Genomic DNA, 52,060 nt, shown 5'->3' on the forward strand with positions numbered 1-52,060 from the left:
AATACATCAAGATGCACCTGGTATTAGTGGTTCATTGGTAGAAGGTAGAATTAATTATGATGCATTTGTCCTTGATAATAAAGTGAAGGCTATTTATTACCAGGAACAAACAAAGACACAAAAATAGAGTATAATATTTAAGGTGTATGAGAGAGCCTATTGTGGCTCTTTTTCTTTTATGCTTGTTAAAGTATCCCGACATTTCCGACACCCTAAATAAGGTAAAAGTATACCTAGAAATCCGAGACCCTAAAAAAGGAATATTCATAAATTTAATGTTGTACTTTTATGTTGTACTAATGTTGTACTCATTAACCAACTGTAAAGATTTTTTATAAAATAAATGGAACGGAGTACTCCGAAAGAATACGGAGTACTCCAAACAAAAAATTAATAAAATTCCTTCGTGAAAAGAGCCTGATTTTAAGAATCAGCTTTATCAAATGGGTATAGATTGATGGAGAATGATGGAGTAAAAATGCTAGTAAATGCTAGTATAATAACAATGATATATATGAATTGAGCTACCACAAAAACAACAGTTTAATGCAACGCACATGCTAAGAAATGCTAAGGTTTTTTCGGAACGTTATTTGGAACGCTTTAAGGAACGTTACTATTCAATTGCAACGTTTAATGCAACGCTTAATGCAACGCTTAATGCAACGTTGCATTAATAATAAACCTAATAAAAACTAAGTATTGATTAGAAATATAATACTGTAAAACCAAACGAATGCACCCTATAGTGCACACAAAAATAAAAAAGGGGGTGCAGAGAAAGGGTGCAAGAATACTAAGAAATACTAAGATTAAATGTTGACAATTGTTGACATAGAAAATAGTAATTAGATCTAATGGTTTCTATTATTTCATATCAGTGGAAGAAGAAGTATCTGCAGATTCTGCAGTCCCTAAAAAAGGGAAAGTATTGCAAGATTTGCGAGTCCCTAAAAAAGAACATTATCAAAAGTATGGTGACATAAGTGACACCCTAAAAAAGGTTCTATCAAAAAGTATTCGGACATATCGGACACCCTAAAAAAGAACTATATTGAAGGATGGTGGTTTTAATCATTTTAATGAATTGGCCAGGTCAATATTATTGACTTTGTTAGCTAAGGGGTATTTTAATAGATTAACTAATCATTTATAATCCTAAATTAGGTTCTCCTATAATATCTGACAAGCTTAACTACAAAACGGTCTAATGTAAAAATTTGTCTTTAAAAAAGTGAAATTAATGTTACAATATAGTTTAGCCATCAGAAATGATTTAACCAGGTAGATATTATCTACTTTGTTAATGGAGTTAATTTTGTTAAAAAAAGAAAACCTAAATTGATGAAGACAATGTTACCCTCTAAAAGAGGGTAAGCTTAAAAAATAGTATCACAATTCCTATATTATGGGATTTGTAGCATATTACAATTAAATATTATTTTACCATACTGATAATATCGGGTTGCATCAATGCAACCAATTTATAAAACTCCCATAATTTTATGATCTGTAATGTCGGGTAAGCCGACATCTGAAAATATATGTTTAACATCCCAATCCCAAATGGACTTGGCTCTAGCAACGCCTCTAAGGATTAAAATTTGGTATCATCTACAGCTTGTACTAGAAAAGTGATATAAAAACTAAGGGGAAGAAATAAAATGGTTTAAAATGGCAAATATGAGGTCGCTCCCATTTGGGGGTAAGTGATTGAATATGTTAGCTATTCATCAATAACTATTCTATTCGGCAGTTTCGGCGCCCCTAAAAAAGGAGTACTATATACTATTTTGTTAATTATGGCATCCGATAGATGTATAATTTAGCCATTGTATAATTCTTATGTAGATAAATAAATTGATAATAATATACAATGTAATATTATCCATTATTTAATAAATTATGTTATAATATAGTAGAATATATTAATTCGTGTTAAATGATGAGATTATAATATAGTAAAATGGGGGTATGAAATGTGTTAGGAAGGACTATTAATGGGTATACAATAATTGAATTTAAAGGTAAAGGCTCTTTTGGTACAGTATATAAGTGTAAGAAAGATGAACAAATATATGCAATTAAAATTTTTTCAATGGAATATATATATGATGAATATTTGAACGGGGAAGATAATAGAATAACTAGAGAAATTGAAGCGCTAAAGATCGTTGATTCTCCTTACGTAGTTAGATATGTAGATGATGGAAAATATGTAGAAAATGGTTGGGAATATATATACGTTGTCATGGATTACGTAGAAGGCGATGACATAGCTAATGTTTTAAAGAATAATGGTAAATTTACTTTTAACAAAGCTATTGCTATTTTTGAACAAATAGTTGAGGGGATTGACGCAATTCATAAATCGAATATTGTTCATAGGGATTTAAAACCAGCTAATATTTATTTGTTAAAAAATAATAGTGTTAAAATACTTGATTTTGGTTTATCTAAATTGATAGACTTTACATCAATCACAAGTACTGGGGCAATAATAGGGAGCCCTTTATATATGTCGCCAGAACAAATAACAGATAGTAAAAATATAGATTACCGTTCAGATTATTATGCATTAGGTGTTATTCTTTTTGAAATGGTATCAGGGAAAAATCCATATGGTGAAATTACTTCAAGAGAAGAACTTTATTATAAAATACAAAAAGAACCGCCTTATTCTATTAGATATTATGAGCCAACAATTGAAAATAGAATAGATAATTTATTATCAACATTACTAGAAAAATTGAATTACAAGAGACCTAATTCAATTGCAGAAATTAAGAAGTATTTATTAACATCAGAAAAAACAGATACTCATGAAACTGTTACATTTAGTCCGTCTTTTTTTGTGAGACTATGGAATGAAAAAACTGTACTTCAAGAGTTTTATCAAGATGATTACAGTATAGAAAATGCAGTGTTTCCAATAAATCATCAAAATCGGCAGAAAAACCTTTTGAAAATATTGAAGAATGAGGATATATTTTACTTCATAGATCCGGCTACAATGCGTTTAGCATATGATAGTTATTCAGAAGTAAAAGGGTTAATAGAATTAGAATATGCTCCTAGAGATTTAAGCAGACTTGAACTAGAAGATTTGAAATCTTATGAATCAAAAAAAATCTATGTTCAAAAGGTAGTTGATGAACAAATAAAACACAATCCAAATGCCATTGTGGCACCTTTTCATGTGAGTAATAATTCAAACCTTGTTAAGATAAAAATGGACACATCAGAGAATTGGTTCAGTATGGATTCTAAGTTGGTTGGAGAAACTAAAGACTATCTTAATAAAATTAATTATCAGGGTAAATTGATTGGTGGATTTTGTATCAAAGCAGAAGTATTAACTACTAAAACTGAGAGAGAATATTTCTTAAATGTTTTATCAAGCCTTGAATGTGACTGTTACTGGGTATATGTTGACTGTATTGATTTCAATTCAAATATTTCACAACTATATAATTATGCTTTAACACTTTTAGAATTACAAAAAGCTACTAACAAACCAGTTATTGCGGGTAGAGTAGGAGAATTTGGACTGGTTTTACTGGCATTTGGACTATATGGTTTTGAAGCAGGAACATCAAGATTTGAATCTTTTTATGAAGATTTATATAAAGAGGTTTCAGACCCATACAATATGTATGTTAGATATTATGTTCCAGAATTATTAAGGAGTATAGCTATTTTAAGGAAAAACCCAGCTAAAATAATAAATATGTTAAAATCTAGTGTGGGGGAACATATAAAGTGTGATTGCCCATATTGTAACGGTGTTAGTCCAAGTTCTTTTACTAATGAAAAGTTAACCAGGAAACATTTTTTATACTGTAGAAATAAAGATATAGATGAACTAAGATCATTTGAGAAGTTAGAAGATAGAGTGAGTTATATAGAAGATAGAATTAAGAAGGCTATAGGTTATTACAAGGAATTAAGACCAATATTTAAAGATGAGGACAGTAAATATTTGAAAAATTGGTTAGAAGTAATAACTAAGCTGAAGGAAAGGTGGCTTTAATAAGCGTGTTAGAATCGGATATGGTCCTAGGAATGAATAATTATCTAGAAAAATATGGGATCAAATATAAAAATGAAGTAAGAATGGGGATAGGCATTCCAGATATAACATTTAACTTAGGAGCAAATTCAAGAATTAAAAGATTAGATGATTATAATATGATGGAAATGTTAAGGTATATCCAGGAAAAACAACCTACCACATATGAACAGATATGTAAATACTTTAATCTTGGTATGGTAAAAGTTAAAAAATACATTTCTTATTTAGCTGAAATGAGTTTAGTAAAAATTAAAGAATGTGTTATTCGAACTTCAAAGAATATTTTTAACACAAAACTTGGGACTGTTATAAGTATTGAAGCGAAATTAAAAGATTGGAAGAATGGTTTTATACAAGCTCAAAGGTATTTATGCTTTTCTGATTATTCATATTTAGCATTGCCTAGTGATAAGATACAAAACGTTGATTTAGATAAGTTAAGAAATAAAGGAATAGGGCTTTTGTCTGTAGAAAATGATAAAATGAGGGAAGTACTTCAACCGAGGAAATCAAATCAATGTAATTATAGTTTTAAATACCTTGTTACATCAGAAATATTATATGATAATAACAATATAGGAAAAAAACGTCGTCGTGATAAGATATTTTTTGAATATAGGAGTTAATAGTCTTTGGCTGACTAGTGATTCTATTTTGATTCTAATAATTGTTAAAAGTTCATTTTACAATTTAAAATATGTGCAATAAAAATAATAAAATCCTATAAAATAAGCAACTATCAAACTATAATATTCTAATATACTAGAGTGGGAGTAGTAAACAGAATCGCTATAACCCTTGTAAACACTGGGTTTTTATGAGGTGGAAATAACCTCGTGACTGCCTTTGACTATGTTTCGTAATTTAGAGGGTTATTGATATTAAGTAAGCGTAAAATACACCACACATTTACTACCATGACCTCCATGATATAATCCGTTCATGGAGGTGTTTTTCAATGTCAGAAATTAAAAGTAATGATGAATGGTAAAAAATAAATGATAAAACGTATATTAATAAATATGATAATTTCAACAAGCTTTATATATTCTGTATTTCAATTATTATTTCATATACAATTACATACATTTATTATCCCTCTAAATTCCACCAATATAGACATATTGTAAGAAAATAGGTTTCTAAGCCACAAAAAACCCGAATATTTATCCTGAAATAGCATAAAACATTCGGTTTTATATTGACATGGAAAATTTTCTCTGATAAAATAATACTTGTAATAGAATATCGGATGGAGGGTTAAAGATGGAAAAATTCTTTAAACTTAAACAAAACAATACCAATGTAAAAACTGAAATATTTGCTGGTATTACTACTTTCATGACAATGGCATACATATTAATTGTTAATCCAAATATACTATCTGGATTACAAACAGCTGATGGATTCATACCTACTGGAATGGATAAAGGTGCAATATTCACTGCAACTGCATTAGCTGCAATTATTGGTACTTTGATAATGGCTTTAGTAGCTAATTATCCATTTGCACTTGCTCCAGGTATGGGACTTAACGGATTTTTTGCTTTTACTGTTGTTCTTAAAATGGGATACAGTTGGCAGGTAGCTCTAACAGCAGTATTTGTTGAAGGTATTATTTTTATAATTTTAACATTTGTTAATGTTCGAGAAGCACTATTTAACGCAATACCAATGAACCTTAAATATGCAGTTAGTGCAGGTATCGGTTTGTTTATCGCTTTTATTGGATTACAAAATGCAGGTATAGTAGTTGCGGACCCAGCAACATTGGTTTCACTTGGTGATATGACTTCAGGAACAGTGTTACTTGCTATCATCGGTGTATTAGTTACTGCAACATTAGTTGTATTAAAGGTCAGAGGATCAATATTACTTGGTATTTTGATTACTTGGGTACTAGGAATGATAACTGAGGGACTAGGGGTATTTCAACCACAGTTTAGTGTAATTCCAACAAGTATTTTCTCAGCACCTCCTAGCATAGCTCCAATAGCATTTAAATTTGATTTTAGTGCAGTAGCTTTGGCGAACTTCTGGATTGTTGTTTTCTCTTTCCTATTTGTCGATTTATTCGATACTTTAGGAACTTTAATAGGTGTTTCTAGTAAAGCAGGATATCTTGATAAAGATGGTAAATTACCTAAAATAAAACATGCATTATTTGCAGACTCAGTTGCTACAGTAGCAGGAGCATGTCTTGGTACTTCAACAACAACAACATATGTTGAAAGTGCTTCAGGAGTAGCTGCTGGCGGAAGAACTGGATTAACATCTTTAACAACTGCAGTATTTTTTGCACTTGCATTATTCTTCTCACCTGTTTTACTTACAGTTCCAGCATTTGCAACAGCACCAGCATTAATAATTGTTGGATTCTATATGATGGAATCTATTGCTAAAGTAGATTTCAGTGATTTAACAGAATCTATTCCAGCTTTCTTAACAATTCTTGTTATGCCTTTGACATATAGTATTTCTGAAGGTATTGTGTTTGGAGTAGTTTCATATGTAGTAATTAACTTTTGTGTGAAGAAGGGTAAAAAAGTTCATCCTATCATGTATATACTATCAATATTATTCATATTGAAATACATATTATTATAAATTAAATATTACTTCTGTATGACTGGCGGAAGTGGGAGTACCCACAGGGAGTACAGAGTTATAATTATGCCGACCGCCTGGGCAATAGACCGTTAAGAAGTCTATGTGCTCAGGCGGTCTTTTATTATCTTATTGGAAATATTCTATGGAAGATGTGGAGTAATTGCTTTCATGTCTTACTAATAAATAGAAAGGATTAGATAAAATGAAACAATGGCATAATTTTAAAGAGGGTATATGGAAGCAAGAAATTAATGTAAGAGATTTTATTCAAAAAAATTATAGTCCTTATGAGGGCAATAATAGTTTTTTAGTAGGACCTACTAAGAGAACTAATGAACTTAATGAGTATTTTAAGGAATTGAAAAATAAAGAATTAGACAAAGGCGTTCTTGATATTGATACAAGAACAGTATCATCCTTGTTGACTTTTGAACCTGGTTATATTGATAAAGATAAAGAAATCATAAAAGGTTTACAAACTAACAAACCATTGAAAAGATCAATCAATCCTTTTGGCGGAATTCGTATGACTAGAAATGCTTGTCAGGCATATGGATATGAAGTTGACGAAAAAGTCGAGGAAGAATTCAAATATAGAACAACCCATAATGACGGTGTTTATCGTGTTTACTCAGATGAAATGAAATTAGTAAGAAAGACAGGTGTTATTACAGGGTTACCTGATGCATATGGCAGAGGTAGAATAATAGGAGACTATCGTAGAGTTGCTCTCTATGGTATAGATTACCTAATACAGGAGAAACAGTTAGATAAGAAAAAATATAGTAATGAAATAATGTCAGATGAAAATATCAAGTTGCTTGAAGAACTATATAGACAAATAGATTTTTTGGATAAGCTAAAAGAAATGGCAAAATTATATGGAGATGATATCTCGCTTCCAGCTGAAAATGCAAGAGAAGCAATACAATGGATATATTATGCATACCTTGGAGCTATAAAAGAACAAAATGGTGCAGCTATGTCTTTGGGACGTGTCAGCACATTTATAGATATTTATATAGAACGAGATATAAGGAATGGACTAATTACAGAAGCTAGAGCACAAGAATTAATTGATGATCTAGTATTAAAATTGCGTATGGCAAGACAACTTAGGACTCCTGAATATAATGAACTTTTTGCAGGGGACCCAATGTGGATTACAGAAGCAATCGGTGGTATGGGTGAAGATGGAAGAACATTAGTTACTAAGAGCTCGTATAGATTCATTAACACCTTATACACTTTAGGTTCAGCACCAGAACCTAATATAACAATTTTATGGGCAAAAGAATTACCAGCTGATTTCAAGAAATTCTGTGCAAAAGTATCAATTGATACAGATTCTATACAATATGAAAATGATGATTTGATGCGTTCTCTATATGGAGATGACTATGGTATAGCATGTTGTGTATCAGCTATGAAAATAGGAAAACAAATGCAGTTCTTTGGAGCAAGATGTAATATGCCAAAAGTATTATTGATGGCATTAAATGGAGGTAAAGATGAAATAAAAGGCATTCAGGTAGGACCAAAACTGAAACCATTAGAAGGAGAAATTCTTGATTATGAAGAAGCAATTGAACGCTTCAAGAAATACCAACAATGGTTATGTAAGTTGTATGTTAATACTATGAATGTAATACATTATATGCACGATAAATACGCTTATGAAAAGCTTCAAATGGCTCTTCACGATACTGAGGTCGAACGTACTATGGCTTTTGGTATGGCAGGACTTTCAGTAATGGCAGATTCCTTTAGTGCTATTAAATATGCAAAAGTAATTCCAATACGGAATGAAGATGGATTGATTATAGATTTTAACATCATAGGTGACTATCCAAAATACGGTAATGATGATGGCAGAGTGGATAGAATTGCAAGTGATTTAACAACTGGTTTTATTAATGAATTAAGGAAACATAAGACTTATAGGAACTCGACCCCTTCATTATCTATCCTAACCATAACATCTAATGTTGTCTATGGTAAGAAAACAGGTTCTACACCTGATGGTCGAAAGCAGGGACAGCCTTTTGCACCAGGAGCTAATCCTATGCATAATCGTGACCACAAAGGAGCATTAGCATCACTTAACTCAGTGGCAAAGATTCCTTATGATAGTTGCTTAGACGGGATATCATGTACTTTCTCTATTCAACCTAAGACATTAGGTAAGAGTGAGTATGAACAAGTAAAAAATCTTGTTGGCATTTTAGATGGTTATTTCTATCAAAATGGGCATCATATTAATGTTAACGTATTAGATAGAGAAAAGTTGATAGATGCTATGGAACATCCAGAAAAATATCCTACCTTAACTATTAGGGTATCAGGGTATGCAGTTAATTTTAATAGATTAAGTAGAGAACAACAGAAAGAAGTTATTAATAGAACTTTTCATGGTAAATATTAAAACTTGTTTTCCACAAAATATAATAATAAAAAGGAGATTAGAAATATGAAAAGAGCGTTAATCAGTGTTTCAGATAAAGCAGGTATTGTAGAATTTGCTAAGAAGTTAGTAGAGCTTGGAGTTGAGATTATATCAACTGGTGGAACTGCTAAGAAACTTATTGAGAATGGTGTAAAAGTAATTGGTATTTCAGATATTACAGGATTTCCAGAGTGCCTAGATGGAAGAGTTAAGACACTTCATCCGAGTATTCATGCTGGATTGCTTGCAATGAGAAGTAACAAAGAACATATGAAACAATTAGAAGAATTAAATGTTACTCCTATAGATTTAGTGGTAGTTAATCTTTATCCTTTTAAACAAACTATCTTAAAAGATGGAGTAACTAGAGAAGAAGCTATTGAAAATATTGATATAGGTGGTCCAACAATGCTTCGTTCAGCAGCTAAGAATTTTCAAGATGTTGCTGTAGTAGTAGACCCAGATGATTATGATACAGTATTAAAAGAAGTTGAAGAGAAAGGTGAAGTATCATATGAGACAAAATTTTATTTGTGTTCTAAGGTGTTTGAGCATACATCACACTATGACACTTTAATAGCTAATTATATGAGAAAGCAAAGAAATGCTAATGATTTCCCAGAAACAATTAGTATGACATTCGAGAAAGTGCAAGATATGAGATATGGTGAGAATCCACATCAAAAAGCTGCTTTTTATAGAGAAATAGGTAATACAAAAGGATGTCTTACTAACGCTAAGCAAATACATGGCAAAGCGTTATCCTTTAACAATATCAACGATACAAATGGAGCTCTAGAACTATTAAAAGAATATGATGAGCCTACAGTTGTTGCTTGTAAACATGCTAATCCATGTGGAGTAGGTAGTGCAGACAATATCTGTGATGCATATATAAAAGCCTACAAAGCTGACCCTGTTTCAATATTTGGTGGTATTATTGTAGCCAATAGAGAAATTGATAAAAATACAGCCGAGGAAATTAATAAGATATTTGTTGAGATTGTAGTTGCGCCAAGTTACAGTGAAGAAGCGATTGAAGTACTTACTCAGAAAAAGAATATTAGAGTACTTACACTAGAGAATATATTACAAAAACAACCTGATACAGCATACGACCTTAAGAAAGTAAGTGGTGGATTACTTATTCAAACAATAGATAATAAATTATTACCTAATGATCTTGAAGTTGTAACAAAAGCTAAGCCATCAAAAGAACAAATGGAAGACTTGAAATTCGCTTGGAAAGTTGTTAAGTTTGCAAAATCTAATGGTATAGCTATAGGAAAAGATAAGATGTCTCTTGGTGTTGGACCTGGACAGGTTAATCGTATATGGGCATGTAAACAGGCTATAAGACACGCTGCAGAGCATCTTGGAGCAGATTTATTAAAAGGTGCAAGTCTTGCATCAGATGCTTTCTTTCCATTCCCAGACTGTGTTGAAGAAGCGGCAAAAGCGGGAATTACTTGTATTATACAACCAGGTGGTTCAATAAGGGATAAGTTATCTATAGAAGCTTGTGATAAATATGGTATTGCTATGGTGTTTACTGGAATGAGACATTTTAGACATTAATATTAGATAATTAAACTAAAAGCATTTAAGAGGGGGAGTTTTCTTAAATGCTTTTTTAACATTATAAAGTAGTATATGGTTAGTATAAGTCAGAAAAAGTGTTTATATTACTAGCCATATTATTTGTACTGGAATTCCTATGAGTGCATCATTTTGAGGTATATGTCCAGAATATATTCTAAAAGGCATATCACAGGTTAGATGATAGGGGAGGACATATACGATTTTCTGCATCCATGCTAGAAATGTTTATTGTTACAATAATTGATAATGAAAAAAATATAGTATTCTATTGTAAAAAGATAATATGCCAATACAATAGAAAATGATAATTACATTAGATGAAAGATGTTAGCAAAATTAGGAAAAAAGCTTGTAATATAGCGTTAGAAAGTATATATTATTAGTATTAAGGCAAAATAAGGAAAGGATTAGTGGAATGTTTCAGATTGATGATTTTTCATTTAATACAAAAAAGGAATTTTACGATAATATAATTTGTAACGCAAAAGGACTTATGTATGAAGAAAGAGACAAAATTGCAAATTTGGCTAATATATCTGCATTATTATTTTATACAATGGAGAAAATAAATTGGGTAGGATTTTATTTGTATAAAAATGATGAACTAGTTCTTGGGCCTTTTCAAGGAAAAACTGCTTGTATAAGAATAAAAATTGGAAAAGGTGTTTGTGGTACTGCTGGGAAATTGAGAGAGACTCAAATAGTACCTGATGTACACGAATTCGAGGGACATATTCCTTGTGACGGCGACACTAATTCAGAGATAGTAATTCCAATAGTAGTAGATAATAAGCTTATAGGTGTTCTGGATATTGATAGTCCTATTACTAATAGATTTGATGTTACTGATAGTGAATACTTAAATAAGTTGGCTTCACTTATTACTGATAGTTGTGATTGGAATGAATAATAAATAAGTTGCAATAATTTTTTTGATAAGGAGATGTTACTAAGTGGTTTTTGAAGTAGGTAAGTTATACCATGGTTTCAAATTAATTGATGAACAAAATATAAGAGAAATAGGTTCTGTTGGAAGATTGTTTCATCATGAGAAAAGTGGTGCAAGACTTGTATCCATAAATAATGATGACAACAATAAAGTATTTTCTGTGAATTTTAGAACTCCACCTGTTGATGATACAGGATTACCTCATATACTAGAACATTCAGTTCTATGTGGATCAAGGAAATTCCCTTTGAAGGATCCTTTTGTTGAATTGGTTAAAGGTTCTTTGAACACATTTCTTAATGCTATGACATTTTCAGATAAGACTATGTATCCTGTAGCAAGCCTTAATGACAAAGATTTCCTTAATCTTGTGGATGTCTATATGGATGCAGTTTTTTATCCTAATATCTATGATAGAACTGAGATTCTAAGACAAGAGGGCTGGCATTATGATTTAGCTAATGTGGAAGAGGATATCACTATAAAAGGTGTAGTCTACAATGAGATGAAGGGAGCTTTTTCTTCTCCAGAACAAGTGTTGTTCAGAAAGATTCAGCAATCCCTATTACCAGATACTCCATATTCTTATGAATCTGGTGGAGACCCAGATTATATACCAGAGCTTACTAATGAACAATTCTTGGATTTTCACAAGAAATATTATCATCCATCTAATAGTTATCTATATTTATATGGAGATAGTGATGTTGATAAGATGTTAGAATGGTTAGATGACAATTATTTGAAAGAGTTTGATAGTATAGACATAGATTCTAGTATCAATTTGCAAAAACCTTTCAGTGAGTTTATTGAGAAGGTTGAATACTATCCAATTTCTTCTAATGAGAGTGAAGAAGGTAAGACTTATCTTAGTTATAATGTTGTTGTCGGTAATGCAACTAACAAAATAGATTATAGGTCATTCGAGATACTTGAATATGTACTCCTAGAAGCACCAGGAGCACCACTTAAGAAAGCGTTGATTGATGCTTCCATAGGAAAAGATGTATTTGGTTCATATGACAATACTTTGTTACAGCCAACATTAAGTATAGTTGCTAAGAATTCAGATACAAGTAAAAAAGAAGAGTTCATTTCAATTATAAGAAATACCTTACAGGAAATAGTTGAAAAAGGTATTGATAAAAGAACAATAGAAGCAGCAATAAATTATTTTGAATTCAAAGTAAGAGAAGCTGATTATGGAAGATATCCAAAAGGGATTATCTATGCTATGATGTGTATGGACAGCTGGTTATACGATAATGATCCTTTTATGCATTTATCATATGATGAAACTTTTGAAGCATTAAAAGAAGGAGTTAAGACTGATTTCTACGAAAAATTGATTAAAGAAAATCTGTTGAACAATACTCACGGAAGTCTACTTATAGTAGAACCTAAAAAAGGTATATTAGCTAAACGAGAAAAAGAGTTAGAAGATAAACTTAAGGCTTATAAAGATTCGTTATCAAATGATGAACTTAATAAGTTAGTAAAAGATACTATTCATCTTGAAGAATATCAGAGTGAACCAGAAGCCAAGGAAACACTATTAAAGATACCTTTATTAAGCTTGGATGATATTAGTAAAGAACCTGAACATCTTTTGTTAGAAGAAGGGGAAATAGAAAATATCAAGGTATTATTGCATCCTGCATTCACTAATAATATAGCTTATATCAAATTGTTGTTTGATACTAAAAAGATACCAGAGGATCTTATTCCTTATATAGGTCTGATAACAAAAGTATTAGCAAATATGGATACAGAAAATTATAGTTACGGTGAATTATCTAATGTCATTAATATAAATACTGGTGGTATTTCTTTCAATATTAATATATATGGACAGAATAATGAACCAGATGTATTCTTACCAAAATTTGAAGTGTACGGAAAATGCTTTTATGAAAAGATTCCACAGTTATTTGAGTTATTTGGTGAAATCATGTTTAATACTGATCTCTCGGATAAAAACAGATTATTACAAGTAATATCAGAAGCGAAATCACGAATACAAATGATGTTAACAAGTAGTGGACACATAGCTGCTGCTACAAGAGCTGAAAGTTATTTTGCTAATACTGCATTATACAAAGAATTAACAAGTGGAATATCATTCTATCGTTTCTTGGATAAACTAGAAAGTGACTTTGAACAAATGTCAGAGGAAATAATAAGTAACATAAAAAAAACTATCAATTATATGTTTAAACCAGAGAATTTAGTTATAAGCATGACTTCAGAGAAAGATGCTTATGGATTATTTAATGGGGAGGCTAAACATTTTATCGATAAATTGGATGATTCATTATTGGAGTTGAATGATGTGAAATTCGACTTAAATAAGACAAATGAAGGATTATTGACATCAGACAAAATCCAATATGTAGCAAAAGCAGGAAATTTCATTAAAAAAGGATATCGTTATACTGGAACTCTTAAGGTTTTACAAACTATAACTAGTTTAGATTATTTATGGAATAATGTAAGAGTTAAAGGTGGAGCTTATGGATGTATGAATGCATTTTCAAGAAATGGTAATGTATATTTCACATCATACAGAGATCCTAATCTTAAAAAGACTCTAGATACTTATGATAAGATAGATGGATTTATCTCTACGTTTGATACAGATGATAGAGAAATGACTAAGTACATTATTGGTACAATTAGTAACCTTGATAGACCATTGACACCAGCTTTAAAAGGAGATAGAGCTATTGGTTCATATATTAGTAATGTCTCTTATGAAGATATATTAAATGAAAGAAAAGAAGTTCTAAGTACTACCAAAGAAGATATTAGAGAGACAGCTGATTTAGTCAAATCAGTATTGAAACAAGATAATATCTGTGTAGTGGGTAATGAGAATAAGTTAGAGAAAAACAAAGAAATATTTAATGAATTAGTTCATTTATTCAATTAATTAAAAATTATATTATACTAATGCTGACGGTCACTTGTTGACCGTTAAGCATTTTACTAACAGGAGGAAGATTTTGAATAATTTTAAATCAGGATTTGTTACAATTATAGGTAGACCTAATGTAGGAAAATCTACATTGATGAATCAAATAATAGGGCAAAAAATTGCTATTATGTCCGACAAACCTCAGACAACAAGAAATAAGATTCGGACATTTATTACAACTGAGGAAGGTCAAATCATTTTTATAGATACACCAGGTATTCATAAACCAAAGCATAAATTAGGTGAATTCATGAATAAGACAGCCCTTGATACTTTTAGAGAAGTTGACGTTGTCTTATGGCTGGTAGAACCTGATATGAAAGTTGGTAAAGGTGATGAATATATTATTGAGCAGCTGCAAAGAGTCAAAACACCAGTTATCCTAGTAATCAATAAAATAGATAAAATATCAAAAGATGAGATTTTACAAGTAATAGCTGCTTATAAGGATGCTTATGATTTTGCTGAAATCATTCCTATTTCCGCATTGAAAGGTGAAAACACTGAAGATATCACCAAAATATTGTTTCAATATCTAGAAGAAGGTCCTCAATTTTTTGATGGTGATATGATAACTGACCAACCAGAGCGTCAGATTGTTGCTGAGTTAATCAGAGAAAAAGCACTTCATCTATTACAACAGGAAATACCTCACGGAATAGCTGTTGTTATTGATAGGATGAAAGATAGGTCTAATAAAGACATTGTGGATATTGATGCGACAATTATATGTGAAAGAGATTCTCATAAAGGCATTATAATTGGTAAACAAGGTACAATGCTTAAGAAAATAGGAACTAGGGCAAGAATAGACATAGAAAATCTTCTAGGTTCAAAAGTTAACTTGAAAATATGGGTAAAAATTAAGAAAAATTGGAGAGATAGTGATTTCTTACTCAAAAATTATGGATTTAATAAAAAGGATATGGATTAAAACTTTTGGATTATAAAAAAATACATTAAGTAGGACTAAAGCACTAGAAAGATAGGAAGAAAAATCCCAGTTTTTATGGGATGTTGAATGATAGACGAATTTTGTCAAGGGTAAAAAATCAGTTTGTTCATGGGAATATTTGAGCAGTATATAAAATTCTTAACAGGTAAACCTATAGGTATAATAAAATATATTTTTAGGGGGTAATAAAAATGTTTAAGAATATATTATGGAATTTGTTTGAAAATACTGGAAGAATTGATGTTTATTTAATCTATAAACAATATGAACCTAGTGGTAGTACTTATTCATCTAAAGAAATAAACAGAACATATGAAAACAAGAAATGTGCTAATAGTGATATAGTGTAATGATATACTTAATATATTACTAATCATAAAGAGCTGTTATTATGATGTTTTTTCTATAATAACTATAGAAAAATATATCTGATAATAGTTTTTTTTCTTTATTCTTGGTAAATGTACTAAATTATAAGTAAACTAAATTAAATTTTAAAAGAAAAAAGTTGCACACGTGTACATAATGTGATAAAATGTTTTTGAAAGGAAGATTGTAATGAGTATTACTATTAAAGATATAGCTAAGTTAGCAGGTGTTTCTCATGCTACAGTTTCAAGAGCTCTTAATAATAGTCCATTGATAAGTGATAAGACTAAGGCCAGAATCAAGAAAATTGCTAAAGACAATAATTATATTCCTAATTATAGCGCAAAAAGTCTTAAACTTGATAAGTCATATAATATTGGAGTATTTCTATCAGCCCTTGAAGGTACAAGTCCATCTTTCTTCTATAGTTCAATAAAAGGTGTAAATAGATTAATGAAGGAAAGAAATTATAACTTAGTTGTAAAAGCAATAGACGATCTAGGTGAAGATTATAGTATTGTAAATAGTAAGCATTACGATGGAATTTTAGTTGTTAGTCAAAAAAAACAAGATGATGAATTTATAAAATACATAGGTGCATTAAATATACCTGTAGTAGTTCTTAATAGAAAAATAAACATAGAAGGAACAACATGTGTTTATTCTGAAGATAGAGATGGTGCATACCAAGCAGTAAAATACTTAACGAATCTAGGTCATAAAAGGATTGGTTTAATCAAAGGTAAAGAAGGATTCTTGAATAGTAGTGAAAGATTAGAGGGATACAAATTAGCTATGAATGAAGCGTCCCTTATAGTTAATAAGAAATTGATAGCAAGTGGTAAGTTTGACGTAATCAGTGGTTACAAAGGAATGAATAAGATATTGGATAATAACACTAAATTACCTACAGCTATGTTTTGTTCCAATGATGAAATGGCATTTGGTGCTATAAAAGCAATAATAGAAAAAGGACTAAGAGTACCAGAAGATATATCTGTTGTGGGATTTGATGATATTGAGATGTGTAAGTATATTACACCTGAACTTACAACAGTAAGAAGAGAAATATCAAAAATTGCATATAGCGGTACAGAAATTTTATTTAATATGCTTGATAATAATAATAAAGAGTTCTACCATACAAAAGTTGACTGTAAATTAAAAATAAGACAGTCAGTACATCAATTAAATTAATAAAATGAGGCATAGTATTTTTATAATATTGCACACGTGTACATTGTGTAGGAGGTGATGTCTTGAAAAAGTTTTTATGTGATGATTTTATGCTTAATAATGAAGTTGGGAAGAAATTATATCATGAATATGCAGCTGATATGCCTATTTATGATTATCATTGCCACTTAAGTCCAAAGGAAATTGCAGAAGATAAACGATATAAGGATATTACAGAACTATGGCTAGGTGGAGATCATTATAAGTGGAGAGCTATGAGAAGTCATGGTATAGAAGAAAAGTACATAACAGGTCATGCTTCCCCTAAAGAAAAATTTTTTAAATGGGCAGAAACGATTTCATATTGTATTGGTAATCCTCTTTATCATTGGACACATCTAGAGCTTTGTAGATATTTTAATATAACTACACAGTTGAGTCTAGATACAGCTGAAGAGATATGGAATGTATGTAATAAAAAGTTAAGAGAAGATGGTTTTGGAGCAAAATGTTTGATTAAAAAGTCCAATGTAAAAGTTATATGCACTACTGATGATCCAATAGATGACTTGCATTATCATAAAATAATACAAGATGATGAGGATTTTAATGTAAAAGTATTGCCAGCTTTTAGACCTGATAAGTGTGTCAATATTAATAAAGATACCTTCTTACCTTGGATTAGCGAACTGGAAAAAGTAGTTGGTTATCCCATTAATGATATTGATATTTTATTAAAAGCTATGGAAGAAAGAGTTCTATTTTTCCAGAATGCTGGTTGTAGAGTAGCTGATCATGGTCTTGAAGGAGTTAAATATATAAAAGTTAGTAAAGATGAGGTTAATGATATATTACGTAAGAAGTTATCTAATAGTAATATTGATGAAGAAGAAACAATAAAATATCAAGATTACATGCTTGTGTTTTTCGGAAGATTATATAATAAGTATAATTGGGCTATGCAATTGCATATGGGTTGTATAAGAAATAATAATTTGAGAATGATGAAGATATTAGGACCAGATACAGGATTTGATGCAGTTGGTGATTATAGTATTGCTAAAGGGTTAGCAGGAATCCTTAATGCATTGAATGAAACTGATGAATTACCAAAAACTATTTTATATAATCTTAATCCTTCTGATAACTATGTTTTAGGAACTCTTATAGGATGTTTTCAAAACTCAGATGCAAGAGGTAAAATACAATTTGGTGCAGGTTGGTGGTTCAATGACCATAAAGATGGAATGATTAAACAAATGATTGATCTAGCTAATATAGGATTACTAAGTAATTTCGTTGGTATGCTAACGGATTCAAGAAGTTTCTTATCATATACAAGACATGAATATTTTAGAAGGATTCTATGTAATTTGATTGGTAAGTGGGTTGAAGATGGTGAGTTTCCATACGATATGAATTTACTTGGTAAGATAGTTAAGAATATTAGTTTTAACAATGCAAAAGAATATTTTGATATAGAATTATAGAGATTAGTTTAATACGTTATTAAAGACGATATTATATAATACATTATAAGAGAGGAATGAGCATTCACATGAAAAGAATGGAAACAATTAAAAAAATAGTAGATAGCGGTGTAGTTGCAGTTATCCGTGCAGAATCAAAAGAAGATGGTATGAAAATTATTGAAGCAGTAAAAGCTGGTGGAATCAAGGCACTTGAAATTACTATGACAGTACCAGGTGCAGTTGATATTATAAAAGAATTAACTGATTTATACAAAGATGAAGATGTTATCATTGGAGCAGGAACAGTTCTAGATCCAGAAACTGCAAGAGCTTGTATTCTTGCAGGAGCAGAATATATCGTAAGTTCAAGTTTTAATCCAGAAACTGTAAAATTATGTAATCGTTATAGAGTACCTGTTATGCCTGGTATCATGACACCTGCTGAGGCTCTAACTGCTCTTGAATCAGGTGTAGAAATCTTAAAAGTTTTCCCGGGAAATGCATTCGGTCCTTCTATTATAAAAGCGTTCAAAGGTCCTATGCCACAAGGAAATTACATGCCAACAGGTGGTGTAAGTCTTGATAATGTTCATGAATGGATTGAAGCTGGTGCTGTAGCTGTAGGAACAGGAAGCGTTCTTACTAAAGGAGCTAAAACAGGTAATTATGAACTTGTAACTGAAACTGCTAAGAAATTTGTTAATGCTGTAAAAGAAGCTAGAAAAAACTTGAATAAATAGCTCTTTTAATTAAATAATTAGATTATAAGAAAGGATTGGATATAGATGAGTAAAAAAGTAGTTACTATGGGAGAAATTATGCTTAGACTCTCAACTAAAGGGTATGAAAGATTTACACAAGCCGAGTCTTTTGATGTAGTATATGGTGGTGGAGAAGCTAATGTAGCTGTTTCGCTTGCTAATTATGGTTTTGATGCTCATTTTGTAACTAAACTACCAGAGAATCCAATTGGACAAAGTGCTGTTAATCACTTAAGAAGATTTGGAGTTAATACTGACTATATTGCTAGAGGTGGAGATAGAGTAGGTATATACTACTTAGAGACAGGTGCTTCAATGAGACCTTCAAAAGTAGTTTATGACCGTGCTAATTCTGCAATAGCTGAAGCTGATATTGAAGATTTTGATTTTGATGAAATATTTAAGAATGCACATTGGTTTCATTTTTCAGGAATTACACCTGCAATAAGTAAAAAAGCAGCAGTTCTTACTGAAAAAGCATTAGTAGCTGCTAAAAAGCATGGAGTTACAGTTAGTGTAGACCTTAATTATAGAAAGAAATTATGGACACCAGAAGAAGCAAAAGAAGTAATGACTAATCTAATGCAATATGTTGATGTATGTATTGGTAATGAAGAAGATGCAGAGAAGGTATTAGGATTCAAGCCTGGTGATACAGACGTTACTTCAGGAAATCTTGAACTTGATGGATACAAAACAATATTTAAACAAATGAAAGAAGAATTCGGTTTCAAATATGTTGTTACGACATTAAGAGAAAGCTATTCAGCATCAGATAATGGATGGTCAGCTCTTATATATGATGGTAATGAATTCTACCGTTCCAAAAAATATGATATAAGAATAGTTGATAGAGTAGGTGGAGGAGACTCATTCGCTGGTGGACTTATTTATGGTTTGCTATCAAGCAATGATGACTTCAAATATGCTCTTGAATTTGCTGTTGGTGCTTCTGCACTAAAACACACTATAAAGGGAGATTTTAACTTAGTAACTGTGAATGAAGTAGAAACACTTATAAATGGTGATGCTTCAGGTAGAGTACAAAGATAATTTCTTATTAAAATTGCTAAACATATAAACATTAAATATACAAGTAATAGGGACAGTTCTTCAGAAGAACTGTCCCTATTACTTTAGAATGTATTTTTAAGATAAGTTGATTAACCAATAGTTTTTTTGAGTTTTTTGTTTTTAGTGGATTTCTTGGCTACAGAATATCCAAAAGTACCTAATTTTTTACCTAGTCCAAAATAAGTACCATGTGAATAACATATTGGATTAGATTTATCAAGATGGAATTTGTTATTATTGTCTAGATATTTTTCATCTGCATTAACTGCAACCACCTCAGCCATAAACATATCATGAGAACCAAGTTTTATTATTTCTTTGACCTTACACTCAATGTTTACTGGACTTTCTGCTATTAAAGGAGCTTCAACTTCTCTACCTTTTTCAATAGTCAGCTTCATTTCTTTGAATTTATCAATATTTTTACCTGATTTAACTCCACAGTAATCAACAGCTCTAACTAATTTTTCACAACTTAAATTAATGACAAATTCTTTTGATTCTTTAATTATATTATATGAATGTCTACTTGGACGAACAGAGATATATGTCATTGGTGGGTTAGTACAGATTGTTCCTGTCCATGCGATAGTAATTATATTGTAATTATCTTTACAATTCCCACATGTGACTAATACAGCTGGTAACGGATATATCATATTACCAGGCTTCCAATTTATCTTTGACATTATTACCCTCCTTACATTATTTTATCAAAATATAAATTTAATAAATAAACTACTTAGTATTATTATATATATATATTAAAAAAAATCAATTACTAATAATAATTATAAATAGTAATAAGCTTTATCAACTAAATTATATAATTAATATATATTGATTAATGAAATAGAAATCATTGACAATTTTTACAAAAAAGTGTAATATTATTGTATTTACTAGAAAGGGGCTGATTTATTATGAAGAGTATCAAGTCAAAATTGATTTTGATTTTGTGCGTAATCATTGTAATTTCATGTAGTGGACTAGGGTTAATGTCTTATAATTTTAGTAAGGAGGCATTGATAGGTTCTGTAGAACATAATCTAATAATTATTGCTGAGAAATCATCACAATTAATAGAAGAAAGAATTAATAAAGAGTTAGGTAAATTAGAAGTCATTGCTGGTAGAACGAGAATAACAGATAAAGATAATACCACTGAAGATAAGCTAGATGCTTTACGAGAAGAAATTATCAGAAATGGATATCAGCTGATGGATTTAATTGATACTCATGGACAGGCTGTTTCTACAGGTAATAAAAGATATAATCTAAGTCATAGAGAATATTTTCAAAGAGCAATGAATGGACAATCTACCATATCAGATCTGTTGGTTAGTACTGAGGATGGCTCACTGATTGTTGTGTATGCTACACCTATAAAATCTAATGGAGATATAACAGGAGTTCTAGTAGCAATAAAAGAAGCAATTTCTTTCAGTGATGTTATAAAGGATATAACAGTTGGAGAAACTGGTTATGCATATGTGGTAAACGATAAAGGTATGATTGTTGCAGATAAAGACGTTAATAGAGTTAATAATGTTAATTTATTGGAAGATGTAGCAAATGATAAGAAATCTAAAAAAATGAAAGAACTACTAGAGAAAATGATTGCAAAAGAACAGGGTAGTGGTTCATATACATATGATGGGTCGGAGCATATGATTGGATATTCACCAATTAATAATACTAACTGGTCTATTGGAATAACAGCTCCTTTGGACGAAGTTTTATCAGAATTAGACGGGTTAAGAAGTAGTACGTTAATAATATCAGGAATAATATTATTAATAGCACTATTCTTAATATATTTAGTAGGAGTATACATTACTAAGCCTCTTATAGCCCTATCTAAAGATATAAATATCATGGCTCAATTTGACTTAAGAGAAAACAATGATATCAAAACACTCAAGCATAAAAAGAGAAAAGATGAGATTGGATTTATTTTCAATTCAATATCTGTTATGCAGAATAATTTTGTTAGCTTGATTAAGAAAATAACTGAGACGGTAAATAGTATAACAGAATCATCATCTAGTATGAGCTTGACAACTCAGCAATCAGCACAAGCAGCCGAGGAAGTTGCTACTACTATAAGTGAGATTGCCAGAGGAGCTACAGATCAAGCAAAAGATACTGAAAAAGGTTCTGAGACAGTTTATGAATTAGGTGATCTTATAGAAAAAGAACATGAATGTATGGAGGAAGTAAGTACTAATTCAGATAAAGTAATAAAGCTTGCCGATGAAGGACTTATTGAAATTAATGAATTGAAAGAAAACACTGATCTTAGCAAGGAAGCAACAAAAGAAATCTTTGATGTAATCAAAAAAACTAATGAAAGTTCTAAAAAGATATCAAAAGCTAGTACCATGATAGCATCTATTGCAGAACAGACCAATCTATTAGCGCTTAATGCAGCTATAGAAGCTGCAAGAGCAGGTGAAGCAGGCAAAGGATTTGCAGTTGTAGCAGATGAAATTAGAACTTTGGCTGAACAATCAACTAAATCAACTAAAGAAATTGATTTAGTAGTAAATGAATTAATCAATAATGCAGGTCAGGCAGTTAAACGAATGGAAGAAGTATATACTATGGTTAATCACCAAATAAATAGTGTAGATGTGACAGAAGGTAAGTACAAGCAAATTGTTGATGCTATAAGTAGCACAGATGATAGCATAGAAAGATTAAATGGTATAGGTATAGAATTACAGAAGAAAAAAGAGTATATATTGGATGTTATTCAGAATCTATCAGCAATTGCTGAAGAAAATGCAGCCAGTACAGAAGAAGCAGCAGCTTCAACTCAAGAGCAATCTGCATCCTTACAACAAATTGCAAGTACTAGTGAAAGTCTAGCAGAATTAGCAGTAGAATTAAACCAAGAAGCTTCAAAATTCCAACTATAGATTAATTGGTTATCTTAATAATACATAAGAAATTTATTATGTATTATGAGATAACTTATTTTTTTATACTTTTCATTGTTGTATTAATAATGTTTCTTTTATAAATAAAGAAAATACACTAATTGCAAATTATTTGAAGTGTACAATTTGACATTTTTTGGATAAAGAGTTAGAATTATCACATGATAAATGGGGAGGATACAGCAGTGAAAAGTATAAAAACAAAGTTGGTTTTAGCAATATCAGTTATTGTATTAACGTCATGTGTTGGAGTGTCATTAATATTATACACAAATGGAAGCAGAGTATTATTAAATAAGACAGAGGATAATTTGATTATTATATCTGAAAAGTCATCTCAAGTAATTAATGAAAGAATTAATATAGAAAAAGAAGTACTCAAATCTGTTGCATCCAAAGAAAAGATAGTTAAAACTTATGTAACTAAAAGAGAAAAAATGATAGCACTTAATAACGAAATAAGAAAATATGGGTATTCTAAGATGTTAATTGCCAATATTTATGGACAAGCTTATTCCAACGATAACAAAGAATATGATATATCCCAAAGAGAATATTTCAAGAAAGCTTTAGATGGAGAAACTATAATTTCAGATATTATTGTAAGTGAAGATTCCATAGTTGTAACATATGCTACTCCAATTTTGAGAAGTGGAGGAGTATGCGGAGTTCTGGTTGGAGTTAGAGATATTAGTACATTTATTGATATGATCTCTGATATAACTATTGGAGAAAGTGGATATGCCTTCATAGTTAATAAAGACGGTCAATTGGTAGCAGATAAAAGTATTGAAAGAGTTGTTGATAGTGTCAATCTATTAGAAGAATCCAAAAATTCTAGTAAATACAACAAGATTGTCAATAATATGATAGAAGGACAAAGTGGCAGCGGAAAATATAGTTTTAGTAATACTAATAACATTATGGGATATGCTCCAATAATAAATACCAATTGGTCATTAGGGGTTGTGGCACCAGTAAATGAAGTATTAAGTGAACTTAATAAGGTAAAAGACACTAGTTTTAAAACCATACTTATAACTTTATTAATAACTTTTATAATAGGTTATATATTAGGGGCAATGATTACCAAACCTCTGAGAGAATTAGCAAAAGTATTAAATAAATTATCTAAATATGATTTGAGTAAAAATGATGAGAATATCAGCAGATATTATAAAAGAAGAGATGAGATTGGAATCATTTCTAATTCTTTATCAAAGATGCAAGACAATTTTATAGAACTAATCAAAAAAATTACTGATGCATCTAAAGAAGTAAGAGATTCTTCTCTTACTATGACAGATATTACTGGACAATGTGCAAATGCTGCTAACAGTGTAGCAGTAACTGTGGGAGAAATTGCAAAAAGTGCTTCTGATCAAGCACATAATACAGAAGTGGGTTCGGATTCAATATATCAACTGGGTAATTTGATAGAAGATGAGAAAAATGTCATGGAAGAACTTAATGATAACTCTGATAAAGTGGATGAATTAATAAAATCAGGTTTAAGTGAGATAAATGAGTTAATTAATAAAACTGTAGAAAGTGGTAAATCAGCAAAAGATATTTTTGGTGTTATTGCAGAAACAAGCAAAAGCACACAAGAAATCAGCAAAGCAAGTACTATGATTGCTACTATTGCAGAACAAACTAATCTATTAGCTTTAAATGCAGCAATAGAGGCTGCTAGAGCAGGAGACGCAGGAAAAGGATTTGCAGTAGTTGCAGATGAAATCAGAAAACTTGCGGAACAATCTACTCATTCAACCAAAGAGATTGATAACATAGTTAACAAATTAATTGATAATGCACAAGATGCAGTAGTTAGGATAAAAGAGGTTTCTAATATTGTTGAACAGCAAGTTACAAGTGTCAAATTTACAGAAAGCAAATATAGAGATATTTCTCATGCTATTAACGATTCAAGTAGAAGTATTGAGAAACTAAATAAATTAGGTGAAGAACTCCAAATAAAGAAATCAAGTATACTAGATGTTATAGGTAATCTATCTACCATTGCAGAAGAAAATGCGGCTAGCACAGAAGAAGTTGCTGCATCTACTCAAGAACAATCAGCATCATTGCAAATGATAGCAACCACTAGTGAAAAATTATCCAATCTAGCAAATGAGTTGGATGATGCTACATCCCAATTCAAATTATAATATACTCATATTTCATTAAACTCTGTGATATCATCATGTTTTATTTATTAATTATTAAGATGGTATTTTGTAAAATATATAATTGTAGTAATTTACTTGATACAGATGGAGTGTTATAATATCATAGAATAAAATAGATGTATCATAGGAGTTATAAAATGGATGAGATTAAGACAAAAGGTATTGTTGTAAGTGAAATGCCTATAGGAGAAAATGATAAACGCATAGTTATTATTACCAAAGATAAAGGTAAAATAACAGCTTTTGCTAGAGGTGCTAGAAAAACAAATAGTATGTTTCTTGCTGGGTCTCAATTATTTTGTTATGGGGAATACATATTATATAAAGGAAAATCCTCATCCTATAATGTTAAGCAAATACAAATAATAGAATCTTTTCATGGTATACGTAAAGATATAAACTTATTAGCTTATGGGCTATATGTATTAGAGTTTGCAACATTTATCACCCAAGAGAATGTACCTAATAAATCACTTATGAAACTTATGTTAAAAACTTTGCAGATATTAGTTAAGAAAGTCATTGACTATGATTTGATAATGAGAATATATGAATTGAAAGCTATGAGTTATATAGGTTATACACCTAATGTAATAAACTGTGTCAACTGTGGTAAGAAGTATGATACGTATTCTTTCAGCATTAAGTTAGGAGGAATTATTTGCAAAAACTGCTCTAATGAGCAGAAATATGTACTTAGAATAAACAACAGTACTATTTATACCATGAGATATATTCTAGCTACATCTGTTGAAAAACTATTTAGCTTTCATGTTAATGAAACTATCAAATGCGAATTGACACTAATAATGAAAAAATATATTGAATATCATCTTAACCATAAATTTAAATCTTTAGATTTTTTATTGAAATTATAGTATGATAAAAAAATATTTTTAAGGAGAATTATTATGAAAGTATTAAAATATTTTATATGCATATTTAGTATTTTTATCTGTGTTTTTTTGTCTGGATGTACTTCTAAGAAAATAGATTTTATTGCTGGTGAATTCCTTTATGAAATAAGTGATGATAAAGTTGAAGTTACATTTATTAAGAAAAATGATAATGATTATGATAAAGAAAAATATAGAGATTATATAGAAAGCAAGTTAAAGGAATATAAAGAGATAGATGTTAAAATAAAGAACATAAAATTATACGGAGAAAATACTAGAATTACGTTTGATTTTGACGATCTAGATGATCTAGATAGAGTTTTTAAAACAAATGTTTTCCATGATACTCTACAAGATTATCTAGATGATAATAATATTAATTATGACCAATTTGAAGATGAAAATATATTATATAATGTATTAAGTGGTGAAGATATAACTGAAGAACAGCTAGAAAATAATAAAAAATATAGTTTAATCAGACTAGACTGTAATAATTCTAAAATAAAAGTTGATGGAGAAATTATATATGCAAGCAAGCAAGGTGAAATTATAAAGAAAGACACCATTTATTTTAAAGACTATGGCACTTATTATCTATTATATAAACCCTCAACTGGAATAAGTAAGTGGGTTTTATGGGCATTGTTACTATTAATAGTTAGTTACGCTATCTATCTAGGTATTAAATGGCAATCTAACAAAAAAAACTCTGTTAACTGTTATTTCTGTGGTCAGAAGAATGATTATGATGCAATATATTGTAAAATATGTGGGAATAAGATAATTTCAGATATAAAAGACGATAATAAATAAATTATTGATATGTGAAGAAATTATCCTTGACATAGAAAGACTGTTTTGTTATACTTTTTCACAGATATATACAGTTTTGCCAAATGTATTTTGACTTAATATTAATATGTAGAATTATATAAGGATTCTGTAATGATGAAGAGAAGTAATTAATTAAATAAATTCTTATAGCGAGTTCAGGAAGGTGGAAGCTGAATAGAGTGGAATTAATGAATGGCGCTTTTGAACAGATAAGTAAGTGGATGTGATATATCACATCAAGTAGGGTGGAACCGCGGAAGGTATTCTTTCGTCCCTTTTTTGGGATAGAAGAATGTCTTTTTTTGTGAAAAAATATAAATATATACAGAAAGGATGTTTAATATGGAAAAGACTATGGAAAAAGTAGTTGCCCTTGCAAAGGCTAGAGGTTTTATTTATCCAGGATCAGATATATATGGAGGATTAGCTAATACATGGGATTATGGTCCTCTTGGAGTTGAACTAAAAAACAATGTAAAAAAAGCTTGGTGGCAAAAATTTATTAAAGAAAGTCCTTACAATGTAGGTATTGATTGTGCTATATTGATGAATCCACAAGTATGGGTTGCCTCAGGTCATGTAGGCGGGTTCAATGATCCATTGATGGATTGTAAAAGCTGTAAAGAAAGATTTAGGGCTGACCAATTAATTGAAAACTACATGAAAGAAAATAATCTTGAAGTTGAAGATGCTGTTGATTCATGGTCCAATGAAAAGATGAAAGAATATATTGAAGAAAATGGTATTGCCTGTCCTTCTTGTGGAGAGAAAGACTTTACAGATATTAGACAATTCAATTTGATGTTCAAAACTTTCCAAGGTGTAACAGAAGATGCTAAAAATACTGTTTATCTACGTCCTGAAACAGCACAAGGTATTTTTGTTAACTTCAAGAATGTACAACGTACTTCAAGAAAGAAAATACCATTTGGTATTGGTCAAATAGGTAAATCTTTCAGAAATGAAATTACACCAGGTAACTTTACATTCAGAACTAGAGAATTTGAACAAATGGAATTAGAATTTTTCTGTGAGCCAGGAACAGACCTTGAATGGTTTGAGTATTGGAAAAAATACTGTGTCAATTGGATATTATCACTTGGTATAAAAGAAGAGAATATGAGACTTAGAGATCATAGCCAAGAAGAATTATCTCATTACAGTAATGCAACATCTGATATAGAATACCTATTTCCATTTGGCTGGGGAGAACTATGGGGTATTGCTGATAGAACAGATTTTGACTTAAGAAAACATCAAGAAACTTCTGGTGCTGATTTAACATATTTTGATGATATGAAAAAAGAAAAATATATTCCATATTGTATTGAACCTTCTCTAGGTGCAGATAGAGTAACACTTGCATTCTTATGTGAGGCATATGATGAAGAAGAGTTAGAGAATGGTGATATAAGAAAAGTACTACGTTTCCATCCAATAATAGCTCCAGTACAAATTGCTGTTCTTCCATTATCTAAAAAATTATCTGAAGAAGCAGAAAAGATATATGCTATGTTAGGTAAGCATTATAATGTTGAATACGACGACAGAGGCAGTATTGGAAAAAGATATCGTAGACAAGATGAAATAGGAACTCCTTATTGTGTAACATTTGATTTCGATTCTTTGGAAGATGAAGCTGTAACTATAAGAAATAGAGACTCAATGGAACAAGAAAGAGTTAAAATTGATGACCTACTGAATTATTTCGGGCAAAGAATAACATTTTAGTATAAAACTACACAAAAAAATATATTAAACAGTTACTTTATTAGTCAATTGGTTAAAATCTATATATTAGTAGAAAAAAACAAAAAAAAGTCTACTTATTTTAGGTTTTTGTGTTATAATATATTTCGGACTGACATATAAGTTAAATTTTAGCAAATAGCATCAAATAAATAATATACAGTTATATTGATGAAATGGTTGTTAGAATTATACAATTTGGTCATAATTAATTATAAGGTCATTAATTATCTGTTTGTTTTTAACAAATGACTAATGACATAAAAACTGAGAGGTTTAAACCTTAAGTTTTTAATATAAATAATTCAAAGAAAAGATTATCAGGAGGTATATTTAATGAGCAAGAAATATGTTTATATGTTTAGTGAAGCTGATGCATCAATGAAAAACCTTCTTGGTGGAAAAGGTGCTAACTTAGCAGAAATGACTAAGCTTGGTTTACCAATCCCTCAAGGATTTACTGTTTCTACTGAAGCTTGTATTAATTATTATGATAATGGTGAAAGTATTTCTGATGAAATTAAACAACAAATCGAAGAAGCTTTAGTGAAAGTTGAAGAAATTAATAATAAAAAATTTGGTGATAATAGCCAACCATTATTAGTATCTGTTCGTTCAGGTGCTAGAGTATCTATGCCTGGTATGATGGATACAGTTCTTAACTTAGGACTTAATGATGTATCTGTTGAAGGATTCGCAAAAGCTACAGAAAATGCAAGATTCGCATACGATTCTTATAGAAGATTTATTCAAATGTTCTCAGACGTTGTTAAAGGTCTTCCAAAATCAAAATTCGAAAGAGTCTTAGATGATATCAAAGAAGAAAAAGGATACGCAAGTGACTTAGATTTAACAGCTGATGACTTAAAAGACGTAATCGCTGCTTTCAAAAGTTTATATAGAGAACAATTAGGTGATGATTTCCCACAAAATCCAAAAGAGCAATTAATGGCAGCTGTAGAAGCAGTATTCGGTTCATGGAACAACGAACGTGCTATTATCTACAGAAGAATGAATGATATTCCAGGTAACTGGGGAACAGCTGTTAATGTTCAAACAATGGTATTTGGTAACATGGGTGAAAGTTCAGGAACAGGTGTTGCTTTCACAAGAAACCCTGCAACTGGTGAAAAAGGAATTTATGGAGAATACTTATTAAATGCACAAGGTGAAGACGTTGTTGCTGGTATTAGAACTCCAGAACCTATAACAAGACTTGAAGAGGATATGCCAGAAGTATACAAACAATTCATGGAAATCGCTTCTAACTTAGAAAACCACTACAAAGATATGCAAGATATGGAGTTTACTATTGAAAAAGGTAAATTATATTTCTTACAAACACGTAATGGTAAAAGAACAGCAGCAGCAGCATTAAAAATAGCTGTTGATTTAGTAGAAGAAGGATTATTAACTTCAAAAGAAGCTTTAATGAAAGTTGAACCAAAACAACTTGATCAATTACTTCACCCTAACTTTGACGTTGCTGCATTAAAAGCTGGAACTGTAGTAGCTAAAGGTTTACCTGCATCTCCAGGAGCTGCTGCTGGTAAGGTATACTTTACTGCAGAAGATGCTGCTGAAGCTGCTAAGAGAAACGAAAGAGTTATATTAGTTAGATTAGAAACTTCACCAGAAGATATCGAAGGTATGTACGCTTCTGAAGGTATCTTAACAGTACGTGGAGGTATGACATCACACGCAGCCGTTGTAGCTCGTGGAATGGGTACTTGTTGTGTATCTGGTTGTGGAGACATTGCTATTGATGAAGAAAACAAAGTATTTACTGTTGCTGGACAAACTGTTAAAGAAGGAGATTATATCTCATTAGACGGTTCAACAGGAAATATTTATATTGCAGATATAAAAACAGTTGATCCTGAGATTTCAGGTGATTTCGAGAAGTTCATGTCATGGGCTGACGAAGTTAGAACATTAAAAGTTAGAACTAATGCTGATACTCCAAGAGACGCTAGGAAAGCTGTTGAGTTTGGTGCTGAAGGTATCGGACTTTGCCGTACAGAGCATATGTTCTTCGAAGAAGATAGAATTGCAAAAATGAGAAAAATGATCGTTGCTAAAGAAGTAGAAGAAAGAAAAGCTGCTCTTAGCGAATTATTACCAATTCAAAAAGGTGACTTCAAAGGTATGTACGAAGCATTAAAAGGAATGCCAATGACTGTACGTCTTCTTGACCCACCACTACATGAGTTCTTACCTCATGATGAAGAAGATATCGTTGCTTTAGCAAAAGATATGGGTATCACTTTTGATGAATTAAAAGCTACTGTTGATTCATTACATGAATTCAACCCAATGCTTGGTCATAGAGGTTGTCGTTTAGCTGTAACATATCCAGAAATAGCCCAAATGCAAGCAACAGCTATTATTGAAGCAGCAATCGAAGTTAAGAAAGAACAAGGATACGATATCGTTCCTGAAATCATGATTCCATTAGTTGGAGAAATCAAAGAATTAGCATATGTTAAAGATGTAGTAGTTAAAGCTGTTGACGCTGCAATAGCTAAAGCTGGTGTTGAGATGGAATACAAAGTTGGTACTATGATTGAAATTCCACGTGCGGCATTAACTGCTGATGCAATTGCAAAAGAAGCTGAATTCTTCTCATTTGGTACAAATGACTTAACTCAAATGACATTTGGATTCTCTCGTGATGATGCTGGTGCTTTCTTAGAAGATTACTACAACAAGGGAGTATTTGAATCAGATCCATTTGCTAGATTAGATCAAACTGGTGTTGGTCAATTAGTTAAGATGGCAGCTGAAAAAGGTAAAGCTACAAGACCTGATATTAAATTAGGAATCTGTGGAGAACACGGTGGAGACCCTGCTTCAATTGAGTTCTGTCATAAAGTAGGATTAAACTATGTATCTTGTTCACCATTTAGAGTACCTATCGCTCGTTTAGCTGCGGCTCAAGCTGCTTTAAATAATTAATAAATAGGAATTTATCCTATAAGATGCAAAAGCCGTCAGTTCAACTGACGGTTTTTTGTTATATTGTGGAATGAAAAAAAGAATAAAGGTGTGTTTCTATGGATATGAAAATAATATTTGCTCCTATTATAGGTGCAGGAATAGGGTATTCTACTAATTGGCTTGCAATTAAGATGTTGTTTAGACCATATACTGAAAAAAGAGTCCTGGGTATTAGATTGCCTTTTACACCAGGATTAATACCAAAAGAGAGAGAAAGAGTAGCTAAATCCATTGGTGAGGTTATTCAGGATTATTTATTGACAGATAAAATTATAGTAAACGAATTGCTAGAAGATTCAACAAAAGATCATGTACTGGAATTAATAAACCATAATTTATATAATCAAGAAGGAAATATTGATTTAGAACAACTATTATTATCTAATGATAATAAACCTGTACTAAATAAGCTGAAAGATATCTTGGTTATAAGATTATATGACCTTATACAAGATAAAAACATGAAAGAACAATTGCAAAAAGCAATAAGTAAAAAAATTAGCATAAGTCTAAAAAAAGTCAAATTGACAGATATAGTAAGTGAAGAAGAGCTAAATTATAAATATGAAGATATCATAAACAATCAAAAGACTAAGGCATTATTAACTAATTTCTTATCTGGCATAATCAAGGAAGAGGCCACTATCAATGAGATAATTGATGAAGAGATGATTAATAATGTAAAAAGATTTTTCATTAATTATATTGATACATTAACAAGTGACCTTTTAATATTTGAAAATGAAAAACTGAAAGAAAAAGTAGTAGGTCTGATTGATGCAACTATAAAAGAAAAAGTTGGAGCGTTAGGTGCTATGTTTGTTAATGGAGAGAGTGTTTATCATACCATAGCAGAAAAATCAAAAGAAAAACTGCAAGAACAAGAAGTAAAAGATGAAATATATACATTTATAATAGAAAAAATAGATGAAGTAACTAATAGACCTTTAGGAGAAATTTTATCTATTGACACAAGAGAGAGTTTGATTACATGGTTAGCTGATTACATACCAAGAAATCTTTCAAAATTAGATATTACTAGTGCTATTGACTTAAAAGATAATGATCTATACTCATTAATTAATAATTTAGTAAATGATAGTTTAGAAGAAAGAATCAAACATATAGTTAATAGCAATTATGAAGAAATGCTGGGAAACAAAGATATTATTAAAAATATTGAAGGTATTGTAGATACTTTGCTGAATAAGGTCCTATTAACTAATATAAAGGTTTCAGATGAAGATAGAAAGGATATAGATACTTTTATACTAGATAAATATAGTTCGTTTGTTAATAAGCATATTACTAAACTTATAAGAGATGTAAAATTAAGTTCTATCATAGAAAAACAGCTTAATATGTTTGATATCAAAATGTTGGAAGACATCATATTATCCATTGCTAGAAAAGAGCTCAATGCGATTACTTTACTAGGTGGATTATTAGGTTTTATTATTTCTTTTCTCGCTGTTTTGTTATAGATCTTTTCCTGGTTTGCTTACCTTCGTACAAAGAATAGGCTGTTTCATAATATGTTTTTTATGTTTATCTTTTGGATATGGCATAAAAGATATTATGAGACAGTCTAATTTGCTGTATGTGCTACAAAATTGCGCCAAAAAGAAAAAACACATAAATAAGAGGATTTTAATAAAAAATGCAGTATATAATAATTATAATGTTTTTTTACATACTTAATTATAATGTACGTTACACTAAAGGAGAAGGGGGCGTTTTATATAGATTGTTTAAGAATTGAACAAGAAAAGTTGGAAGATACGATTTTGGACAAATATGCAATGAAGAGTAGAAATTCTAGGGGGAGAGAAATAAAAGAAGAATCATGTGACATTAGAACGGAATTTCAGAGAGATAGAGATAGAATAATACATTCAAAAGCATTCAGACGGTTAAAACATAAAACTCAAGTTTTTATATCTCCTGAAGGAGATCATTACAGAACTAGATTGACACATACATTGGAAGTAGCTCAAATCTCAAGGACTATAGCAAGGGCACTTAGACTTAATGAAGATCTGACAGAAGCAATAGCATTGGGACATGATCTAGGGCATACACCATTTGGACATGCTGGAGAATTTGCCCTGAACAAAGTATGTATCTATGGGTTTAAACATAATGAACAGAGTATTAGAGTTGTAGAAAAATTAGAACGAAAAGGTAAAGGGCTCAATTTAACATGGGAAGTAAGAGATGGAATAGTTAATCATCCAACAGTAGGTAAGCCAAGTACTCTAGAAGGTAAGGTAGTAAGGTTATCAGATAAAATAGCATATATAAATCATGATATTGATGATGCTATAAGAGCTAGAATTCTATCTGAAAAGGATCTCCCATCAAAATATACTAATATTCTAGGAGCAACGTTTAGAGCTAGAATTAATAATATAATACATGATATTGTAAAAAATAGTATGAACAAGAATGATATTATTATGAGTAAAGACGTAAAAGAGTCCATGAACAGTCTACGAAAATTTATGTTTGAGAATGTATATGTAGGTTCAAAAGCAAAGAAGCATGAATTGAAAGCCCATAATATGTTAAGACAATTATATGAATATTTTATAATTAATAAGGAACTGTTACCTATAGAGTATCAAGATATGATTGATATAAATAATGAACCTATAGAAAGAGTTGTATGTGATTATATAGCTGGAATGACGGATAGATATTCTATTAATATTTTCTCTAAGTTATTTATACCTGCTTCTTGGAAAGAAATATAGAATTTGTCTACTTTGTCAACGATTAAATAAAAAAATATAAATAATTAAACATTTTTAACAAAAATAAAATTTATTAAAGGAATCTTAAAAAGTATGTCGAAAAATAATAGGGTGTACAAAATACAATACAATATTAATAAGACATTACAATTAAGGAAATGGAGTTTTAGTTCTATATGTATTATCCAGAAGAATTAATTGAAGAAATAAGAATACAAAATGATATTGTAGATGTCATATCATCGTATGTACAATTAAATAAAAAGGGAAGTACCTTCTTTGGGTTATGTCCGTTTCATAATGAAAAGACTCCATCATTTTCTGTTAGTAGTGATAAACAGATGTATTATTGTTTTGGCTGTGGTGTTGGAGGCAATGTATATACATTTGTCATGGAATATGAGAATTTTTCATTTGTAGAAGCTGTAAAATTCTTAGCTGATAGAGTTCATATTACTTTACCAACTGTAGAAGTTTCAGATGAAGTTAAGAAACGGATGGATTTTAAACATCAACTAGTAGAGGTTAATAAAACAGCTGCTAGATATTTTTACTATCAATTAAAATCCGAAAAAGGTAAACATGCTTTGGAATACCTACAAAAAAGAGGAATTAGTGAAGAAACACTTAAAAAATTTGGATTAGGTTATTCTAATATTTTTAGAAATGATTTATATAGATATCTTAGTGAAAAATATGATCAAAGAGTGCTTAATGAATCAGGTTTGGTTATTCCAGAGAAAAAATCTCCAGGAGAATATTTTGATCGTTTTTGGAATCGTGTTATGTTCCCTATATTTGATGTACATAACAGAATTATAGGGTTCGGAGGTCGTGTATTAGGTGACTTCAATCCAAAATATCTTAATTCTCCCGAAACAAAGTTGTTTGATAAAAGACGTAATCTCTATGGTCTTAATTTAGCTCGTTCTTCCAGAAAAGGAAATATTATTATTGTTGAAGGATATATGGATGTTATTTCATTATATCAAGCTGGTATTACTAACGTAGTAGCTTCTTTGGGAACGGCGTTTACTATTGAACAAGCTGCATTGATTAAGAGATATACAGATAATGTTGTAATATCCTATGATAGTGATACTGCTGGAATAAAAGCTACACTTCGAGCTATTCCAATACTAAAATCAAAAGGGTTATCAGTAAGGGTACTGAGAATAAAAGATTATAAAGATCCTGATGAATTAATAAAAAATAAGGGAAGTGAAGCATTTATAGATTTAATAAATAATGCTACATCAGGATTTATGTTTGAAATTGAAGAATTAGGAAATAAATTTAATTTAGAAGATCCGGATAACAGAACAAAGTTTCATAAACAAGTTGCTACAAAACTTTTAGAATTAGATAGTGAAATAGAAAGAGATAATTATCTAGAAGCAATAGCCAAAAAATATAATACCAAAAAACAACTATTGGAAAAATTAGTTGCAGAGACTGGTAGAAATACAGGAATTGTATCTTCTAGGCAAGAAATAAAAAAAATAAAAAGCCCAAAAAACCAAAATTCAGAAGATGGTATAATATTGGCACAAAAGAGTATATTAACATTAGTTGCTAATAATTATGATATCTATAAAGTAGTAAAAAATTATTTAAAGGTGACAGAGTTTCTTGATGAGTTTTATAGAAAGGTTGCCAAGGAAGTTTACGAAGCCTATGAAAATAGCGAAATAGTAGAATATGCAGTTATTATTAATAAGTTTATGGAATTAGAGGAACAAAAGAAAGTAGCTGGAATCTTCAATAAGAAGATATTGTTTGAGAATAAACTCCAATTAGAAAAAATAGTAAATGAAAATGTCAATTTAATTAAAGCTGCTAATATTGATGCTAATTCCCGTATTATCAATAACACAAATGAACTACAAAAACTTATTTTAGCAAAAAGAGAATTACAAGGATTGCATATTTCTCTTAAGGATGGTTAGACTAGTAAACACAAGGAAAGGATGGATCCTCGTTATGGCGAATGAAGGAAATTTAAGTAAGTTTGAGGAAAAAATGAAAGCCTTAATTGATTTGGCCAAAAAAAAGAAGAATGTTCTTGAATATAAAGAGATAGAAGCCCATTTTGGAGAATTAGTGAATGATGCTGATAAAATTGAAATAGTATATGATATCTTAGAAAAAGCAGGTATTGATGTATTGGGATTAATTGAAGAAGATGATGAACCAGTAAAAGAATTGGATTTATCTTTACCTGAGGGACTTAATATTGATGACCCTGTAAGAATGTATCTAAAAGAAATCGGTAAGGTACCATTATTATCAGCAGAAGAAGAAGTAGACTTGGCCATGAGAATGGAAAATGGAGATCAACAAGCTAAGAAAAAATTAGCTGAAGCTAACTTAAGGCTGGTTGTAAGTATCGCTAAACGTTATGTTGGACGTGGTATGTTATTCCTTGATCTTATTCAAGAAGGTAATCTTGGACTTATTAAAGCTGTTGAGAAATTTGATTATAGAAAAGGTTATAAATTTAGTACTTATGCAACATGGTGGATCAGACAAGCTATAACAAGAGCTATAGCTGACCAAGCAAGGACAATAAGAATTCCTGTGCATATGGTTGAAACTATTAATAAACTAATAAGAGTATCAAGACAATTATTACAAGAATTAGGAAGAGAACCTGCTCCTGAGGAAATTGCTGAAGAATTAGATATGCCTGTAGATAAGGTAAGGGAAATACTAAAAATATCTCAAGAACCAGTTTCCTTAGAAACACCTATTGGTGAAGAAGAAGATAGTCATCTTGGTGACTTCATTCAAGATGAAAATGTTCCAATACCAGCAGATGCAGCTGCATTTACCCTATTAAAGGAGCAGTTAGTAGATGTACTTGATACACTAACGGATAGAGAACAAAGAGTTCTAAGACTAAGATTCGGTCTTGATGATGGAAGAGCAAGAACTCTTGAAGAAGTAGGAAAAGTATTCAACGTTACAAGAGAGAGAATACGACAGATAGAAGCAAAAGCACTAAGAAAACTAAGACATCCAAGCAGAAGCCGAAAATTAAAAGATTATCTAGAATAATTCCATTCACCACATAAAGTATAAGATATCCTGTACTTTAGTGGTGATTTTTATAATATTTCCTACTAAAAGAAAACTACATGAAATATAGGGTACAGAAAAGTATAATACACAAGCTATATGAAAAATACCGAGAGGAAATAGTATAGGAGAATATGGAGCAGTGAGCCATGGACGGCGAACTCAGTCGTTTAAACATGGACGTTTAATCGACTGACGGAATATTTCCCTATACTATCTCCGCTACTGTTAGGCACAGTCCATAAGGAGGCACTATGGAAATATCAAATAGATTAAAAGCTATTAGTGATATGGTAGATGATAATTCAGTCCTAGGAGATGTAGGCACAGACCATGGATACATACCCATTTATTTGGCAAAACAACACCGAATAAAGAATGCCATAGCACTAGATATCAATAAAGGACCCTTAGAAAAGGCTAAAAAGAACATTAAAGATTATAATGTAGATAATTATGTGGAGACTAGATTATCTGATGGATTGAAAGAAATAAATGAAAATGAAGTAGATACTATTATAATTGCGGGTATGGGTGGAACACTTATAGAAAGAATTTTAGATGATGGTTCTAATATAGTATGTAGTGTTCATAAATTAATATTGTCACCACATTCCGATACTCAGTGTATCAGAAAAAAAGTACATGAATTAAATTTCACAATAACTGAAGAACAATTAATCAAAGATGAAGGAAAATATTATAACATAATATGCGCTGAAAAAGGAAAAGAAAAAAAATATGATACTATAGGGTATAAATATGGTAAAATATTAATTGAAGACAAAGAACCTTTACTTAAAGAAAAGCTACAAGTAGAGAAAAATAAATATACACAAGTGTTAGAAATTCTTGATAGACAAAATACAGAAAATGCAATAACAAGAAAAAAAGAGATACTATCAGAATTGAACATTTTAGAAGAGGTGTTAGGATGTCTGTAAAATGTATAGAAGTAATTAATAAAATGAAAGAATTAGCACCACCCCAATTAGCTGAGAGATGGGATAATATTGGCTTGTTAGTTGGTGACAGTAATATGAGGGTTGAAAAAATATTGATATCTCTAGATGCAACGAAAGATGTTGTGGATGAAGCAATTTCAAATGAAGTAGATATGATATTAACGCATCATCCAATTATTTTTAAAGGTGTTAAACATATAAACACGTCAACTGTCATCGGTAGAAAACTTATCAAATTAATTAAGAATGATATCTGTGTATATTCAGCTCACACTAATCTTGATTCAGCTAGGGAGGGATTATCTGTCTTATTAGCTGACAAATTAAAATTGAATGATAGTGATATTCTAGTACCTAACAATAACTTTGATGTACTAGATTTATGTGGTACAGGTAGGATTGGTTACCTAGAAGAAATGACTTTAGAGGAATTAAGTCATTATGTAAAATCCAAACTTGATCTGGAGAGTGTTAGAGTCACAGGCAACTTAGATAAAAAAATCAAGAAAGTGGCTGTGAGTCCTGGCAGTTCTATGGAATTTGCGGAGACTGCATATAAAAATGGGGCAGATGTTTATATAACAGGTGACATCAAATACCATGATGCTATGGATTATCAAGAAAAAGGAATGGCTCTTATAGATGCTGGACACTTTGGTACTGAAAACATTGTATTGCCTATGTTTGAACAGTATATTAAGAAATGTTTTGGAGAGCAACTACAAATTATTACCAGCAAGATTAATAAAGATCCTTTTATCATTAAATAGGAATAACTGAAATGAGGCAAATAATTAAAATTACGAATGGGGGTACTAACATGAGAAACTTAGTAGAAATAATATTACCAGATGGAAGAAAAAGACATGTAGAAAAAGGCATTTCATTACTAGAACTCAGTAAAAAATATCAAAAAGAGTTTAAGGCACCTATAGTATTAGGATTAATAAATAACAAATTAAAAGAATTACGTAGTCATGTTAACGAAGATTGCAAATTAGAATTCTTAGATCTAACTAGTAGAGATGGTTATAGAACATATCTTAGAAGTGTATCATTTTTGATGATAAAATCAATTTATGATATCTTAGGAAGAGGGCCATCTACAAAAGTTATAATACACCATTCCCTAAGTCGAGGATTTTATTGTGAATTAAAAGGTCATGAAGTAACAGAAGAATTTTTAATTGAAGTTAAAAACAGAATGGATGAATTGGTTAAAAAAGATGTACCTTTCTTAAAAAGAACAGTCAGCCTTAATAAGGCAATAAAAATATTTGATGAAAATTTTATGGATGATAAAGTAAGATTATTCAATTATAGACGAGTCTCTAATGTTAATTTATATAAAATAGAAGATTTTGAAGATTATTTTTATGGATATATGGTTCCAAGTACAGGATGTCTTAATAACTATGATTTACTAAAATATGAAGATGGTTTTATCCTACAATTCCAAAGTAGAAATATGCCTACTGATGTTGCACCATTCCATAATCAGCAAAAATTATTCAAAACCTTGAAAGAGTCCTCTGACTGGGGAGAAATAATGGATGTAGAAACAGTAGGAGCACTCAATAATAAAATATCAGAAGGTAAGATTAATGAACTTATTTTAATAGCAGAAGCATTGCAAGAGAAAAAGATAGCAGCAATTGCTGATACAATTATGAAAGATATAGACAAAAAGAAAATAATATTCATTGCTGGACCATCATCATCAGGTAAAACAACATTTGCTCATAGATTATCAATTCAATTAAGAGCTAATGGGTTAAAGCCTCATCCTATATCAGTGGATAATTATTTTGTTAATAGAGAAGATACACCTAGAGATAAAAATGGTAATTATGATTTTGAGTGTTTGGAAGCCTTAGATATTAAACAGTTTAACACAGATATGATGAATCTACTGAATGGTCAACCAGTTGAAATGCCAGAATTTAATTTCAAAGTTGGTAAAAGAGAGTATAATGGCAGAGTACTACAATTGGAGAAGAATGATTTGTTAGTAGTTGAAGGTATTCACTGCCTTAATGATAAATTATCAATGGGGATTCCAAGAGATAATATGTTCAAAATATATATTAGCGCTCTTACTCAACTAAATGTGGATAATCATAATAGAATACCAACTACAGATGCAAGATTGTTAAGAAGAATTATTAGAGATAATACTTATAGAGGTACCAATGCTGAGAAAACTATAGCTATGTGGCCATCAGTTAGAAAAGGTGAGGAATTATATATCTTCCCATACCAAGAAAAAGCTGATGTGATGTTTAATTCTGTTCTAGTTTATGAGCTGGCAGTATTGAAACAGTATGCAGAGCCATTGTTATTTAGTATATCAAAAGATAAACCAGAATATATTGAAGCAAAAAGGTTAATCAAGTTCTTGGATTATTTCTTAGGTGTTAGTAGCGAAAAAATTCCTAGAAATTCTTTAATCAGAGAATTTGTTGGTGGAAGTTGTTTTAGATAGTAATCAGGGGTTGTCAAATATCCGACAACCCTTTAATTTATATTTAATTTGGAAATGGATATTGGAATTGTAATAATTATTTCAGTTCCGATACCAAGCTTGCTTCGTACTTTTATCTTACCTTTGTGTCCTAAAATAATGATTTTAGCAATAGATAATCCAAGACCATGACCACCTGTCTGTCTAGTCCTTGATTTATCGGAACGATAAAAGCGGTTGAAAATATTACCTAAATCTTCTCGACCTATACCGATACCAGTATCTTTAATACTTATACTAATACCTGTATCTGTTCTATAACATTTTATGATGATTTTTCCTGATGGTGGAGTATATTTGATTGCATTATCTACAAAAATTCTAATAGCCTGTTTCAATCTATTTTTATCACCGCTAATTAATACATTTGGATCTATTGTATGTTCAATAATATGTTTTTTATCAATTATTCCTGTTTCTTTTATGACTTCATTCAATAACTCATCAATATAAAAATTTTCTATATTGTATTCTAGGGTCTGATTATCATGTCTGGCAAGAAATAGTAAATTTTCAACTAGATCTTTCATATTTTCTGCTTCGTTCTTAATAGCTTCAATTGACTCGTCAAGAACTTCTTCATCTTGTTTACCCCATCTTTGTAACATACTAGCATAACCATCAATTATTGAAATAGGAGTTCTTAGTTCATGGGATACATCGGAAACGAATCTTTTTTGTTTTGTATAATCTGTTTTGAGGCTATCGAGCATTTTGTTCAGTGTATATGCCAAATCTTTTAGTTCATATTTGGCTTCACTGATATTTAATCTAGCATCCATGTTATATATAGTAATATCCTTAGCCATAGTTGTCATGGTATATATAGGTTTTAAGACTTTTTTGCTTTTATGAGAACCAAATACCCAGATGATAAATAGTCCGAACAGTTCACCTACACCTACCAAAAGGACTAGAATTTTTGCTCTGTTAGTAAATGAGCTGACATTAAAATAGTAAAATATCTTATGGAACTTATTATTCAAGGAAATGATATCTTTGTATGGTAACTTCTCATTTTCTTTTATGAATTCAAAAAACTGGATTTTTGTCTCAGGATAAGGTATACCAAATAAGTTATCATCACTGGAATAGACTATATTATCATCAAGTTCTGCAATAATAATATCTGAATCTCTATAAACAGCAATTTTTCTAATTGTATCTTTTATTTCCAGGTCAGTTGCACATTCTTTTAATAAGCTTTCATCAACATTTATTTTCTTAGGTATAAAAATTTCATGTTCCAAATATAAATATCCACTAATCACAATTAATAATGTAAAAATACAACTAATGAAATACAACATAATATAATTGAAAGTTATTTTTCTTTTGATAGAGAACTTAACTTTTCTAATATTATTATTAAATATATTATTTATAAATTTCAATATAGTATAAGGTAGAATCAATATATTGATCAGTAGCTTTTTTAAGAAACCTAGAAAATTATTCATCATCTTTTATCAAATATCCTACCCCTCTTACCGTATGAATCATGTCCATACTATATTTTTGGTCAATCTTACCTCTAAGATATCGTATATATACGTCAATAATATTCGTATCACCATAGTATTCAAAACCCCAAACTTTTTCTAAAATATTTTCTCTGCTAAGAACTATGTTACGGTTTTCTAATAAATAGACAAGTAGTTCAAACTCTTTTTTAGTAAGAATAACTTCATCATCATTAACTTTTACTTGACGTTGTCTTTTATTAAGAGTCAGATTCTTGAATATTAGTACGGAATCATCTGTTATCTTATTTATTACTTTTCTCTTAAGTGCTACACGCATTCGTGCTAAAAGTTCTTCAATAGCAAATGGTTTTGTTATATAATCATCAGCACCCATATCAAGTCCCATTACTTTGTCAGATACATCGTCCTTAGCTGTAAGCATGATAATAGGGACATTAGAGGTTTGTCTTATTCTTCTGCAAACTTCTATTCCGCTTAATATTGGTAACATCAAATCAAGTATTATCAGGTCAATCTCGGATTTTAGACCTTTTTCTAGACCTTCTCTTCCGTTACATGCTATATCTACTTCATAGCCTTCGTATTTTAATTCAAGTTCTAAAAATCTAGCTATTTTAGCTTCATCTTCAACTATTAAGATCTTATTAGTCATTTATACCACCTCTTAATTTTCTATATTTACTTCGTTATAATCATCATCTTCAGTTACTTCCAACGTAGAGATTATATCATCTGTTTCTTTTTGAGTATTAGTTGGTTTTATGAAATTATCAGCTTGTGAGTATTCAGTTCTCTTTTGAATGACAACTTTACAATCTGTTAAAATAATAATTAATAACACAAATAAAAAGTCAACTAAAGTTAGATAAATATATCTCATGCGTAAAAAGAATAAAATAAATAATATTAATACAACAGGTAAATTAATCAAAGTTTCATTTTTTCTAGTAATAATTAATTTATATTTGAAAATATCTAGGATAATATCTTTTATCTTACGGGTTGTTTTTCGACAAAATGAATTTTTCCTCTTATTCAAATAATTCAAAGCTTTGTTCAAGTCACCCTTAGATTTTATAAGAGCTTTTTCTGCATCAGTATAACTTATATTCATCTTTTTTAGAATATATTCAATATCATTATCTCTAATAACCATGCTATACCTCCTTTTTTATACGATAGGAAAGTTCTATTTTTAGCATAGGAATATCTTCGCTTTTTCTTTAAATAGGAAAAATAGATTTCCTTAAAATGACATGATATTTGATAATAATAATATTATAAAAAAATAGTATTATTATTAGTTTAATATGTAATTAAAATTTAATTAATTTTAATCGGTATTAAATACTATACATATTATAATTCAATTGAAGAGAAAATGAAACCTGTTTAACGCTTATTTTTTCCAATAAAACTCATAAAAATAGTTATTAACAACATATTACAAAAAAATTAAGTAATTATGGAATATAATACATTTATAAAAAATGCCATTTGACAAATAAAATGTATAAGGATATAATAACTTATTGAGTGAGTAAGCCAAATGGTCGCGCATACTAATGCCGAAAGGCTGTATGTGAGGAAAGTCCGAGCTCCATAGGGTAGGATGCCAGATAACGTCTGGTGGAGGCGACTCCAAGGATAGTGCAACAGAAATAAACCGCCAAGTTTTACTTGGTAAGGATGGAAAGGTAAGGTAAGAGCTTACCGCCCTTTTGGTAACAAAAGGGGCATATGTAAACCCCATCTGGAGCAAAACCGCATAGAAGAGCATATAGTGGTGACCCGTCACGCTCTTGGGTAGGTTGCTAGAGCTTACTGGTGACAGTAAGTCGAGATAGATGACCATTCATGACAGAACTCGGCTCATCGGCTTGCTCATACAATTATTAAGGCTTATTGATCTAATCTCAAGTAAGTCTTTTATAATGAGCTTTAATAAGAATAATGAATTAATCGGGAATTGATATTGTATAAGGAAATTCTTATTCTGTAGGGAAGTATATGGATAATATTAATGATTCTAAGCATAATTATGCTTTAGGCGAAGAAATGTATCTTCAAGAACAATGGCTAAATGATAAAAAAGATGATGAGCGTTTCAAAGAACTGCAAAAATATGGTTTTGAGATATTTTGGTGTGTAAGGGGAAAAGGTGTTAATCTAAGATATTCAGATGATTTTATTTTTATGGATAGATGCAATTTAGATGGTTATAAAATGAACTATGGGCAAAAAAAATTAGAAGACCTATTTGATATAGATTATGTGTATGATAAAAGCAGACCAAAATTTGAATAATTGATATATAGGGAACCTTGATTTTAATTAATCAAGGTTTTTTAGTGTTCTGATATTATTGTATTCATGGGGAGTTTATAAAGGGCTAGAATTAGTATAAGAGAGTAAATAATATTTATGATTAAAAAATAATTACTTGGAATATTTCATAAATTGTATTATACTATTAATATCATTATAAATTCATAAGGGGAAAATTGTAAATAATTTTTAAATGCATAGTTATATTACATTGTTACATCACTATGCTAAAGCTAATTAATCTAGTTCTTAATATAATTAGTTTATATGGTCGTTTTATCTTAAAACTGTTAGTATCTTAATATAATATATTATATATGTAATTAATAGTTCTTATCATCTTAGATAAACTTGTATTAACATAATTCTTTCTAAATGAATGCACAAATCTTCTAAAATTAACTTTAATAATGCTAAAGTCATTTCACATAATTATTAAACAATAATATTTCTATTAAAATCCAATTATTATAATTAATTTTTAGTCCATATATAAAGATGAAGTAAAATATTTAATTCTTTTATACTTATAATCCGTAATATCTACATCTGGCAAGCCTCAAGAGATATTCATATTTATTTGATGATTAGAATACCATTAATATATGAAGCTTTTATTTATTAAGGTATTCATTCATATATAAGCAATTATTTTAAACTTTATAGATCACATAAGGTTTATTTATGATTGCAAAAAAACTTAGGGGTGTGATTTATGGAGGAAGTAATTAGTTATTTAAAGAAAAAGAGTCAACTAATTTATGACATCAATTGCATCAAAAAATACATTGAAGGAGGTGATTATGATAAGAATCTGAAAACCACTTGGGAACGTTACAAGAAAGAACTCATTGAAATTAATAAAAAGATTGAAAAATTAAGAATACCCCAGATTCAAGAATTTGATGATAAAAAGCAGATAATTATGAGTTCAATTAAAGAGCATGAAGAAAAAATTAGACTTTTAAAGAAACAGTTGAAAGATATTGATAAGATAATAATCAAATTGCAAATAGACTAAATACGACTGTTTCAAGTAAACGATAGTAAGGAGAGTAGATATGGATAAGTTAAAAAAATGTCAATGCGAAGATATGAGCGAAGAAGAAAAAATAGCCATGATAGGAGAATTCATTGAAGAATATAAAAACAAAGAAGGATCATTGATACAAGTCCTACATATTGCTCAAACAATTTACGGTCATCTACCTATTAACATCCAAAAAATAATTGCAGATGGATTAGACAAGTCTCTATCAGAAGTTTCTGGAGTTGTAAGCTTCTATTCTTTTTTCTCTACTGTCCCAAGAGGAAAGTATACTATAAGAGTCTGTCTTGGAACAGCTTGTTATGTTAGAGGTGGTAAGAAAATCCTTGATAAGTTAGAAGAAATATTGGGCATTGGTATAGGTGAAACTACAGAAGATAAAAAATTCACTCTTGAAGTAATGAGATGTATAGGAGCTTGTGGCTTAGCTCCAGCAATATCAATTAACGATACTGTATATAAACAAGTAAATCCGGATAAACTCAGTGAAATACTAGAGAATTATTAGTTGAAGGAGATGAAGTCATGGCAAAGATAATGAATATTAGTGATTTAAAGCGAGTAAAAAAAGAATTTGATGAAATGACAAAAAAATATCAATATAATTTACATGTATGTTTTGGTGCTGGATGTATTTCTTCAAATTGTAAAGATGTAAAAGATGCTCTTGTAGAAGCTTTGGAAAAGTATAATTGTGAGGATAAGGTATTGATTACTGAGACTGGATGTATAGGAGCCTGCCATCTTGGTCCATCACTTCTTGTAGAGCCTGGAAATATCTACTATATTAAATTACAACCTGAAGAGATGGAAGAAATAGTAATTAAACATATTCTTGGAGGAGAAATAGTAGAAGAAAAATGTTATTACGATGATATTTCCATGAAACATATACATAAATTAAATGATATACCCTTTTTTGATAAGCAGAAAAAGATTGTTTTAAATAATTGTGGACAGATTGATTTCAGTTCAATTGATGAGTATATAGCTAATGATGGTTATTTGGCAATAGGAAGCATATTTGAAAACAAATGTCCAGAGGAAGTTGTTAGAGTTGTTAAGGATTCTGGCCTAAGAGGTAGAGGTGGTGGCGGATTTCCAACTGGACTTAAATGGGAATTTGCTGCAAAGAGTAAGTCAAAACAAAAATATGTTATTTGTAATGCTGATGAAGGTGATCCAGGAGCATTTATGGATAGAAGTCTCTTAGAAGGAGATCCTCATGCTGTAATTGAAGGTATGACTATTGCTGGGTACGCTATAGGTGCTAACAAAGGTTATGTATATGTACGTGCAGAATATCCTTTGGCAGTAGAGAGACTTAATGTTGCCATTGAGAAAGCCAGAGAATATGGATTGTTATCAGATAATATTATGAATAGTGGTTTTTCTTTTGATATTGAAATTAGAATTGGAGCAGGAGCTTTTGTTTGTGGTGAAGAGACTGCACTTATGAATTCAATAGAAGGAAAAAGAGGAGAACCAAGACAAAAACCACCATTTCCTTCTGATAAAGGTTTATTTGATAAGCCATCAATAATTAATAATGTAGAGACATTTGGTAATGTGCCTTATATCATTTTATATGGTGCCGATTGGTTCAAAACATTTGGAACAGAGAAAAGCAGTGGTACAAAAGTTTTTGCATTAGCCGGTGCTATACACAATACAGGTATTGTAGAAGTTCCTATGGGAGTTACACTCGGCGATATTGTATATGATATAGGCGGTGGTATTAAAGATGGGAAAAAATTTAAGGCAGCTCAGACTGGTGGACCATCAGGTGGTTGTTTAACTAGTAATTGCCTTAATACACCTATAGATTATGATTCATTGAAGTCAAAAGGAGCTATTATGGGTTCTGGTGGACTTATTGTCATGGATGAAGATAATTGTATGGTTGATGTAGCAAGATTTTTTATGGAATTTGTTCAGGAAGAATCCTGTGGTAAATGTGTTCCTTGTAGACTTGGTACTAAGAGGATGTTAGAAATTCTTGAAAGAATAACTCAGGGGAAAGGTGAAGAAGGAGATATAGAGAAATTAATAGAGCTTGGAGAAACTATTAAGGAGACTGCTCTATGTGGTCTTGGACAAACAGCACCTAATCCTGTTTTAAGTACTATCAAAGAATTTAGAGAAGAATACGTCGAACATATAAGAGATAAAAAATGCCGAGCAGGTGTGTGTACTGATCTTTTTATTTCACCTTGTCAAAATGCCTGTCCTGCGGGAGTCAATGTTCCAGGTTACATAAGTCTGATAGGTGCTAATAGGTTAAGGGATGCATATAATCTAATTAGAAAAGATAATCCTTTCCCAGCTGTTTGTGGTAGAGTATGTACCCATCCTTGTGAAAGCAAATGTCGGCGTGAGCAATTAGATGAGGCTCTTGCTATTAGAGATTTGAAGAGGTATATAGCTGATATAATTCTTGAATCTGATGAACCTTTTGATGATTTGAAATTCCCGCCAAAGGGTAAATCTATTGGAATTATAGGAGCAGGTCCATCTGGTCTTACCTGTGGTTATTATCTTTCAAGACTTGGTTATGATGTAACAGTTTATGAATCTCATGATACTGCTGGTGGTATTCTAAGATATGGTATCCCAGAATATCGTTTACCAAGAGATATATTACAAAAGGAGATAAAAACTATTGAACAAGCTGGTGTTAAGATAGAGCTTAATACAGAAGTTGGTATAGATGTGGACTTTGAAAGACTTAGAAAAGAGCATGAGGCTGTTTACGTAGCTACTGGTACCCAATATTCTAATAAGATTAATGTAAAAGGCGAAAACCTAAAGGGAGTATATCATGGACTTGCTTTCTTAAAAGATGTTAATAAAGGTAAAGATGTCAAGGTTGGAAATAAAGTTGCAATAATCGGAGGAGGAAACACTGCTATTGATGCAGCAAGAGTAGCCCTTAGATTAGGTGCCAAAGAAATACATATTCTATATAGAAGAAATATAGAAGATATGCCAGCAGAAAGAAGAGAAGTAGAAGAAGCTCTCGAAGAAGGGATTATAATCCATACACTTGTATCGCCTATAGAGATTATTGGAGAAGACCATGTGGAGAAAATCAAATTAGTTAAGCTTTTACAAGGTAATTTTGATGTTACAGGTAGAAGACGACCTACTGTAATTGAAGGTTCAGCTTTTGAAATGGAGTTTGATATGATTATTCCTGCGGTTAGTCAACATTCAGACCTTCCATTCATAAACAAAGATGAAGTAGAGATGACTAAATGGGGTACATTTGTTGTAGATGATAAGAGTAAGATGACTAATATAGATGGTGTATTTGCCGGTGGCGACGTAGTACGAGGGCCAGACACTGTTATATGGGCTATTACTGACGGTAAAGAAGCTGCAATTTCTATAGACAAATTTCTAGGCGGAGATGGAGTTCTTAATACTGGAAAAGATATAGAAATTCCAAAACCAGAAGCTGATGTAAGGGTATCTGAGCATATGAGATTTGAAATGGATAATGCATCACCAGAAGAGAGAAAAAATAACTTTAAAGAAATATCAAAAGGATTCCATAGACTTAATGCTATAGCTGAATCCATGAGATGTTTAAGATGTGACAAAAGATAGGAGGAGTAATAATGGTAAGAATAACAATCAATAATAAAGAATTTGAAGTACCTGAGGATATTACAATTTTAGAAGCTGCCAAGATGAATGGTATTCTAATTCCTAATTTTTGTTACCTTGAAGATGTTCACAAGAATGGTTCCTGTAGAATATGTTCCGTTGAAGTAGAAGGAGCAAAAACTCTTCAAGCGGCATGTATGACAAAAGTTACAGATGGTATGGTAATCCATACTAATACAAAGAAGGTTAGACAGGCAAGAAAAATAATATATGAATTAATGCTGTCAGACCATCCAAAAGACTGCCTAAGCTGTGATAGGAACAGAAATTGTGAATTCCAAGAGTTAGGTGAGTTATTAAGTATAACAGATAATAGTTATGAAGGCGAAATGTCAAGATGTTATATAGATGACAATAACCCTTGTATAGTAAGGGACCTATCAAAATGTGTTTTGTGTAGAAGGTGTGTAACTATATGTAACGAAGTTCAAGGTGTAGGAATTCTCAATAACCAAAACAGAGGCTTTAGCACATTTGTTGGTCCTACTGAAGGATTGAATCTTGATGATATTAACTGTTCATATTGTGGGCAGTGTACTACAGTCTGTCCAGTAGATGCTCTTAGCGAAAGAGATTCCATCAAAGATGTATGGAAGATGTTAAATGAGGAAGGTAAGAGAGTTATAGTTCAGACAGCACCTGCTGTTAGGGCATCTCTTGGTGAAGAGTTCGGTTATGAACCTGGTACATTAGTAACTGGAAAAATGGCTTCAGCTCTTCGTGAATTGGGATTTGATGATATATTTGATACTAATTTTGCTGCCGACCTTACTATAGTAGAGGAAGGTAATGAATTATTGCAAAGACTGGGCAAATTCGTTAATAGGGAGGAAGTAGCTCTTCCTATGATTACAAGTTGTAGTCCAGGTTGGATAAAATATATAGAAAACAGATTCCCAGAACAATTAGCTCATCTATCATCTTGTAAATCACCACATATGATGTTAGGAGCTCTAGCAAAATCATATTATGCTGAAAAGATAAACGTAGATCCAGAAGATATCTATGTTGTATCAATAATGCCTTGTACAGCTAAGAAATATGAGATAACAAGAAAAGAGATGGAGAAAGATGTTGATGCTGTACTAACAACAAGGGAATGTGCAAAAATGATAAAAAGTGCAGGGATAGATTTTGTTAATCTTCCAGATAGTAAGTTTGATAACCCTTTTGGTATTTCTACTGGTGCAGCAGATATATTTGGTACTACTGGTGGTGTTATGGAAGCTGCTATAAGAACAGTTTTTGAGATTCTAACAGGTGATGAATTACCATTTGATAATCTACATGTAAAAGAAGTAATGGGGCTTTCATCTATAAAAGAAGGAGAATTATTTATTAAGAAAGCTACAAAAGAGTATAGGGCATTTGAAGGTCAGACAGTAAAAGTAGCTGTTGCAAGTGGATTAGCTGCTGCTAGAATTCTTCTTAAGCAGATAGAAGATGGAGTATCTCCGTACCATTTCATTGAGATTATGGCTTGTCCTGGGGGATGTCTCAGTGGTGGAGGTCAACCTAGACCAACAACTAAGGATGTAAGAGAAAAAAGGATGAAAGCAATCTATAGAGAAGATGAAGGAAAAGATCTTAGAAAGTCTCATGAGAATCCTTTTATTGTTAAGCTATATGAAGAGTATCTTGGAAAACCACTTGGACATAAGTCTCATGAATTATTACATACCCATTATGTTAAACGTGGTTTGTATAATGAATTAATTAAGTGAATTATATGGTTTTCTATAATCAATGGGTAGGAGAAATCTCCTACCCATTGATTCTAAGTGTGCCCAGCATGGGCACAATCTAATGGGTTAAAGTCCCTAACGCGACCTAGTAGTGGTAAGCGTATAGCCAATGACAAGGGTGTCCTTGGTGACGAGGAATCTGAAGGAAGTCGGATGGCAAATCTCTGGTCTGACGAACAGAAATCATATCAGGCAATTACTATGGATAAGGCTGCTTAACAAGTCAAAGTCCAATAACTACTCGGAAATAGTAATTGTATATATGGCAGATATATGGAGAGGAAGATTGTGTTCTTACCTGGGGAGGTCTTACGGACATAACATAAACGATATAACATTCGTAGTTATGGTTGAAACAAGATTTAT

Annotated in this window: 35 protein-coding genes, 1 other RNA gene, 1 riboswitch and 1 other annotated feature; of the genes, 32 read left to right on the forward strand and 4 right to left on the reverse strand. The window is 30.7% G+C overall.

Annotation, left to right across the window (positions count from 1 at the left end):
• The first annotated feature begins 1,981 nt into the window (after positions 1-1,981).
• The 13 genes from N4A55_RS05805 (at position 1,982) to N4A55_RS05865 (ending at position 20,445) form a co-directional block, all read left to right on the forward strand.
• Positions 1,982-4,033, forward strand: a complete 2,052-nt coding sequence (locus N4A55_RS05805) for a serine/threonine-protein kinase (protein WP_293754578.1) — start codon at positions 1,982-1,984, stop codon at positions 4,031-4,033.
• A 5-nt stretch (positions 4,034-4,038) separates the two neighbouring features.
• Complete coding sequence (locus N4A55_RS05810; RefSeq protein ID WP_293754580.1) at positions 4,039-4,701, forward strand: hypothetical protein; 663 nt, start codon at positions 4,039-4,041, stop codon at positions 4,699-4,701.
• A gap of 640 nt (positions 4,702-5,341) precedes the next feature.
• The gene (locus tag N4A55_RS05815; protein WP_293754581.1) at positions 5,342-6,682 is read left to right on the forward strand and encodes an NCS2 family permease; all 1,341 of its coding nucleotides are present in this window, start codon (positions 5,342-5,344) and stop codon (positions 6,680-6,682) included.
• Positions 6,683-6,690: 8 nt separating this feature from the next.
• A riboswitch (ZMP/ZTP riboswitch) is annotated at positions 6,691-6,772 on the forward strand.
• Positions 6,773-6,887: 115 nt separating this feature from the next.
• The gene (gene pflB, locus N4A55_RS05820) at positions 6,888-9,110 is read left to right on the forward strand and encodes a formate C-acetyltransferase (protein WP_293754582.1); all 2,223 of its coding nucleotides are present in this window, start codon (positions 6,888-6,890) and stop codon (positions 9,108-9,110) included.
• 45 nt (positions 9,111-9,155) lie between these two features.
• Positions 9,156-10,709 (forward strand): bifunctional phosphoribosylaminoimidazolecarboxamide formyltransferase/IMP cyclohydrolase, encoded by a 1,554-nt coding sequence (gene purH, locus N4A55_RS05825; RefSeq protein ID WP_293754583.1) that lies wholly within the window; start codon positions 9,156-9,158, stop codon positions 10,707-10,709.
• Positions 10,710-11,148: 439 nt separating this feature from the next.
• The gene (locus N4A55_RS05830) at positions 11,149-11,643 is read left to right on the forward strand and encodes a GAF domain-containing protein (protein ID WP_293754584.1); all 495 of its coding nucleotides are present in this window, start codon (positions 11,149-11,151) and stop codon (positions 11,641-11,643) included.
• 43 nt (positions 11,644-11,686) lie between these two features.
• Complete coding sequence (locus N4A55_RS05835; protein WP_293754585.1) at positions 11,687-14,614, forward strand: insulinase family protein; 2,928 nt, start codon at positions 11,687-11,689, stop codon at positions 14,612-14,614.
• A gap of 70 nt (positions 14,615-14,684) precedes the next feature.
• Positions 14,685-15,593 carry a GTPase Era gene (gene era / locus N4A55_RS05840; protein WP_293754627.1) on the forward strand — a complete coding sequence of 303 codons (909 nt, stop codon included), beginning with the start codon at positions 14,685-14,687 and terminating at the stop codon, positions 15,591-15,593.
• 212 nt (positions 15,594-15,805) lie between these two features.
• Positions 15,806-15,964 (forward strand): YqzL family protein, encoded by a 159-nt coding sequence (locus N4A55_RS05845; RefSeq protein ID WP_293754587.1) that lies wholly within the window; start codon positions 15,806-15,808, stop codon positions 15,962-15,964.
• Between the two features lie 208 nt (positions 15,965-16,172).
• On the forward strand, positions 16,173-17,180 hold the full coding sequence (locus N4A55_RS05850; RefSeq protein ID WP_293754589.1) for a LacI family DNA-binding transcriptional regulator: 1,008 nt from the start codon (positions 16,173-16,175) through the stop codon (positions 17,178-17,180).
• A 62-nt stretch (positions 17,181-17,242) separates the two neighbouring features.
• On the forward strand, positions 17,243-18,649 hold the full coding sequence (uxaC, locus tag N4A55_RS05855; RefSeq protein WP_293754591.1) for a glucuronate isomerase: 1,407 nt from the start codon (positions 17,243-17,245) through the stop codon (positions 18,647-18,649).
• Positions 18,650-18,717: 68 nt separating this feature from the next.
• Positions 18,718-19,371, forward strand: a complete 654-nt coding sequence (locus N4A55_RS05860; protein WP_293754592.1) for a bifunctional 4-hydroxy-2-oxoglutarate aldolase/2-dehydro-3-deoxy-phosphogluconate aldolase — start codon at positions 18,718-18,720, stop codon at positions 19,369-19,371.
• A 45-nt stretch (positions 19,372-19,416) separates the two neighbouring features.
• The gene (locus tag N4A55_RS05865) at positions 19,417-20,445 is read left to right on the forward strand and encodes a sugar kinase (protein ID WP_293754593.1); all 1,029 of its coding nucleotides are present in this window, start codon (positions 19,417-19,419) and stop codon (positions 20,443-20,445) included.
• A gap of 110 nt (positions 20,446-20,555) precedes the next feature.
• Here the strand turns inward: N4A55_RS05865 and N4A55_RS05870 are convergent, their stop codons facing one another.
• Positions 20,556-21,155, reverse strand: a complete 600-nt coding sequence (locus tag N4A55_RS05870; RefSeq protein WP_293754595.1) for a flavin reductase family protein — start codon at positions 21,153-21,155, stop codon at positions 20,556-20,558.
• A 234-nt stretch (positions 21,156-21,389) separates the two neighbouring features.
• On the opposite strand from N4A55_RS05870, the gene N4A55_RS05875 reads away from it, so the two are divergent.
• The 13 genes from N4A55_RS05875 (at position 21,390) to N4A55_RS05935 (ending at position 41,375) form a co-directional block, all read left to right on the forward strand.
• Positions 21,390-23,390 (forward strand): methyl-accepting chemotaxis protein, encoded by a 2,001-nt coding sequence (locus tag N4A55_RS05875; RefSeq protein ID WP_293754597.1) that lies wholly within the window; start codon positions 21,390-21,392, stop codon positions 23,388-23,390.
• A gap of 206 nt (positions 23,391-23,596) precedes the next feature.
• Positions 23,597-25,582, forward strand: a complete 1,986-nt coding sequence (locus N4A55_RS05880) for a methyl-accepting chemotaxis protein (RefSeq protein WP_293754598.1) — start codon at positions 23,597-23,599, stop codon at positions 25,580-25,582.
• 158 nt (positions 25,583-25,740) lie between these two features.
• Positions 25,741-26,481: a DNA repair protein RecO gene (gene recO, locus N4A55_RS05885; RefSeq protein WP_293754599.1), complete on the forward strand. Its 741-nt coding sequence runs from the start codon at positions 25,741-25,743 to the stop codon at positions 26,479-26,481.
• Between the two features lie 33 nt (positions 26,482-26,514).
• On the forward strand, positions 26,515-27,318 hold the full coding sequence (locus N4A55_RS05890) for a hypothetical protein (RefSeq protein ID WP_293754601.1): 804 nt from the start codon (positions 26,515-26,517) through the stop codon (positions 27,316-27,318).
• A 123-nt stretch (positions 27,319-27,441) separates the two neighbouring features.
• Positions 27,442-27,618: a binding site (T-box leader), on the forward strand.
• A 63-nt stretch (positions 27,619-27,681) separates the two neighbouring features.
• Entirely contained in the window at positions 27,682-29,070 is a 1,389-nt protein-coding gene (locus tag N4A55_RS05895) for a glycine--tRNA ligase (protein WP_293754602.1), read from the forward strand.
• Positions 29,071-29,424: 354 nt separating this feature from the next.
• Positions 29,425-32,046: a pyruvate, phosphate dikinase gene (gene ppdK, locus N4A55_RS05900; protein ID WP_293754604.1), complete on the forward strand. Its 2,622-nt coding sequence runs from the start codon at positions 29,425-29,427 to the stop codon at positions 32,044-32,046.
• Between the two features lie 98 nt (positions 32,047-32,144).
• Complete coding sequence (locus tag N4A55_RS05905; RefSeq protein WP_293754606.1) at positions 32,145-33,572, forward strand: DUF445 family protein; 1,428 nt, start codon at positions 32,145-32,147, stop codon at positions 33,570-33,572.
• Between the two features lie 222 nt (positions 33,573-33,794).
• The gene (locus tag N4A55_RS05910) at positions 33,795-34,844 is read left to right on the forward strand and encodes a deoxyguanosinetriphosphate triphosphohydrolase (protein WP_293754608.1); all 1,050 of its coding nucleotides are present in this window, start codon (positions 33,795-33,797) and stop codon (positions 34,842-34,844) included.
• A 176-nt stretch (positions 34,845-35,020) separates the two neighbouring features.
• On the forward strand, positions 35,021-36,793 hold the full coding sequence (gene dnaG, locus N4A55_RS05915; RefSeq protein ID WP_293754609.1) for a DNA primase: 1,773 nt from the start codon (positions 35,021-35,023) through the stop codon (positions 36,791-36,793).
• 34 nt (positions 36,794-36,827) lie between these two features.
• Positions 36,828-37,904 carry an RNA polymerase sigma factor RpoD gene (rpoD, locus tag N4A55_RS05920; protein ID WP_293754611.1) on the forward strand — a complete coding sequence of 359 codons (1,077 nt, stop codon included), beginning with the start codon at positions 36,828-36,830 and terminating at the stop codon, positions 37,902-37,904.
• Positions 37,905-38,179: 275 nt separating this feature from the next.
• Complete coding sequence (locus N4A55_RS05925; RefSeq protein WP_293754612.1) at positions 38,180-38,869, forward strand: tRNA (adenine(22)-N(1))-methyltransferase; 690 nt, start codon at positions 38,180-38,182, stop codon at positions 38,867-38,869.
• The gene (locus tag N4A55_RS05930) at positions 38,860-39,660 is read left to right on the forward strand and encodes a Nif3-like dinuclear metal center hexameric protein (protein WP_293754613.1); all 801 of its coding nucleotides are present in this window, start codon (positions 38,860-38,862) and stop codon (positions 39,658-39,660) included. The genes N4A55_RS05925 and N4A55_RS05930 overlap by 10 nt, the downstream gene beginning before the upstream one ends.
• A gap of 50 nt (positions 39,661-39,710) precedes the next feature.
• On the forward strand, positions 39,711-41,375 hold the full coding sequence (locus tag N4A55_RS05935) for a nucleoside kinase (RefSeq protein WP_293754615.1): 1,665 nt from the start codon (positions 39,711-39,713) through the stop codon (positions 41,373-41,375).
• Between the two features lie 32 nt (positions 41,376-41,407).
• Here N4A55_RS05935 and N4A55_RS05940 read toward each other — a convergent pair whose 3' ends face one another.
• The 3 genes from N4A55_RS05940 to N4A55_RS05950 form a co-directional block, all read right to left on the reverse strand.
• The gene (locus N4A55_RS05940; protein WP_293754617.1) at positions 41,408-42,664 is read right to left on the reverse strand and encodes a sensor histidine kinase; all 1,257 of its coding nucleotides are present in this window, start codon (positions 42,662-42,664) and stop codon (positions 41,408-41,410) included.
• A gap of 202 nt (positions 42,665-42,866) precedes the next feature.
• Positions 42,867-43,553, reverse strand: a complete 687-nt coding sequence (locus tag N4A55_RS05945) for a response regulator transcription factor (protein ID WP_293754619.1) — start codon at positions 43,551-43,553, stop codon at positions 42,867-42,869.
• Positions 43,554-43,565: 12 nt separating this feature from the next.
• The gene (locus N4A55_RS05950; RefSeq protein WP_293754620.1) at positions 43,566-44,057 is read right to left on the reverse strand and encodes a hypothetical protein; all 492 of its coding nucleotides are present in this window, start codon (positions 44,055-44,057) and stop codon (positions 43,566-43,568) included.
• Positions 44,058-44,438: 381 nt separating this feature from the next.
• Between N4A55_RS05950 and rnpB the strand changes: the two genes are divergently transcribed.
• The 6 genes from rnpB (at position 44,439) to N4A55_RS05980 (ending at position 51,673) form a co-directional block, all read left to right on the forward strand.
• An RNA gene (gene rnpB, locus N4A55_RS05955) (RNase P RNA component class A) lies at positions 44,439-44,792 on the forward strand.
• 119 nt (positions 44,793-44,911) lie between these two features.
• Complete coding sequence (locus tag N4A55_RS05960; RefSeq protein WP_293754621.1) at positions 44,912-45,208, forward strand: hypothetical protein; 297 nt, start codon at positions 44,912-44,914, stop codon at positions 45,206-45,208.
• 736 nt (positions 45,209-45,944) lie between these two features.
• Positions 45,945-46,250, forward strand: coding sequence for a hypothetical protein (locus N4A55_RS05965; protein WP_293754622.1), 306 nt, complete (start codon positions 45,945-45,947; stop codon positions 46,248-46,250).
• Between the two features lie 40 nt (positions 46,251-46,290).
• Positions 46,291-46,785 (forward strand): NADH-quinone oxidoreductase subunit NuoE family protein, encoded by a 495-nt coding sequence (locus tag N4A55_RS05970; protein ID WP_293754623.1) that lies wholly within the window; start codon positions 46,291-46,293, stop codon positions 46,783-46,785.
• Between the two features lie 17 nt (positions 46,786-46,802).
• A complete protein-coding gene (gene nuoF, locus N4A55_RS05975) occupies positions 46,803-49,889 on the forward strand; it encodes an NADH-quinone oxidoreductase subunit NuoF (protein ID WP_293754624.1) in 3,087 nt (1,028 codons plus the stop codon).
• 11 nt (positions 49,890-49,900) lie between these two features.
• Positions 49,901-51,673, forward strand: a complete 1,773-nt coding sequence (locus N4A55_RS05980; protein WP_293754626.1) for an NADH-dependent [FeFe] hydrogenase, group A6 — start codon at positions 49,901-49,903, stop codon at positions 51,671-51,673.
• The last annotated feature ends 387 nt before the right edge of the window (positions 51,674-52,060 follow it).

It is taken from the genome of Vallitalea sp., assembly GCF_025211055.1.
Taxonomy (GTDB): Bacteria; Bacillota; Clostridia; order Lachnospirales; family Vallitaleaceae; genus Vallitalea.

Coding starts and splice junctions, on each gene's coding strand:
- N4A55_RS05815 (WP_293754581.1), top strand. CDS start 5,342: ATGGAAAAATTCTTTAAACTTAAACAAAACAATACCAATGTAAAAACT.
- pflB (WP_293754582.1), top strand. CDS start 6,888: ATGAAACAATGGCATAATTTTAAAGAGGGTATATGGAAGCAAGAAATT.
- purH (WP_293754583.1), top strand. CDS start 9,156: ATGAAAAGAGCGTTAATCAGTGTTTCAGATAAAGCAGGTATTGTAGAA.
- N4A55_RS05830 (WP_293754584.1), top strand. CDS start 11,149: ATGTTTCAGATTGATGATTTTTCATTTAATACAAAAAAGGAATTTTAC.
- N4A55_RS05845 (WP_293754587.1), top strand. CDS start 15,806: ATGTTTAAGAATATATTATGGAATTTGTTTGAAAATACTGGAAGAATT.
- N4A55_RS05850 (WP_293754589.1), top strand. CDS start 16,173: ATGAGTATTACTATTAAAGATATAGCTAAGTTAGCAGGTGTTTCTCAT.
- N4A55_RS05860 (WP_293754592.1), top strand. CDS start 18,718: ATGAAAAGAATGGAAACAATTAAAAAAATAGTAGATAGCGGTGTAGTT.
- N4A55_RS05865 (WP_293754593.1), top strand. CDS start 19,417: ATGAGTAAAAAAGTAGTTACTATGGGAGAAATTATGCTTAGACTCTCA.
- N4A55_RS05870 (WP_293754595.1), bottom strand. CDS start 21,155: ATGTCAAAGATAAATTGGAAGCCTGGTAATATGATATATCCGTTACCA.
- N4A55_RS05875 (WP_293754597.1), top strand. CDS start 21,390: ATGAAGAGTATCAAGTCAAAATTGATTTTGATTTTGTGCGTAATCATT.
- recO (WP_293754599.1), top strand. CDS start 25,741: ATGGATGAGATTAAGACAAAAGGTATTGTTGTAAGTGAAATGCCTATA.
- N4A55_RS05890 (WP_293754601.1), top strand. CDS start 26,515: ATGAAAGTATTAAAATATTTTATATGCATATTTAGTATTTTTATCTGT.
- N4A55_RS05895 (WP_293754602.1), top strand. CDS start 27,682: ATGGAAAAGACTATGGAAAAAGTAGTTGCCCTTGCAAAGGCTAGAGGT.
- ppdK (WP_293754604.1), top strand. CDS start 29,425: ATGAGCAAGAAATATGTTTATATGTTTAGTGAAGCTGATGCATCAATG.
- N4A55_RS05905 (WP_293754606.1), top strand. CDS start 32,145: ATGGATATGAAAATAATATTTGCTCCTATTATAGGTGCAGGAATAGGG.
- N4A55_RS05910 (WP_293754608.1), top strand. CDS start 33,795: ATGTACGTTACACTAAAGGAGAAGGGGGCGTTTTATATAGATTGTTTA.
- dnaG (WP_293754609.1), top strand. CDS start 35,021: ATGTATTATCCAGAAGAATTAATTGAAGAAATAAGAATACAAAATGAT.
- rpoD (WP_293754611.1), top strand. CDS start 36,828: ATGGCGAATGAAGGAAATTTAAGTAAGTTTGAGGAAAAAATGAAAGCC.
- N4A55_RS05925 (WP_293754612.1), top strand. CDS start 38,180: ATGGAAATATCAAATAGATTAAAAGCTATTAGTGATATGGTAGATGAT.
- N4A55_RS05930 (WP_293754613.1), top strand. CDS start 38,860: ATGTCTGTAAAATGTATAGAAGTAATTAATAAAATGAAAGAATTAGCA.
- N4A55_RS05935 (WP_293754615.1), top strand. CDS start 39,711: ATGAGAAACTTAGTAGAAATAATATTACCAGATGGAAGAAAAAGACAT.
- N4A55_RS05945 (WP_293754619.1), bottom strand. CDS start 43,553: ATGACTAATAAGATCTTAATAGTTGAAGATGAAGCTAAAATAGCTAGA.
- N4A55_RS05950 (WP_293754620.1), bottom strand. CDS start 44,057: ATGGTTATTAGAGATAATGATATTGAATATATTCTAAAAAAGATGAAT.
- N4A55_RS05960 (WP_293754621.1), top strand. CDS start 44,912: ATGGATAATATTAATGATTCTAAGCATAATTATGCTTTAGGCGAAGAA.
- N4A55_RS05965 (WP_293754622.1), top strand. CDS start 45,945: ATGGAGGAAGTAATTAGTTATTTAAAGAAAAAGAGTCAACTAATTTAT.
- N4A55_RS05970 (WP_293754623.1), top strand. CDS start 46,291: ATGGATAAGTTAAAAAAATGTCAATGCGAAGATATGAGCGAAGAAGAA.
- nuoF (WP_293754624.1), top strand. CDS start 46,803: ATGGCAAAGATAATGAATATTAGTGATTTAAAGCGAGTAAAAAAAGAA.
- N4A55_RS05980 (WP_293754626.1), top strand. CDS start 49,901: ATGGTAAGAATAACAATCAATAATAAAGAATTTGAAGTACCTGAGGAT.